This window comes from Paenibacillus sp. J5C2022, assembly GCF_025567625.1.
Classification (GTDB): Bacteria; Bacillota; Bacilli; order Paenibacillales; family Paenibacillaceae; genus Pristimantibacillus.
The window spans coordinates 57,672-103,519 of sequence record NZ_JAOQJC010000025.1 but is presented as its reverse complement, the minus strand read 5'-3'; the positions used below and the strand labels follow the sequence as shown (position 1 = coordinate 103,519).

Sequence of the window (45,848 nt, the reverse complement as noted above, 5' to 3'; positions counted from 1 at the left end):
AGGGTGACCAGGGCGAGCAGGGCATTCAAGGCGTGAAAGGCGACAAGGGTGACCAGGGCGAGCAAGGCATCCAAGGCGTGAAAGGCGACAAGGGTGACCAGGGCGAGCAAGGCATCCAAGGCGTGAAAGGCGACAAGGGTGATCAGGGCGAGCAAGGCATCCAAGGCGTGAAAGGCGACAAGGGTGATCAGGGCGAGCAAGGCATCCAAGGACTGCAAGGAATGCCTGGCATGCCTGGAACCCCAGGTCCTCCAGGAATGCAGGGAGCCCCGGGTGCGAAAGGTGACAAGGGTGATAAAGGCGATGGATTGGATGGTATCGTAGCATATGATGTTCTTGAAGCGCCGAGCTATTTGAAAAACCAAGTTGTGACCTATCAGGGCAGCACATTTATGGCTAAAGTGAACGCTCCTGTTGGGGAACCGGGGTTATCGGCAGACTATATACTGATTGCTGCTAAAGGTGAGAAGGGCGATGATGGCGCAGCTGGAGGCGGCAGCGGTGCTTTCGAAGGCTTCTCGGCAAGTATCAACAACATGTTGGGCACCTCAAATACAATGCAGCTTTTATTATGGAGTACAGCAGCTCCTGGCTATAACTCTCCTAACTTTAATTCTATGACGGGAGAATATACTGTTCCTGCTACTGGGAAATATGCTATAAATGTTTCTTTGAACTATAAACTTAGCACAGCTGTATCGGTTAGTCTCGGAGCAGGTGTAGATCCGTATTTTACAGTTCAAAGCGATAATGGTGCGCCAGAAGAGATTTCTAAAGGGTATTTGCCGATACTGGATGTTAACATTGCACTTGTGTTAACGTTGCGCACGATTATGAAACAATCGGTGGTCACATTGTCAGACGAAGTGTTCTTGACTAGTGGCAGTAAAATTACCGTCTCTTATGTTGCGGATGGGCTAACGCTTAATCTCTCTGAGATTTCCGGAAGATGGTCTATTCGTCAATTGTCCGTAGATCCAGATCCGGTTTAAGTAATGACACACAGCCGGAGAGCTGCAATGCTCTCCGGCTGTTACACGAGGAGGTTGTGGAATGAAGATCATCTATCAGTATCGGGCAATTGTGGCAATTCTGATCGTGCCAATCATTCTTGTAGCATTAGTACAGAGACTTCCTATCGCTTCTGCTGGAGCCTCCGACCTTCGTGTTGTGAGCTCCACCCCGGCAGATTGGGAAGGGAATGTTGTCATACAAGCAACGGCTCGGCTATGGTTTGATGAAGAACTGTATGGAGACATGGACGACGAATTAGTTTCATTGCAGCAACTCAACGGTGAAGAAGTATCTGTCTCATTGTCCGTATACGGACAAGAGCTTTCCGTCGTTCCGCAAGCTGCACTGGCTTATGATACGACGTATGAATTGCAGCTGAAGCCGGGCAGTGTGGAAAGTGCAACCGGCCGGACACTAACCGAAGCGTATACGATAACGTTCCGAACAGAAGCAGCTCCCGAGCTTGTGCTGCTTGCTGCCAATCCGGCTAACGGTCAGGGGGGTGTACCCTTAGATCAGCCTATTGAACTGCTGTTCAATAGGCCCGTTATGCCCGGCAATCAGGCTGGCGGCATCATGATCAGCAGTAGTAATGGCATGGTAGATTATCAGACGGGGATTGACGGCAATAAGCTTATATTGCATGCGAATGAGCCGTTACAGCCTTCCGTAACTTATTCCGTATACATGCCCGCAGGCAGTGTCATGAGTCCGGATCATGCACAGAATAAGCAAGCGATTGCGTTGACATTCACAACTTGTCAGTGCGAAGCTTCGCATACAGGTACAGAACGAATTGATTCCAATGTATTTCATAGCGCCATGCTGAAAGAGGACGGAACGTTGTTAGCTTGGGGCTTCAACCAGCACGGTCAGCTGGGCAATGGCACAAATGCCTCTTCCGCTGTTCCTGTACAGGTAGTGGATAGCGCGACTGGTCAGCCGCTGCGCGACATCAGTCAGGTAAGCGTAGGATATCACTTTACGCTGGCTTTGAAGAACGATGGAACAGTATGGACGTGGGGCATTAATGAGTATGGTCAGCTGGGTAATGGCACGCAATTGTCCAAGTCTTATCCGACGCAGGTGAAGACGGAATCGTCGGATCTCCTCGATCAGGTTGTTGCCGTATCGGCAGGATCATTTCACTCCTTGGCGTTGAAAGCCGACGGAACGGTGTGGAGTTGGGGAGACAATACGCATGGTCAGTTAGGCAACGGTACCGTGCAATCGACTTCCCTTCCTGTCCAAGTGACAGGGGAAGACAGCGTGCTGGATCAGGTCATTGCCATAGCCGCCGGTGAGTATCACTCTGTCGCATTGCGCGCAGATGGCACGGTGTGGACATGGGGGCACAATGAAGCGGGTTCCCTGGGAGACGGTACGTTCCTGAATCGCTTGAGCCCGGTTCAAGTTGCAGGAGAGAGTGGAGACGGAGCGCTGCAGGGCATCGTGTCGATCTCGGCCAGCTATCATACGACAGCTCTTGATGCAGACGGTAATCTATGGACCTGGGGATACAATAATCAGGGGCAACTGGGTGACGGCACGACTGTCAATCGCGCAGTTCCTCTGAAGGCGAAGGGGCATAGCTTTACATCCGCATCGGCAGGCTCATACCACACGATCGCCCTGAAAGCGGACGGAAGCGTCTGGGGATGGGGCGGCAATGAATACAACCAACTGGGAGCCGACAGCCAATCGAATAGCTTGATCCCCGTAGAAGTTGGGATTGACGGCGGCGAGGCGGCAGTTGTCTCCGGCGGCGGCTATCACTCCGCTGCAATTATGAAGAACGGCCAGGTTGCCACATGGGGCAATAATCAATATGGTCAACTCGGTAAGGGCATCGTAGAAGAATATTCCGCTCCCGCCATGAGCCTTGCCATTCGATAAACGATTACCGGATACAGTTAAAAATAAAGGGATTGCTCCTAGTGAGCAATTCCTTTTTTTTGAACATATTAGGTATCAGTTCCAGGGTTCCCGTTATCGCTCAATATGCTCACATAGCCCCGCCAACCATACCCCGCCTGCCCCAAAGTAACCTTCTATCGCTCAAAATGCTCACATAGCACCCGAAATGTACTGAAAAGCGCGCACTATCGCTCAAAATGCTCACATAGCCCCGCCAACCATGCCCCGCCTGCCCCAAAGTAACCTTCCATCACTCAAAATGCTCACATAGCACCCTGAAATGTACTGAAAAGCGCGCACTATCGCTCAATATGCTCACATAGCCCCGCCAACCATGCCCCGCCTGCCCCAAAGTAACCTTCCATCGCTCAAAATGCTCACATAGCACCCGAAATGTACTGAAAAGCGCGCGCTATCGCCCAATATGCTCACATAGCCCCGCCAACCATACCCCTTCCTCGGCGGTGTGAGTTGTAAAGAAGTCAAGGACAGAATGATAGAAGAAGAGGATTTCGGAAAAAGCTTACAGTCGTGTAAGGAAGGTGACGATACTGTTCGTGGGAAATCACGCTATGCTTGTGTACACTGTAATTGCCAGGGAGGCATTAGGAATAGAGGAGTGAGTAGGGATGAATATATTGCAAGCGAAAGGCATTCAAAAAACGTATGCAGGCAAAGTGGCATACCAGGCGTTGAACGATGTGGATCTTACAATCGGCAAGGGGGAATTTGTCGGCATTATGGGACCGTCCGGCAGCGGCAAGACGACGCTGCTCAATGTCGTCTCTACGATAGACCGGCCAACCTCCGGCTCCGTCCTCATTAACGGGAGCAACCCCTATGAGCTCTCTCAGGAGAAGCTAGCCCGCTTCCGCAGAAGGGAGCTGGGCTTCGTGTTCCAATCCTTTAATCTGCTGGACACGATGACGGTAAGGGAGAATATTATGCTGCCGTTGACACTGGAAGGCGCCGGCGTCGAAGACATGAAGTCGCGTGCCGGAGAGATGGCAGAGAAGCTTGGCATAGCTGGCATAATGGACAAACGCACCTATGAGATATCAGGAGGACAAGCGCAGCGGACAGCAATTGCAAGAGCTCTCATTCATAAGCCGAATCTGCTGCTGGCGGATGAACCGACGGGCAATCTGGATTCGGGCGCGGCGCGGGATGTCATGTCGTTAATGGAAGGACTGAACAAGAACGAAGGAGCCACGATGATGCTGGTCACTCATGATGCGATGGCGGCAAGCTATTGCGACAGGGTTGTATTCATTAAGGACGGCCGAACTTACAGCGAAGTGCGTCGCGGTGACAGCCGTTCCGAGTTTTATAATCAGATCATGCAAGTTCTTTCGTTGCTGGGAGGAAGCGGTCATGAACTTTCGACAATTCGCGTTTAGAAATGTTGTACGCAACATGCGTGCATATGTGGCGCATTTTTTAAGCAGCACCTTTTCCGTTATGGCATTTTTTATATTCTCGGTGCTTATGTTCCACCCCGATCTGCAAGGACAGCTGCAATCCAGCAGCCTCACCATGTCTTACCTCGCCTCGATGGGGCTGAAGGTATCGCAATACTTTATCTTTCTGTTCTCATTTCTATTTCTGCTATATTCATCCGCGGCATTCCTGAAGGTCCGGAAGAAGGAGTTCGGCATACTGGCCATACTCGGCATGTCGGAGCGTCAGAGGAAGCGGCTAACGTTCGTGGAAAATATGCTGCTGGGACTCGCTTCTATTATTGCAGGCATCGGTATCGGGCTTTTGTTCACCAAGCTGTTGCTTCTCATTAGCGAAAGGGTGCTGATGCTGGATGAGGGATTGCGGTTCTATGTGCCTCTTAAAGCAATCGGATCTACGGCAGCGGCTTTCGCAGTACTGTTTATTGCCGTGTCATTGCTGACGGTTAGAGTCGGAAGGCGCAGCACGGTGCTTGAGTTGTTGAAATCGGATGAGAAACCGAGAACGGAGCCGAAAGCATCGGCATTCGTATCGTTCCTGGCCATTGCGCTCATCGGCGCCGGTTATGGCATGGTGTACTATTTCGTGGAGCGCAGCTTCTTTTCTTTGAGCTTGTTGGCCGGGGCCATCGCTTGTGTCGTAGCGGGCACTTATTTCTTGTTCACGCAGTTAAGCGTGTATACGATTCATCTATTGAAGCGGCGCGAACGGATTCTCTTTAAGCGAATTAATCTGTTGACATTGACGGATCTGGCTTATCGCATGAGGGATAATGCGGTCATGTTCTTCATGGTCGCTTCCGTGATGGCAGTTGCATTCTCGGCGATTGGCGTGTGCTTGACGATAGGTGATCCGGAGAGGACGATACGCAATTATCCCTATGCGTTCACCTATCACGCCTCGCCGGACAGTACGGGAGAGGACGATGGACCGAATCTGATCGGGAGCACATTGGAAGGAGAGGGGTTCCAGTACCGTAAAGCGACTATTACACCTCTGTCAACTGAGCGGAAAGGCTATTCCATGATCCCGTTGTCCCAATACAATGAACTGGCTGCCATCAAGGATCAGCCGATTGCGGACGCGCTGTCAGGCAACGGCATGTACATCGCGACGGGGGGTGTTGCCCGCAACAACGGCGTGTACAATGACGAGTCACTCGTCGAGGAAGCGCGGCAAGAGCTCGGAGCAGCGGGGCAGAAGCTGCAGTTGGAAGGAAGATTGCAGCCGTTCGTGTTGCCTCAGCCGTTCGATACGATTGTTTTGCCAGACGAGCTTTTTGGCTCGTTGGACGAGAACGGAAGCTACGGCGCCATCACTTATTTTGCTGTACCGGAATGGAAGAAGACGCTCGATCTCGCCCGGAAGCTGGATAAGACATTATCAGCGGATGGTTCGGAGAATGGGAGCAGCGGTTTGTTCGCCTTGTCGCTTTCCCACTTCCAAGATAGACAGCTAAACGGCATCCTGCTCATTATTTGCGTGCTGATGGGAATGGTGTTCTTTACGTTCGCAGCCAGCTTCCTCTACTTCCGGCTCTACTCGGATAAGCAGCGGGACGAGAGACAATATGAGATGATCGGCAAGATCGGACTTAGCGTCAAGGAATTGAAGGGACTGATTACACGCCAGTTAAGTCTGATGTTCTTTCTGCCGCTTGCGCTGGCAGCCGTTCACAGCCTTGTCGCCTTTCATAACTTGGCTAACTTGGCTAACGCGCCTATGCTTACGAATGCAGTCATCATTTTCTCGACATTTCTATGTATTCAAGCCGTGTACTTCCTGCTCATCAGATGGCGTTACTTAGGCCATATGCGGGATAGAATCGGCTAGGAGCGCCTTCTAAGCTCGAAAAATTCGCACTCCGATCTGCGATGATACATGAGATCGCCAACTCCGGACTGCGTAACGACGGTGTCGTCATCGAATCGGACAATGCTGGAGGACATGTCGATAATGGCGTTGTCCTGAAAGACGCGAATCTTCTTCTCACGCTCCAACGCTTCCTGAAAATCGGCATCCGTTAACAGCCTGCGGTTCATGGACAAGGCTAGCCTCTCCTCTCAATATAATATGGAATGAATGGGCAATGGCAAAAGCCTTGCTTTAGTGTAGCTTATTATAACGCCTTGTACAACCAAGCAAGATAGTACAACCAGAGTCAAATATTGCTGTGGAACTGGCAAAGCCCAACGAAGAGAAGACGCTCCGTTATTTGCTAAGATGAGTACGAGGAAGCGCAAGCAAGTGAACAAGACTACAGTAAATTGACGAAGGGCTGGGATGAGTGCGATGAAGTATGCCGTGTTTACAGTAATGATGCCGGATTGTTCATTGGATACGACGATTGAGAAGCTGCAGCAGTATGGCTATGACGGTGTGGAATGGCGATTCACGAAGTCCGATCCCGCAAGGGCGGAGGACGCACCCAGCTTCTGGGGCAACAATCTATCGACCGTTGAAGCTGACGCAACGGAGGCGGAGCTGCTGCTATTGAAGGAGAAGACGGTTGCGGCCGGTCTTCAAGTGCCGAATATCGGCGCATATATTGCGTGCGGCGACAAGCAAGCGACCGAGACGGCGATGAAAGCGGCCAGCGTGCTGGGAGCCCCGTCCATACGCGTAGGCGTGCCGATGTATAATCGTACGCGCCCCTATCAGGAGCTGCTTCTGGAGGGCAGGGCATATCTGGAGCAGGTGCAGGAGCTTGGCGCGGAGTATGGCGTGATGGGCTTAATCGAGGTGCATCATGGCAACATCGCTTGCAGCGCCTCGCTGGCAAGGCGGCTGGTGGAAGGGTTCGATCCCGCACGGATAGGCATTATATACGATCCTGGCAACATGGTGCACGAAGGCTTCGAGAATTATCGGATGGGCCTGGAAGTGATGGGCGAATATTTGACGCATGTGCATATTAAGAATGCCCGCTGGCAGCGCAAGGAAGGAGAAGCTTCTGCAGCAGAGGGACCATTGTGGCAAGCGGTATGGTCGCCGCTTCAGGACGGGGTCGTGCATTGGCCGCAGGTAATCGCGGACTTGAAGGCGATCGGCTACGACCGCTGGCTGACCTTCGAGGACTTCAGCGGATCGGCACCTACAGATACGCTGCTTCGGGACAATCTGGCGTATGTGAGGTCGCTCTTTTAAGGAGTCTGCGATATGAAGCAAATTATACGATGAGTCAACAGGAATTAACTCTCTTTAAATTATGCGCACGACAGCGATTAATATTTTTGTCCGTCAGTCAATACGGCAAGGCGGAATTCCATTTGAAATCACAACCCATACAGATCCTTTCTATAACCCAGCAAATCTCAATAGAATTAAGGACTCTATACAACAGATGAAGCAAGGGAAATCGGTGAGCAAGACAAGCACAGATTTGGAGAGCTTGTTGGAGGAGTAATTTGATTTTTACAAGCTATGCTTGGGAAGATTACTTGTACTGGCAAACCGAAGACCGAAAAACTTTAAAGCGAATTAATGTTACTACTTAGCTACTAAGCAAGTAGGAGCTTATCGCTCAAAATGGTCACATAGAAGCGGAAAAGTAGTGGGAATTGTGCGCTATCGCTCATTTTGCTCACATAGCTCCATTAAGCGTGCCCCGTACCGCCGAAAAGTAGGAGCTTATCGCTCAAAATGGTCACATAGAAGCGGAAAAGTAGTGGGAATTGTGCGCTATCGCTCATTTTGCTCACATAGCTCCATTAAGCGTGCTCCGTACCGCCGAAAAGTAGGAGCTATCGCTCAAAATGGTCACATAGAAGCGGAAAAGTAGTGGGAATTGTGCGCTATCGCTCATTTTGCTCACATAGCCCCGCCAAGCTTGCCTCGTACCGAATGGACCTAAGTAGTAACGAATTAATCAGCTAATTAAGGACATTAACCGCAATGGCTATGAAGGTATAGGCAAACCTGAGTCTTTGCGAGGGGACTTGTCTGGATATTGGAGTCGCCGGATCGATGAAACGAATCGGTTGGTTTATCGCATCTATGATGAGAAGATAGAATTTTATGCATTCCGTACTCATTATGGAGATAAGTAGCTTTAACTCCATGCGTCAGAAGTCTCCTTCCTCAGCGAAGCAAGTGGGGGATGAATGACGCTTTTCCCGAACATCCCTTCTGGGATGGGTAGGGAAAACAGCCTTTTGAGAAATGAACAGATCAGGGATGGATTGACAAAAAACTCTCCATATAAGAACATATGTGTGGTATAATGAGTGTATCTACAAGCGGTCTGCCATAAATATCTATTTGCTCGGGATTCCGCCCATCAATCGGTTCGAAAGGGAATCAGAACGGTCAGGTATCCTTACAAGACCAAAAATCACTACAATACGAAATGGGCCAAAGACGGCTTCAAAATATCGAGCAACGGCAAAATGGAGCTGTCGATGGGCATTCATGGCGGGAAGAGGGAGAAGCCTATTGTCGTGTATGCCACGCATTTGCCCGAGGGACAAATCAAGGAAATCGAACTTGGCTATGATCACGGCTTGTATCTCGCCATATCTTATGGTATGGCTAACAAGCCCTATCATAAGCAGCAATCGGCAGGCGTAGACCCCGGTGAAATTCATAGTCTCGCCGCTTTCCGCGAAGATGGGGACAGTGTCATCATCACAGGCAGGAAAGTGCGGGCGATTCATCGCTTGCGCAATAAGAAACTGGCTGAAATTCAGCGCTTGCAGTCGAGATGTAAAAAGGGCTCCCGGCAGTGGAAGAAATACGGGAAAGCCAAAAGGTTCATCCTCTCCAAGTCGGAGCGGCAACTGCGAGATGCGCTGCATAAGACGACGAAACAGTTTGTGGATTGGTGCATTACGCAATCCGTATCGGACGTCTATCTTGGCGATGTCGAGGGGTTGCAGCGCCATACGCGGAAGAAGAAGTCAGTGGGCCGCAAACAAGCGCAAAAGTTATCCAATTGGTCTATGGGCAAAGTGAAGCAATATGTGAAGTACAAGCTGGAACGGCAAGGCATAAAGCTTCATGCCGTGGACGAATCGTATACGAGTCAGACATGTCCTGTCTGTCGGAAGAGGAACAAAACCTCTTCCAGAAATTATCGATGTGCATGCGGGTATGCCGAGCATCGGGATATTCATGGCGCAAGGAATATCCTAAGCAAGGCGCTGTATGATGAATTCCTGCATGTCGACGTGAGAACGCGAGTAACGTATCTACGGATTGCGTAAAGCAGGAAGTAGTAGATGGGTTGTTCCGCCCCATGTGTCTGTTAGACACATGTTGCTTACTTAGACATCGTGAAGACACCCCTTACCTAGGGCTCGAATGCGGTCAACCCGCTTCATATCAGGTGTTTGCAAGATGTTGATGGTAAGAAGCCCCCACTTCAACTTGTGATTGCAAGTAAGTGGGGGAGGTTCACAATGATGAAGCATATATTCTTGCAGAAATCGGCGGAGACGGGGCTATTGCCTTGCGCTCCGCCGATTTTTCAGACCCCTTCTTTTTTGTCCCGCTGCCGCATATGCATGGAACGTAGACATGCATTCCTGCGCGAAGGAGGGAACGACGTGGCAAGATGGGGAAGACGAGGCTGGAGGATGCGGCCGCCCGGCTCGTTTCGATTCAATTTGCGGCTTTTTTCTCCTTATCAACGCATAAAGCCGGTGAAATGGGGGTCCTCTCGTGCAAAAATGGGTTGGACGGCTCGGCCGCAGCCGGCAAAACAAAACCGAAGCAGCAACTCAATCGGTACTGTGACCAAAAAGTGGGGGAGACGCCCCAGGTTGACGATATTCTCGCTTGGGCGGCAACGGAACGGACAGGGCCGTGCGCACAAGCCATTACGGTGGACCGGCTCACAGATTCGAGCGCCGTTGGGCCGGGGAACAGGCGAGTCCGGAACGGTCCGCCATCGACCGCGCATGAGAAAGCGGAAGCTGTTTTTGTTCATTTTTCTGATTATGATGCTGATGACGGTACCTGCTTTCATTTTCATTGAGAGCAATCTGCGCGAGCCGCTTATGAACATCGCGAAGGTACGGGTAAAGCAGGTGGCTACGCAAGCGATCAATCGGGCGATTACAGAGCGGGTGGCCAGCGATGCGGAGTCGGAGAAGCTGATCGACTGGAAGATGAATGCCGACGGCAAAATATCCGGCTTCATGCTCAATTACTCGGAGCATATGAGCATTACATCGGATACGATCAATACGGTGCAAACGACGTTGAATCATATTAAGGATATTCCCGAGCATATCCCTATCGGCCATGCACTGGACAGCGCCGTGTTATCTTCCTTCGGTCCACGGGTGCCCGTACGCTTCGAGCCGGTAGGCGCGGTGAAGGTGGAGCTCAGCACAAGGGAGAGAAATGCGGCGATCAATATGGTTTTGGTGGAGGTATACATTAAAGTGATTGCGGAAGTGTCCATTATTATTCCGTTCGATACAGAGCCCGAGCTGGTGGAGACGGAAATCCCGATATCCTATCTGCTCGTCGTCGGAGATGTGCCGATGTACTATTACGACAGCAGCGGGAAGGCGATCGGAGAAAATGCGCCGCAAGCGCCCAATATCTCGGTGCCGCTGCAGCCCGGCGCCGGCGTATCCACGAATCAGGAGGAACGGGATGCGGAGCACGGGGGAGAGGGAGCGAATGACGGCAGTCAGAATGAAGCGGAGCTGCCATAATCCCGCTATCACATATGAAAGGACCTCAATTTCCACTTCTTGAGTGGAGACTGAGGTCCTTCTTCTCGAAGAAATCTGCACTTAGGCGGGGCCAGGAAAGTGATAAATTGATTTGTAACGGCCCTTCCGTCACCGCTTCGAGCGGAGCCGGTTGCGCTCCGCCTGCTCCCAGCGCTTCAAGCTGGGATACGGATCGAATGCCCACTCCAGCAGTCCTCTATCGCTGTATATTCCGTAGTGAAGATGCGGCGGGAACTTGCCTTGCGTTCCGGGCTTGCCGTAGCCGGAGCTTCCTACCCAACCGATCACTTGCGCCGGCTCGACGATATCACCTACCGCGATGTTCTTGTCGAAGCCGGACAGATGCGCGTAGTAATGATAATGATTGTTCAGATCCCGAATGCCGATGCGCCAACCTCCGTAGCGGTTCCATCCTTTAATCTCTACAATGCCGTAGCAGGTCGAACGGACAGGAGTTCCATAGCCAGCGAAGATGTCTGTGCCTTCATGGATGCGTCTGCCTCCCCAGCCTCTCCGGTCCCCCCATGTATCCCGATAGGAGTAGGAGTTGCCCAGCGGAAGCGGGAACGCATGCATGAACAGGTCCAGCTTGCCGTAATGCCGGTAGATGGATGCGAACTGCTCGATCCGTTGAACCGCTCTGCTGTTCTGGTAATACTCCCACACACCTACGGGAACGTCCTCGTCCGTAACACCGTACGGGGTAATTTGATGAAGGAGCGAGAACAGCAGGTCGGCATCGCTGTTCCTCTCGGCAAGCCCGTTGCCGTCGCCGTCTCTTCCTATGCCATGGAACCACTGAATGGACGCCGGCATCGTGTCTTCATAATCGGGGTTCATCGCGCCGGCCCATCGTTCCTGCTCGATATAGACGCCGATATGCTGCCCCAGCATAGGTCTGGCTTTGGGACGAGCCTTGGACAATGTTCGTTCATACTGGTCGATCGCCGCGATCCAATACCATGGAAGGCCTGTGACAGCAGCCAGATTGTTGTATATTTCTTGCCTGACGACGAGCGGGTCCTCAGCTGCTTGCGGCTGGGCCGGCTCAGCCGCTGTCGTCGTGTCGTCCGCATACTGCCCAGTCCTGCTCGACAAGCCTTGTACATTCCCCTCGCCGCCGCGAGAGGCGGCCTCTGCAGCAAGCTGCATACCCGGAGCGCCAAGCATCGCTGAAGCAATCAGTATGGATGTGACAGATAAGATGATCTTCAATGATCCCACCCTTTCCCGGAGCACATGGTTCTAGAGGTATGATTTGCAATCGTTAGAATTTTATCCAGCCTTTTCTCATTCGAACCGTTCGAGACTCACATTAACATTTTCCACATATAAAACGGCATTATTTTTTACAAAAGAAATCATCACAATTTACATTCGATTTTTATGATGGGATAGATCGGCATCATGGCAGAATTGGTATCGATACCAATTCGGATGCAGGAAGAAAAAGAAGAAGGCGGTTCGAGACACGATGAAAGATATTCTGCAAGTAGAAGGACGGTTAACACCGCTTAGCTCAAAAACGCATATTACGTATCAATTCCATCTGCCGGAGGCGACTGACCGGCTACGTGTTGCATTCAGCTACAGCCCGAAGCGACTTGAAGATCCGGTGAAGGCGAAAGCCATGATTCATCAGGCATTGGAGCAGTATGCGGAACCATCGCAGCAAGAGAGGCTCAAGGAGAAATGGGAGAGCTACGCGCCGCTGCTTAATCTGCTGACTCTGTCAGTGGACGATCCCGATGGATTCCGCGGTTCGGCGCATCGCCACCCCAACGAGCAGCTTCATCTTATTGGCGCGGATATAAGCTCTCCGGGTTTTTTCTCCGGCCGTATTCAGCAGGGGGTCTGGCGAGTGACGATCAGCGCGCATTGTATCGTTACCGACAATTGCGAGTATCAATTGCTTGTTCAAGCGGAAGGGGGCGCGTCAGATGAAGTGGCTGCCATTTGAGCTGCATACGCATACTCCCCACAGCGATGGTAGGCATACGCTGCTGGAAATGTGCCGCAAGGCGAAGGAGCTGGGACTGGCGGGCATAGCGCTGACTGACCATAACACCACTTCCGGTATGGCCGAGGCGCAAGCCGCGACGGAAGAAACAGGTATCAGCGTCATCCCCGGACTGGAGTGGACGACCTTCTACGGCCATATGCTGACGCTTGGCGTTCCTTACAGCGAGTGGCGTGATCTTGGACCTCATGATATTCATAAAGGCATTCAGCGCGTGCACGATCAGGGAGGAATTGTAGGCATCGCGCATCCCTACAGCATGGGCAGTCCGATCTGTACGGGCTGTCATTGGGAATATACGATTAAAGATTGGCATGATATCGACTATATGGAGGTGTGGCATGAGACGATACCTCCGATGCGCAATCACAACGCCCCTGCGCTGAAGCGTTGGACCGAGCTGCTTAACGAGGGTTACCGTATTGCGGCAACAGCGGGAAGGGACTGGCATCATTCCTCAGATTCCGATGAACCTCCCGCATTCACCTATATCGCTCTTCCGGACAACTTGGATGAGGAGCATCTTCAGGAAGCCGTCATCGAAGCTGTACGCAAGGGACGCCTTTCTTTATCAATGGGGCCTTTGTTGACAGTGCAAGCTGCTGTCGGTAAAGCCCTGTATGAAATTGGCGATTGTATCCCTTATCAACAATCCGATGAAGTGGTACAATTGGTTGTTCGTATAACGGAGACTGAAGTGGATGTACGCAGCGCCCATATCGAACGGCAAGGTATGGATGTCGTCGTTGAATCCAATTTGGGGGAGCTTGGAAGGGCTGCTTTCAGGGGGGAAGAGTGCCGATTCACTGTGCAGCGTGACGGGTTGATCTGGCTTCGGGTGCATGTGCAAGGCATGATGAAACAATTGAAGACGACAATTGCATTCGCGAACCCCATCTATTTCGATGCGAAGAAGAATGACGCCGGCCAAGTACGAACGCAGATCATCGCGCATACCGGATGCGAAGGCACGCCGGACAACACCTTGCAATCCGCGATGGCCGGTTATGCCGCGGGCGCTCAAGTGTTGGAGGTGGATGTTCGTGCGACGAAGGATGGGGTGTGTGTCCTGTATCATGACGACCATCCCGCATTCGGCGAATTAACATACGAGGAGATGATGAAGCAGAATCCGCTTGAACTGAAGGACGATAGCGAGCTGGAACGATTGGCGACGGTGCTGTCCCATTTCCGAGGCAAGCCTGTTTCATTTAACCTGGATGTGAAAAATGATGAGGCTGCCGAACCGGTATTGCGATTGCTGGAGACGATGGATATGCGGGAGCAAATCTATTTCACCGGTGCGACGAGTGTGATAGCGGAGACGGAATACCGCTCCGGCATTATGTGGAACGTGCCGAAGGGCTGGCATCTGCTGAATGATGCAGACTACGAATCGGCAGTTCGTGAAGCATGCGATATGGCGAAGCGGCGTGAATTCCCAGGTTTAAATGTCGATTATCCCTCCTGCCGCGAGTCTCTGGTGCGATATGCCCATGCCTGCGGCCTGAAGGTATGGATATATACGTTGATGGATCGTGAGCTCGCTGTTCAATATGCGGACATGGGGGTGGATGCCATCTCTACGTATGCTGTATCGGCCGGAGTCGAACTGGTGGAAGGTTTAAAGTCGGCTCTGCGTGACGTGGAGCGAGGGATGCCTTGACATGGATGCTAGAATTAAAGACGTGGCGCGCCTTGCCGGAGTATCCGTTACGAGCGTGTCGCGCGTATTGAACAATAGTGAGCATGTCAGTCCGAAGCTGGAGAGAAAGGTAAGAGATGCGATCAACCAGCTCCGGTATTCTCCCAGCTTTATCGCAAAGAGCTTGAAGCGAAGCAAGACGAATCTGATCGGGGTTATTATTCCGGACGTCACTTCCAGCTACATGGCCATGGTGTTAAGTCGGATAGAGGAGTTGGCCAGCGGGAACGGCTACAATCTGCTCATCTCCAACATTGTAGAAGATACGGATAAAGTGGTGAAATATTTAAACGTTTACGAAGAGATGCGCGTGGACGGTATTGTTCTTATGCATGGCAAGGCTAACGATGATATCCGCACCTTTCTTGAACGAACGTCTATCCCCGTTGTTGTCCATGCTGACATGGGGGTTCATGTACCTGCCGTCTATATCGATAATTTCCATGCGGCATATGATGCGACGAGCTATCTTATCCGAAAAGGGCATACGCGCATCGCTCATATTGCGGGGCAAATCTCGGAAGTTGCCGATGCCAGGCACCGTTATGAAGGGTTCATGGCAGCATGTGCCGATAGCGCTATCGCAGTGGATACCGGATTGATCCGATTCGGAGATTACAAGCTGCGCAGCGGTTACGACAGGATGGGCGAGCTTCTGGATGCTGCCTCCGGCACATTCACCGCCTTGTTCGCCGCAAGCGACGACATGGCGGCAGGAGCGATCAATTGCATGCATGACCGCGGGCTTGCGGTGCCGGGCGATATATCTGTTATCGGCTTCGACGGCACTTATATTGCAGATGTTGTGCGTCCCCGTCTGACGACAATCCGTCAGCCGATCGGAGAGATTGGCGAGAAGACGATGCAGCTTCTGCTGGCATTCATAGAACAACGTACAGATGAACAACTATCAACTAGAAGAATCGTTCTGAAGCATGAGCTGATAGAGAAGGACAGCTGCTGCAGCATCGATGGAAGAGGATAAACTTGAACAAGAAACTAACTTTACTGGCGCTCACTTGGCCGATCTTCCTGGAACAGCTGCTCCATACGATCGTGCTCAACATTGATATATTCATGCTTAGCCACTATTCCGACAATGCGGTAGCCGCGGTAGGAGTTGCCGGTCAAATACTTATGGTTGCCAATATACTGTTCGGATTCGTCAACGTCGGCCTCAGCATACTGATCTCTCAACTGATCGGGGCCGGCAAGGAGCGGGAAGCGTCGAATATCGCTTCGATTGCGCTTGGACTTAATATGCTGATCGGCGTTGTCGTCAGTCTGGGGCTTGTCGTGCTCGCGGAGCCGCTGCTTCGGCTCATGAATTTGCCGCCGGAACTGATGGGCTATGGACAATCGTTCCTGACAATCGTCGGGATGGGTACCTTCTCGGTCGCCATTATTAGTACGGCGGACACGGTGCTGCGCATGTACGGCTATGTCAGGCAGATGCTGGTGTTATCCGTTACCGTCGTCGTTCTGAATATTATTGGCAATTACCTCGCGCTGTTCGGCCCACTCGGCCTTCCCGTGCTTGGCGTAGAAGGCGTTGCAATGGCAACGAATATTAGCCGATTCGCCGGTATCGGCATCGCGGTCTATATGCTGTTAAAGGTAGTGCGGGTATCGCTTAAGTCGAAAGCTCTGTTTAGTTTCCCGAAGAACGTAGTCAATCAGATGCTGACGATCGGCGTGCCTTCCGCCGGAGAGAACATGTCGTATCAAGCTTCGCAGGTTGTCATTACCTATATGGTCACCTTATTGGGGACGACGGCTTTGACGACGAAAATATATACGCAAAGTATTACGACCTTCGTCTTCCTGTTCTCGATCGCCATCGGACAGGCTACATCTATTATGGTGGGGCGTCTGATCGGTGCGGAGAGGAGCGGCGAAGCTTACGGCGTCGCGTTCCGGAATCTGCGCACGGGACTTCTTATCACGTTCGGCACCGGCTGCCTGCTGGCGGTGTTCTCGGACCCGCTGCTCGGGTTGTTCACAGATAACGAGGAGGTCATCGCGCTAGGCGGACTCTTGATGCTGCTGTCGCTGGTGCTGGAAGCGGCCAGAGCGTGCAATGTCATAGTAATCGGTTCCCTGAACGCGGCAGGTGACGTGAAGTTCCCGGTCGTTGTCGGGCTCATCTCCATGTGGGCGATCAGCCTCCCGCTGGCTTACGTATTCGCTATTGTGCTGGATATGGGCATTACAGGCATATGGTTGGCCTTCATAGCCGATGAATGGCTTCGCGGGCTGCTTATGATATTCCGCTGGCGCTCGCGGAAGTGGCAGAGCATTCGGCTGTCTCTCGTTCGGGACGGTTAGTCAGCCGAACCTGCCTTAATCGCTTAGCTGCCTGCGGTATTCTCCAGGGGTATGCCCCGTCACCTTTTTGAACATGCGAATAAAGGAGTTTGCATTTTGGTAGCCGATGTTAGACGATACTTCCTGTATTTTCATAGAGGAGTGCTTTAACAGTTCCTTTGCTCTGCCAATGCGAAGCTCATTCAAATATTCGCTGAAGTTTTTCCCGGTCTTTTCTTTGAACGATACGGACAAATAGCTGCTGGAAATGTTAAGCTGCTCGGCAAGCTGTTCTTGCGACACGTCTTCGTGATAGCGATTGTGCAAATAATCAATCACATAAGATACGACCGGGTTTTCTTCCTTCCTGTTTTCCTCTATTTGACTCGCGGCGAAATCTAGCAGACCTTCGAAATATTCGGCATACGAATTGGCAGTCGCATATTTTTTGATATACTTTTCCGGAGCGAGCCGCTCCAGCAGCAAGGTGATGTCCATGGCGTACGAGATGAATACTTTGATGACAATCGTGAACGTTTCCAGGGCAAGCCGGGAGTATCGGTAAGCGATTTCGTTGCGCTTATTCAGTTGTTCGGTTATGCGTAGCAAAGCCGAAGCTGAATTCTTCAGATTGCCCGCTTGCAAATTCGCGAACAACTCGCGTTCTTGAGCCGGTTCCAGCACATGTGTAACCGTCAGCGGCTCATAACGGGTAATCAATTGCGCGCGATCGGTCAAGCGCCGCTGCTGAAGCATATTGATTGCGATTTCGAAGGAAGAGCTTAACTCGCCTGCATGATGCAATTTTCGATCGAATGCGATGGTTAATACACAATACGAATTGTCGCGGTCTATCGCCCGGATGATATCATTCAGCGTATTTTCCAACCGTTCAAATAATTCACTGGTGAACACGAGAGACATAATTCGATCCTCTTCAATTTGAAAAGTAGAAGCATTAGGGAAATGCTCGGCAAAGTGGACAAATATAAACTCGTTGATATAATAAGAGGCTCTGTTTTGCTGCTCGGCCATTAACTCGTACATTTGATCGGTGTACATAATGTCGAAGAGAACGAGATAGAAGCTTTCATTCGTTTCTGCCAGTTCCTGCAAGGTTGGATTCGCATAAATGTTTTTCGCTTTCGTCATGAAGCCGTAATTGCGCAGAATGGCGTTTTTGTGCTGAAGCTCTCGCCGTATGCTGCCATCCGTTTTCATAAATTTTGTGAAATTATCATGGAGCAGCACGAATTCATGGATAGTGCTTTCCGGTTCGGCCGACTGGCGCTTTTGCTGAATCGACTCAATAATTTTCTGGACCGGACTGTAGAAGCGGAAGCTCAGCACGAACGAAATAACGACGGCAAACCCGATGGACACTATGAGTAATCCGAATAATATGAAATTGATTTTCGTCATTTGCGATGCAATTGCCGTATGGGGAATAACGTTAACGTAGCGAATGCCGGACAATTCGCCTTGACTTGAGAAATAATAGATATCGTCCTTCTTGACGTAGTCCTGTACGCTTATTCCGTCTAGTGCACGCAGTTTCTGTTGTACCGCCTCAGGAATCTCCTGCTCTTTGCCGCCGTGCTTATGGAAGAGGACTTTGTCATTCATGTTGATCATATAGAAGGCATGATTAATAGAGAAATGGTAATCGTCATAAATCTGATTGGCGTCCACCATGGCAACGATATAAAAGCTGCTCAGCTTGCTTTTGATCGTAATTGGAAATAGCGTACCATGACTTGCCACTGTGTTAGCGAATTGAATGGTGTTGAAGTCTGAAGCGGTATGAACGGTGAAATGATCCGTTGTCTCCGATAACTGATGCCATGTATGCGATTTCCATATTTCGCTTTTATAATATCTCGAAAACGTTTTGTCCGCTTTCTCCCGTCCTTTCATGTCGAACACGATGCCTTCGTCAGGGAAATAAAGCAAAATGTTGTTGAGGTAAAGCTGCTTGTTGGAAATGAATCCTTTCAGTCTGTCGCTCAATTCGTTCACTAGTTGATGATCGTTGGTGCCGGGGTTGGAGATGATGGCATTGACAAGAGGGTCAAAAAATAATTCAGTCATCATACTATCGGTAAGCTTAAAATAAGTTTCGTAGCTGTCTATTGTTTTGTTCAGCATCATTGTATTATATTTGATCACTTCCTTGCGGATCGTATCCTGAATAATGGATAAGGAGATGAGTTGAAAAGCTGCAAGCAACACGATGATGCCTGCAAAGCTGAGGAGCAAACGAATAAGCAGTGAATTTTTGGAAACGGATCGAAATTGGAACTTGCGCATGGGTGGATTCCAACCTCTCTCTCTTCATATAGTATGATACATATTTTGAAGGGGAATGAAAGCGAATACAATATGCAATTGCCGTTTATACCTGCATTTTTTTAAAAATACTAAACAGCGCGCATTTATAAAAACAAGAAGATGTACAGACGGGAGGGGGGAATCTATGATAAGCCTATCTCTTCCTAGGGGGAAATAAAAATCAGAATTCGAGGTGGAAAGGGATTGAGGAAAGCAGGAAGCTTAACAAAAAAAATCGTATTCATGACATTCGCATCCGTCGTATTGCTGTCAACCGTTTTAGCAGGTTGCACTAGCAACAGCGGGAATAATGGGAGCGGTGGCAGCAGCAATGGCACATCTTCTCCATCCAATAGAGCGGATGAGGAAAAAGCTCCAGATCGCTACGATCCTCCTATTGAATTGACAACAGTAACATTCGATTATGGTACCGACAAATTCGGAGAAGGGGATGATCTGAACAACAACGCCTGGACGAGGGAAATAATGGACAGATACGGCATTGCGATCAACACGCTCTGGTCCGTGCCCGGTGCGCAATATGAGCAGAAATCGAATTTGATGATTGCTTCGAATGACCTGCCTGATTTCTTTGCGGTAAAGCCATTGCAATTTGCCCAGTTGGCCAAGGCCGGATTGATAGAAGATATGACGGATGCCTACAGCAAGCACGCTTCTGAAGGAATCAAAAAGGTCATGACGGAATCCGGGGAGGAGCCGCTTCAATCCGCAACGATAGACGGCAGGTTAATGGCTATTCCGTGGACGGGAACGGTACGTGAAAGCGTTCCGGTATTATGGATTCGTGAAGATTGGCTGAATAAGCTAGGTCTTCAGAAGCCGAAGACGATGGATGATCTGCTCGCAATATCCAAAGCGTTTACCGAAGAGGACCCGGATGGCAATGGTGAGGATGATACGTTCGGGCTTGCGGTGGCCAAGGATCTTGCATCGCTGATCGGTTTCTTCAATGGCCATCATGTGTATAGAGGGATTTGGCTGAAGCAGGAGGATGGAACTTTAGCTTACAGCAGCATACAACCGGAGATGAAGGCGCCGCTGCAGAAGCTTCAGGATATGTATAAGGAAAAACAACTCGATCGTGAGTTTGGCGTTAAGGATCTTGGCAAGGCATTCGAAATGGTTGGCGAAGGGAAAATCGGGATGCTGTATGGCTCCATGGGATACTCGACCTTCCCGCTTGTCAATTTGACGCCTGACCAGGAATGGACGCCTGTCGCCGCCCCTTCCGTCGATGATAAGCCGACTAAGTTTCAGCATGGCCTGAACATTGCCAATTATTATTGGGTGGTCAAGAAAGGCACGAAGCATCCGGAAGCGATTTTCAAATTAATCGAATTATGGCTGGAGAAGTTTTACTACAGTACGGTAGATGAGGATTACAATCAGTTCGTCGTCGATCAAGATGGCGCAACGATATGGAATAACGCTCCGGTTAAAGTATACCTCTCTTATAATAATGTCAACTTGCATCGTCATCTGCTGCCTCTTCTCAAGAAGGATGGGGAGGCGACGGAACAAGAGCTGGCGCAGCTCACGCCGACGGAACGCGTCTGGTACAGGAGCATGATCGATTATAAGAATGGGGACATGAAGCAGTGGGGGCGTGACCGCAAAGCGGGCATAAACAGTTCATCGGCTATTGTTGACGAATATATCGACAATAACCAATTTATGCCAGATCAATTTATTTCAACGCCAACTCCGGCAATGGCCAAGAAGTGGGCCAATCTGTTGAAGATGGAAGATGAAATGATTACGAACATTATATTAGGCGAGCCTATCAGCCAATTCGATCGATTCGTCAGCGATTGGAAAAAACTGGGTGGAGACGAAATTACGAAGGAAGTAAATGAATGGCATGACAATCAATAGCTTTAGGGGGCGGCCGTTATGAGCAAACGATGGAAGCTGCAATTGCCGCTTCACCTTATGATTATGCCCGGACTACTGCTGATTCTGGTCTACCAGTACGTTCCAATGGCAGGATTGGTCATCGCGTTCATGGATTACGTTCCTGCTCGAGGCCTGTTTGGCTCGGAATGGGTCGGCTGGGACAACTTCGAATATGTGTTCCAACTGCCCGATATTTGGCGCGTCGTCGGCAACACGCTTCAGATTGCCGTTATGAAAATAGCCGCAGGTTTAATTTTCCCGATTATCGCAGCGCTGCTACTGAACGAAATTGCGCGCATGTGGTTTAAACGCGCGCTTCAAACGATGATCTATGTCCCTCATTTCATGTCGTGGATTATTCTTGGCGGCATATTAATCGATTTGCTGTCTCCCGGGAAAGGCATGATAAATGATATCATCGCTTGGCTTGGATGGGAGCCGCAATTTTTCCTCGGAGATAATCGTTGGTTTCCCTATGTTCTCGTTTTCTCCGATACTTGGAAAGATTTCGGCTTCAACACGATCGTTTACTTAGCGGCATTGACTGCGATTAATCCCGATCTATACGAAGCGGCAGCTATAGACGGAGCCAACCATTGGCGAAGAACCTGGCATATTACTTTGCCGGGCATGCGCGCCATTATCATTTTGCTGCTTACGTTAAGCTTGGGGCAAGTGTTGAACGCGGGATTTGAACAAGTCTATGTCTTGTACAGTCCGCAAGTGTATGAAAGCGGTGACATCATTGATACGTTAGTGTACCGAATGGGGCTCGTGAATTCTCAATTCAGCTTCGCGACGGCGGTGGGATTGTTTAAATCGTTTGTTTCGCTGCTGCTTATTTCGATTTCCTATTGGATGGCGTACCGCTTCGCAGGTTACCGGATCTTCTGACTAGGAGGGATGCTTATGGTCGAGCCTACTGCCTGGGGACGGCAGACGTTCCTTATCGTCAATTATGCATGCATGCTGATCGTCGCCCTCTTATGCTTATTTCCCATTGTTCACGTATTTGCTGTATCGCTAAGCTCCAGTTCAGCTGCAGCTACAGGGCAAGTGTTCCTGTCGCCGGTAGATGTGACAACGAAGGCGTATCAGTATGTGCTGGATAAAGAACAGTTTTGGAAGGCGATTACCGTTTCCGTTTATCGAGTAGTCATGGGCTGCTCCTTGCAGATGATTCTGCTTGTGCTTATTGCTTATCCGCTATCCAAGGAGGCAAGGACATTTTCGTTCCGCACCGCATATGCTTGGATTTTTTACATAACGATGCTGTTTAGCGGCGGATTGATCCCTGCCTATATGACTGTCAAGGAAACAGGGATTTTAAATACGATTTGGGCGCTTGTGCTGCCCAATGCCGTCGCGGTGTACAGTGTGATTCTGCTCTTAAACTTTTTTAGAGGGCTGCCGAAAGCGCTGGAAGAATCGGCGTTCATAGACGGAGCGGGCCATTTTACAATAATGTGGAGGATCTATCTGCCGCTCTCGAAGCCGGCATTGGCCACCTTGCTGTTGTTCTCCATCGTTGGACAATGGAATGCCTGGTTTGACGGTATTATTTACATGAATCGACCGGAGCTGTATCCGTTGCAAAGCTATTTGCAGACGCTTATTGTCGACAGCAACATCAATCAAATGATGGAACTAAGCGATGAGTCCATGCAGGAATTGTCGGATCGTACGCTCAAGTCGGCCCAAATCTTTATCGGAGCGCTTCCGGTATTGCTGGTGTATCCCTTTTTGCAGAAGTTTTTCATGAAAGGCATCGTATTGGGAAGTGTCAAAGAATAATTTCAAAGGAAGGAAAGGTGAACCAACATGAAGGCAGCTTTCCGGATTGGGTTGTTCTTAACGATTGGCTTGAGTTTCATAGTCGTATTCACTATAAGCAGTGTTACAGCGTCAGAGGATCAATCCGCACTTAGAAGAGAAGCCCTGCAGGTGGTGAAGGATGGCAGCAGCCATGCGGTTGTCATTATCGGGGAAGCGGCGGATGAGGCAACGCGCGAGGCGGCAGAACTGCTGGTCTCATATGTGGAAAAAGCGACGAATGCCGTACTTCCGATTATTACCGGGAATGAAAGGCACCATGCGGGCAAAGAAGACAACAAACAGATTTCGATTTATATCGGAAGCGATTCCGGCTTGCCGGCGCGCCATCCTAGCATCCTGCGAGAACTATCCGGCATGGACGGCGACGGGTTTGTAATAAGAGCTGCAGGCAAAAACATAGCGATAGCAGGCGCCACATCTCTTGGCACGCAATATGGCGTCATTTCATTTCTGGAGAGGTATGTCGGCGTTCGCTGGCTTATGCCGGGGCCCGATGGGGAGGATGTGCCGAAGAGCGGGGATTTGCTTGTGCCGAAAGGGCAACTGTCGGAAGAGCCTGCATTTTCGTTCCGCTTGTTCAGTCCTTTGCATATTCCTGCCGGCGTTACCGGGGAAGTGCAATATGAGTGGGCGAAGGTGAATCGCATGCATGGAGCGGTCAAGTTCCATCATAACTTGTACAACTTGTTCCCTCCATCCGAATATGCGGAGAGCCATCCCGAATTTTATCCGCTTCGCGATGGAACGAGATTTATCCCGACGACGAATACGGCTTGGCAGCCTTGCTTTAGCGCCGATGGGCTGGCGGAGGAAGCGATTCGAAAAATCAATGCTTACTTTACCGAACATCCGGAAGAACAATTTTTCTCTCTAGGGGTTAACGACGGGGGAGGATTCTGCGAAGCGGGCAGGATCATCCCGACTATCCCGATCAGTTGAATTCGCGTGGAAAAGTCCATATGTCGGAAATTTATTACGCCTGGGTTAATGAGGTTGCCGAAGGCGTGCTGGCTGTACATCCGGATAAGCGGTTCGGGCTTGTGGCTTATGGGGAGGTCTATGATCCGCCCGCAACGGTTGAGCTGAATCCGCACGTTATTCCGTTCCTGACGGAAGATCGGATGGCCTGGGCGGATCAAACCGTGAAAGAGGCTAGCCAGAATAAGATTATAGCTTGGGAATCGGCGGCGGGGCAGATTGGCTGGTATGACTATATGTACGGTACGCCTTACGCGCTGCCGAGAATGTATACGGACTTAATGGCCGATAATTACCGCTTCGCTGCAGAGCATAAAGTGACGGCACAATATTCCGAGTTGTATCCGAACTGGGGGGAAGGACCTAAGCCGTGGGTGTCTGCCAAGCTGCAATGGAATCCGAATCAGGATGAAGAGCAGTTGGAACAGGAATGGTACGGGCGGGCGGTTGGAGAAGAGGCGGCAGAGCATCTGGAGGCTTACTATGCGATCTGGGAACGGTTCTGGACAGTCGATATTCCTCAATCGGCATGGTTCCACGCCTGGCGCAACAGTCCGGTCCGGGTCGATTACTTGCCATTCCGCGATGCGGGTTATCTGATGCTGGTCGATAAAGCAGATATTGAAGAGAGCCGCCGGTTATTGGAGTTGGCTGTTGCCAAAGCGCAGACTGATCCGCAGCGGACAAGAGCCAATAAGCTGCTCCGAGCCTTTGAATACTACGAAGCTTCGGCACTCAGCTTTCCAAGCGGCAGCGCAACCCCTTATCCGCAATCCGAAGTCGAGGCGCTGCAGCTAGTAGAGGATGGCGTCACTCGGCTGCAATACGGCGAGCGGCGATTGGAGCTGGTGGAGGAGTTCAAGGAGGACCCGGTTCTGGTGCACGCGCTGGAGCCGAAGCTGTTCAGCTTGGTCTGGTCGGGCTGGGACGGTACAGTCTTCAAGCACCTTGTGGATTGGTTGAAGCAGGAACCGCCGCAGCTAGGCGCTGTCCATCTTCGGGTGCAGGAGCTCGCAGATTCACAGCAAAATTCCGTATCTCAATTCGCTAAGTTATTAATGGCCGCTTCAAGCTCGGCTCTGCCTGAAAATGTTAATTCCTCCTTCGAAACCGGTGATACCGGGGCGCCGCCCTGGAGCTTCTGGATTAAGAGCGGCGGGGAGATTATACGCTCTGATGAGCATGTGCAGTCGGGTCAATACAGCTTGCGAATTACCGGCTTGACGCGTGGGGGGCCGGTGCAAAAAGTACATGTGGAGGAAGGCGCCTACGGAACGATTGCCTACGTCTATATGCCGGGAGGTTCGAACAGTACGGGCTCTGTACAGATTAGCCTTAATCTTCTTACTTCGGCAGGTCAGGTGATCACCTCCATGAATTCGCCTGTTACACCGCTGACAGAGTATGCTCCCGGTGATTGGGGAGTCGTTCAAGCTGTTATGGATATTCCTGCACAAGCAAGAGGGAAAGAAGTGGATAGCGTTCAGTTGATCATCATAGTTGACGGAGTCGCTGCCGAGGAAACGATTTATTTGGACGATGTGCAATTTTTCCGATTGGACGGTTAGATGTGTAATGATCTCATTATGAGATGAGTTGTATTCCGACAAACTATCGTTCCTGTTATTCCAGTGCGCCGCTTTCCTTACTTTTTTCGTTCAAGTCATGTTATAATGATGGCATTGCTGGCAACATTGCAGATAAGACGATGCTTAAACTTAACTGATCTTGAAAGCAGGTAATGGGAATGACACAGCGCAACAAGCGTGAAAAGCTTCAAAAGCCGGACTGGCTTCGGATAAAATTAACGACAGATGGCAACTATGCGGAAATTAAAGATATGATGCGCTCCAAGACGCTGCATACGGTGTGCGAGGAAGCGCGCTGCCCCAACATTTACGAATGCTGGGCGAACCGTACGGCCACCTTCATGATTCTGGGTGATATCTGCACGCGGGCTTGCCGTTTCTGTGCAGTCAAGACGGGCATGCCTACAGAGCTGGATCTGCAGGAGCCGGAGCGCGTAGCGGAAGCTGCCGAGCAGATGGGGCTGCAGCATTGCGTCGTCACTTCGGTAGCGCGGGACGATCTCGCTGATGGCGGGGCGTCGATCTTCGCCGCGACGGTCAGAGCGATTCGCAAGCGGCTGCCCTTCTGCCGCGTCGAGGTGCTGATTCCCGACTTCATGGGCAACTGGGATGCGCTTCAAGTCGTTATGGATGCGAATCCGGATATTCTCAATCATAATATCGAGACGGTCGAGCGCATGTCTGACCGGGTACGAGCCAAGGCGAAATATAAACGTTCGATTGAATTGTTGCAGCGCGCGAAGGAGATGAAGCCCAAGATTCCGACGAAATCCAGCATTATGCTGGGTGTAGGAGAGCAATGGGATGAAATTCTCCAAGCGATGGACGATCTGCGCGCGGTGGATTGCAACATACTGACGCTGGGGCAATACTTGCAGCCTACGCCGAAGCATATGCCAATTGAACGGTATGTGCATCCCGACGAATTCGCCAAGCTGAAGGAAGAAGGCAAGCAACGCGGCTTCCGCCATGTGGAGTCCGGTCCGCTCGTTCGATCCTCCTATCATGCGCATGAGCAGACGGACTCTGCCCAGCGCGCGCTTGAATCGGAATCGGTCACAGTCGGTGACAATATGGAGAAATTAACCGGCGGCGGCTGTTCGACAACTGTACTGTCATGATGCTGGAATGAGGTGGAGCAATGGCTTTGATTCATATCGGTGGCAAATCGTATGAACTGGTGCATGAGAACCGGAGCGGCTGGAATGCCGAGGCGTTCCGCAACCGCTACAGTGAAGTGCTGGAGAGATACGATTACATTATCGGCGACTGGGGCTACAATCAGCTGCGCCTGAAGGGCTTCTTCCGGGACGCCAACGGGAAGGCGACGAAGGATTCCGCCTTTTCTTATGCATCGGATTATATTAATGAATATTGCAATTTCGGCTGCGCTTACTTCGTATTGGAGAAGAAGAACGGCGGGCGCATCGAGCCGGGGGACGAAGATCTTAATCTGCTGGAGGAGCCTGTGAGGCACAGCGGAGCGGCCTCGAGAGAAGCGGCGGCTGAAGTGAAAGCGCAATCCGGCGGACAAGCCTCAGCGCAGACCGGAGCACAGCAGGCGCAGGGGGCGCAGACTGCCGCGAAGCGGTCCGGCGAGCAGATGACCGATGAGACGGCGCCTCCGAAGGAGCATCACGGAGGCGGCAGACGGCAGCGCCATCAACAACGTGCCGACGGTCAGGAGAAGCGGCAGGACGGACAAGCCCGCCGCCGCGACAACCGCAGGGGCGGCAAGCACCACGATCAGAAAAACAGGAAGCCGGTAAAATCGGTCGCTGCTCACGAAGCGGCGGCGGCATCGGAAACCGGACGCAGCAAAAACGGCGGACGCTCTTAAGGAGCGGCCGCCGTTTTTATTGCTATTGCCTTAAGCGCTACTTGACGTCGTACCCCAGGAAGGCTTCGCGGACCCGATTCCAGAACGGGAACGGACGGTAGCGCGCAAAGCTGACTACGTTAGAAGCTACTGAGCAGCGAATGGAACGAATGTCGGCATGCATTTGATTGACATGATCGATCGCCAGCTGGATGCGCTGCTCCTTCCTGGAAATGATGTCGCAATGATGATGCTTCGGCAGCAGTACGGATGAGCCCAGCGTCCGGAAAACGCGGTTGTTGATAGAAGCGATCTCTGCGATTTGCAGCGATTGAATGGAAGGGTGCACAATGGCTCCGCCCAAGCTCTTGTTGTACGCAGTGCTTCCCGATGGAGTGGAGATGACGATGCCGTCGCCTCGGAACATCTCGAACATCTCATCGTTAATATCGATCTGGGCGACCAGCGTGCCGTCTACCCCCTTCAGCGTGAATTCATTCAGCGCCAGATAATAGAGCGTGTCCGTACTTGTCTCCACCTCGATCTGGGCGAGCGGATACTTCACGATTTGAGGCTGCTTCTCTGCCATATGTGCGACAAGCTCCTCCAGCTCATCCGCCTTCCAGTCCGCATAGAAGCCAAGATGCCCCGTATGGATGCCGACGAATGCGACGCTGGCGATTCGGTCTACATAGGTATGGAAAGCCTCCAGCAGCGTGCCGTCTCCTCCGATGGAGATGACGATATCCGGCTGGTCGCTATGGCGTACGAAGCCTCGCTTCTCGGCTAAGGTATGGAATTGCCGGGCGAGCGACTTCGACAGTTCGTCTCCCCGGTCGATTACTGCATATTTCAATGGTGGTTCTCCTTCCGTACAGTACGATACTACATAGATCATATCGTACTACCGCTGCGAATTCAATGTGCGGATTGCTGATGGCAGACGGTTCATATGCGGGGTCCTCCAGTCCCATCTACGGTCCCAGAGTATCCCAGAGCAGATAAACGAGGAGCATCGAGATGAAGCCGTGCAGCAGACGAGAGAGCAGCAGCGGCTTGTAACGAATAGGGGTGCGGCTTAACAGGCTGACGATCTGCGCATGAACGGACAGTCCGCCCCATGACAATATCCAGGCCGCAATAGCGGCCTGATGCATCAGGCCGGTGCCCGCCGTACCGGCAGAGCGGGCGCCCAGCGTCACTTCGAACAAGCCGAAGATGCCGGCATCGGCAAGCGGCTGCGGCAGTCCGATCAGCTGGAACAGCAGCCGCAGCAGTTCGGTCAGCCCTTCCACGAACCCGGCATGGGTGAGCATCTCCAGCACGACAGAGAAGAAGACGACGAGGCCGCCTACGACGATCATCAGCCGAAGGGCCGATCCCACGGCGTCCTGCAGCAGCTTGCCGAGCTGCCTGCCGTCAAGCAGGCGCGCTTCGTGCATGGCCCGGAGCGCCGCATACAATCGGCTGCGGCGCACTTTGGCTGCAGCAGACGTCCGCGTGTCGGGTGCCGATTCATGCCGCTCATGGCCTCGGCCGTGGAAGCGCATGAGCAAGCCGATGATCAGCCCGCCGCCATAATGAGCCGCGGCGAGCAATGGAGCGAGGGCGGCATTATGGAAGAATCCGATGCAGACGGCCCCGATAAGAAAGACAGGATCGGAAGTCGTAGTGAACGCCACGAGCCGTTCGCCTTCCGTTCGGTCAATAAGCCGTTGTTCCCATAGCTGTGCCGTCAGTCGCGCGCCTACCGGGTAGCCGGACATATAACCCATCGCGACGACGAAGCCGCCGATGCCGGGCAGTCTGAACAGGGGACGCATGAAGGGATCAAGCAGCTTGCCGAAGAAGTGCACGATGCCGAAGCCGAGAAGCAGCTCGGATATGACAAAGAACGGGAACAAGGCGGGAAACAGGACGTCCCACCATATAGCCAGTCCGCGTAGCGAGGCATGCAAGGTCTCTGCAGGATAATAGGCCATAAGCCAGGTGATGAACAGTGCGGACATTGCGGTAAGAGATAGCGGATGAGCAAGCGTGCGCAGCATATGCCGTTCTCCTTCTCCATGAATTTGTACAACCTCTACTATACATATATGAGCGTTTAAGCTTGCCCATCACTGATTAACGTTCACGATGAACGGCAAATGTGCGGAATTGTCAGAAAGCGGTTGCAGTAAATGGTCCCTTTTCTCTCCCGTTTATGGTACAATAGTAACAACTTAAAACGCTTGGAGTGATGAACATGAGTATTGTCGCCGGCTTAATCGCTTGCGCTTTTGTCTATGTCATCAAGGCGTCCATTACGCAGCCCCGTGACGATAACTATAAATTTTGAATAGAGGAATAAATACCTAGCCCGCGTCCCGATGCGGGTATTTCTTTTTATTCCCTTCAATTGCCTCTTCAAAAAAAGTTCAAAAAACTAATACAAAATACCTACAAAATGGAGATGGAAATGACGATGAATAGGAATATAAGCCTTTATGAGGCGATCGGCGGAGAGAAAACAGTACGGGCGGCGGTTGAGTCTTTTTACCCAAAGGTGCAGGCGCATCCATTAATTGGACACTTGTTCCCGGAAGACATTGAACCCGTTATGGAAAAGCAGTATCAGTTTCTTTCTCAGTTTTTTGGAGGTCCATCGCTTTATTCCGATCAGTACGGGCACCCCATGATGCGCGCCAGACACTTGCCGTTCCCGATCACGCCCGAGAGGGCGGAAGCTTGGCTGGACTGCATGAGAAGAGCGCTTGAAGAGATAGGTCTTGAGTCTGAGCTTCGGGAGGTCGTGCTGCATCGGTTGTCCGGACCGGCGCATCACTTTGTGAATACTTCAGAAGAGGAGACGTGAACGATATGGAACCGCTGTACGAGACGACCATTACCTGCATCTGCTGCGAGACGCCTTTCCTTACTTCCAAGGTCAGACCCAGCTTTAAGAAAGCAGCCCATGTCGATTCCGATTTTTGCGGACATTATGCTAGCGGCGTCAATCCCGACTTTTACGTCGTAAGAGTTTGTCCCAAATGCGGATTTTCGTTTACGGAGAACGGCTTCGAGTCGCTGACCCGCGAGCAGAAGGAACGCTATTACGAGAAGATGGGGGTCTATTGGAACGGGAAAGGGCAGGGTTTCAGCGGAGAGCGTACAGCGGAGCAGGCCATGCTCACCTATAAACTGGCGCTGCTGGCCGGACAGGCTACAGGAGCCAGAGATCGTATTATCGCGGGTATTCTGCATCATATTGCATGGCTTTACCGGTATGAGAACAATCAGGAGCAGGAGCGCAGGTTTTTGCAATACGCGCTGGAGGCTTACATATCCGTATACGAGACGGAGGGCGTCTCGCTGAACAACGCGAAGCTGATGTATCTGATCGGAGAGCTGAATCGCAGAGTAGGCGAGCATGCCGAAGCGGTGAAATGGTTCTCTCGCATCGTGAACGACAAGCGGATTATGGATGCCGCAATGATTCGGGCGAGCCGTGAGCAATGGCAGCTGATTCGCGAGGAGATGGAAGAGGAGCGTCAAGGCAAGCGCAGGGACGACTCTGCTCCCCAAGCGGCGAACAGCGCATAGCGGCCCGGACAGCGAACCGGGTGGCGATGAGGAGAGCGGCTGCTTAAGCGGTGAACTGCGAGAGGAACGGCAACGCGGCGCACAAGCATGACGCCGTACATAGCAGAAAGCGTCGAACAACGCATGTCGCCTTCTCCTCCGCGCCTTACAAGTCGCGCAGAGGAGCGTCTGCCAGCAAGTAGTCGCTGTCCGTATCGATGATGGTCGCTTTGTTGTGGCAGCAAGGAAATACGAGCAGATGCTTCTTGCCATCCCGGATGACGGAGAGTTGCTTCGGCTTTATGGGCAGAAGCACGTTGTCCGCATGGCAGAAGGGGCAGTTGGATACATAGAGATCGTTCATAATCCGTTCATAAGGCCATGTGTTCTTGAATGGTATCATTATTCCTCCGAGTCCTTCTTCTCTGCTTCGCTATTCGCCAGCTCGGCAAGCTTCTGCATCAGAATATGGCGCGGCATGTGCATGAGCTGCTCGATTGGTACGCCCAGCTGCTTGGACAGCTTGACGGCGGTGTCCGCGGAGATTTGCAATGGCATCGACATGGTATTATTCCTCCAATCTGTATATAATAAGTTATACACTGCCTGGCAGCTAAGCGCAAATGATAGTGGCTACCAGGGCGATAAAACTACCTTTAACGCTGTCGCGCATCATTGGATGGCCTGGATAAAGGTTTTTTTCATTTTTTTGGGTGAGGTGAGTGGAGATGTTCAAGGAAAATGTTCCGCTGCAATGGGATATGGATGCCATCTATCCGGGCGGATCGCGCTCCGCAGCGTTTGCGGAGGAACTTCAGGAGATGGAGTCTTCCATAGCCAAGTTGAATGGGGCGCTGGAGCAATCGCTAAGTGGAGCGCAGCCTGTAATGGCTTCCTCCTTGCGCGAGATGACGGACTTCGTGGAAGGCATTCTGTTGACTCTTCGTCAGTCGGAATCGTTCGTCTCATGCTTGATGGCGCAGGATGTGAAGGATAGCGCTGCGGCGGGCCTGAACGACCGGGTCAAAACGATAGCGGCCCGATATGCGTCCGCAATGACCCGCTTCGACAACTTGCTGGGTTCCGTTGACGATGAGTCGTGGCAAGAGCTGATGAACGATGGGAGGTTGCGCGGCGTGGCGTTCAACCTGAGCGAGAGAAGAGAGCTCGCCAAGCTGAAGCTCGCTCCGGAGCTGGAAGCGCTCGCCGGCGACTTGGCAATTGACGGCTATCATGGTTGGGGAGATTTCTATAATAGGCTTGTATCCCGTGCCGCATTCAAAGATATCGACAGTGACGGCAACGAACGGGTATTGTCAGCGGGGCAAATGCATAATCGCTTGTCCGATCCGGACAGAGCTGTAAGGCAGAGAGCGTTCCAGGAGTGGGAGCGCGAATGGGACGAGCTGTCGGAGCTGAGCGCGGAGACGCTGAACCGGATCGCGGGCTTCCGTCTGAAGTTGTATGACAAGCGGGGCTGGAATTCGGTGCTGCAGGAACCGTTACATATGAATCGCATGAGCGAAGCGACGCTGGGGGCGATGTGGGCAGCCGTGGAGGAAGGCAAGAAAGTGCTGGCTCCGTACTTCCGGCGGAAAGCCGAGCTGTTCGGCGTTGACCAGCTGGAATGGCATGATGTGGAGGCGCCGATCGCATCCTCTTCGTCAGTTATTCCGTTCCAGGAGGCGGCGGAATTTATTGTGGAGCAGTTCCGCTCGTTCAGTCCGGAGATGGCGGAGTTCTCCGAGCAGGCATTCCGAGACGGCTGGATTGAAGCGGAGGATCGCGCGGGCAAGCGTCCCGGCGGCTTCTGCACATCCTTCCCGAAGAGCGGCCAGACGCGCATCTTCATGACGTATTCCGGGACGGCTTCCAATGTGTCAACATTGGCGCATGAGCTGGGACATGCCTATCATCAGCATGTCATGAACGATTTGCCGGCTCTGTCTCAGGAATACGCGATGAATGTGGCGGAGACGGCGTCGACGTTCGCCGAGATGATCGTATCGGATCGGGCGCTCAAGGCTGCGGAGGACGATGCGGAGAAGCTAAGTCTGCTGGAGGACAAGATCGGACGCTCCGTGGCGTTCTTCATGAATATCCATGCGCGATTCCTGTTCGAGACAAGATTCTATGAGCGAAGACGCGAGGGGCTGGTTACGGCGGAGGAGCTGTGCGACTTGATGGAGACGGCGCAACGGGAAGCGTACAGCGGGCTGCTGGGCGGAACGCATCCTTACTTCTGGGCGTCCAAGCTGCACTTCTACTTAACGGATGTGCCGTTCTACAACTTCCCTTACACATTCGGCTATCTGTTCAGCGCCGGGCTGTATGTTCGCGCTATGCAAGAGGGCGAGGGCTTCGCGCAGAAGTATGTCGCCTTGCTACGGGATACGGGGCGGCTTACGGTGGAGGAGCTGGCGAAGAAGCATCTGGATGTGGATCTGGAGGAAACGGAATTCTGGCGTCAGGCAGTGGGCTTAACGGCTGACGATGTAGCATTGTTTCTGAAGATGACGGAAAAATAGAATGAAACGGCAGCCTGCCGGAATTCGATAGGCTGCCGTTTCTTTGGACAAACGATGGCGAACTTATTTTTTAACTACGGGCACCCAAAATTCGCCGTAGAAAGTGCCGTCGCCGTTATCTTTGCGATAAGTCGCATTTGGACCGCCGATGTAAGCATAATCTGTGATTTGGGCCAAGACTTCGCCAAATGCATGGTAAGTCAACTGGTCAAATAACGTTTCCTTGTCGCCTGTCCTGGCGACCACGATGTATTCGCTCTCTGGAAACTCGATGACACGCGTTGCGTCAGCCACTGATTTTCTAGCCTCTACCGCAAAATAATTCCACGGTTTGCCTTGATAAACCTCATTGACCGACCATTCGAGATCATCTTTTGCCGCTTCTTTGAGTTTGTGAAATCGCCCGTCAGCCTTGAGTCTATCCCAGAACTCGGCTTTTTCCTTTTGCAAAGCCGCCATGTCCTGAAAATTCGATTGGATGGAAAAGCCATACGCGGTCAATGTGAATGATTTTTTGTGTTCCAGTGTGTAATCTGCCATGTACATGCTCCTTTTTGAGTCCGTTAAATTATGCTTCGACCATTTTAACGCGAAGCCACATTTCGCCGTAATACTCGCCGTTTTCAACTGCTCTGACGAAGGTTGCGTTACCGGGGCCTACGTATTTGTACGCGGTGATTTCTTCCAGCATGCCGCCGAAAACGTTCCCGGTGATTTCGTCGGCAAGTCGGTCTTTGTCGGCGCCACTGCCGGGCACGACAAGGTAATCGCCGGCGAGGAAGTCGAGAACGACCGCGCCTTCCACGTTGAACTCGCCCATCACGCCGAAGCCGCGCCAAGCTTTGCGGTCGACGGCATGGTTGATTTGATATTCTTGTCCGTCAGCGAGCGCCAGAAGCTCAGCAAGCTTGCCGTTCTCGGTAATTTCTGCTTTTTTTGCTGCCGTTTTTGCCGCATTGCCTGCCCAGTCGTTGTAGTCTTCAAGTGTAACACCGAAAGCAGTCATTTTGTAGTTTTCCGTGATGGTTTTGATGGAGTAGTTAGTCATCGTTTTCGCTCCTTTTTGGGATTTAATTTACAAGTCTGATTCTATTTGCTGAATGTATCAAAAAAAGATACTCTTTATTGCGAATCAAATTATTACGTGTCAAAACGGTTGGGTTTTTCTAGATTGCCTATTTTTTTGGCACATTTTTGATACAATATAACCATGAAGAAAACAGAACGAGTGAACCTGATCATGCGCTACATCAATAACCGCGCCCATTTTACGATTGCCGAGATTCAGCGGGAGTTCAAGATCTCCCGCGCGACGGCGATCCGAGACATTAACGAAATTCAGGCGATGGGTTTCCCGTTGACGACCGAGCTTGGGCGCGGCGGCGGCTACCATGTCCTGCAAAACCAGTATCTACCTGCCGCACGCTTCACGCCGGATGAGCTGAAGGCCATTTTCATCAGCTTTATCGCCTCGAAAAATTCACAGCTTCCCTATTTGCAGAATCGCCGCTCGATTACTGAAAAACTGATCGGCATCGCGTCGCAAACCCAGCAAGACGAGCTGATTGAGCTGAATAACATCTTGCTTTTCGAAAATACCAATCCCGCGAATCCGAGTCTACTGGAGCTCGATGACGCGGCGCCCGCGGAGCTGAATCAGCTCATTTCGCTTGCCGTGCGGGATAAGCATTTGCGAGTGACGTATGAGGTGAGTGTCGGCTGGCCGCAGTTGTTGGATGTTTATTTGCTGCATATTTTCAACTCGAACGCGCAGTGGCTGGTCGAGGTTTATGATTTGGACACGGATGAGTTTCGCTATTTGCCTGTTGACATGCTGCGGGATTCGGCCATTTCCGAGCGAGAGTTAAAGTGCTCGGAGCAAGAGATTTTAAACAAAAAGTTGCTTCGCGCACGGGAGGCCAATCTGGTTGTCAAGCTTGATGCGACGGGAATACAGCGATTTAAGCGCATGCACCCGCCGGGGATCATTTTGTCCTTTACCGGGATGTTTCAGTCGAGCGGGATGTTCAGCGTTCAGCTGGATGTGGCCGATGCCGAGGCTCTGGCGTATTATGCGGATTGGCTTTTGTTTTTGGGGAAAGGGGTTCGGTTTGAACGGATTCCTGATGAACTCCGAATTTTGTTGGAAGAGCGTTTAGCTCAATTAAGATTTTCTTGATAGCAAACACTGGATTCCATTATAGGATCCTCCCCATTGCGGTAGCCACGATGGTGTTGTACCTCGATAATCCCCAGCTTGTTTTGCCATCTGGTCATTCTGATCCCGTTTCCTTATCTGACATTCCCTTGCGGCACCGGCTCAGCGCATGGTTCCGAATACGTTGAAGATATCACTTGAATATGTTGGGATTCCCCATGCGACTTCAACCTGCTGTGGTGGGTTAGATTGAAGCTCTTCGTCAGGTGCTTCTTTCTGCGATAGTCGCTGGGGATGTTCCTTTTTATGCTTCCGAAGCAAGCTACGGCAGTTCTCATCTCGATTGTCCATATCATTGTCCGGTTAAGCCAAGCTTGATTCCGGAAAATTTTATAAGATTGAGTTAGATAAAGGAGGGATAAACAAGATGAATGTGAAGATGGTTACGGAAGAAGTCGAGGAGTCCTCGCCAGGACCAACGGGACAGGAGGCAATCACTGTGATAAGCAGTCAGTCAATGAATAAAAAGCCAATGTTATTGCCCAAGCATGTGGATGCAATCGATCGTTATTTCATTAAAGATTATGACCCCTATGTAAACGATGATTTTCATTTTATTATACGCTGGCAGACGAATAAAGAAAATGAAGCAACATCCGATTTTATCCCATTTTGTCATAACATAGGGGAATATACGGGAGTGGCGCCCGCAGGCTCTCTGGAAAAAGTGCAAAGGGGGATGCAGGTGCCGGGGAACCCGCTTGAAGTATCCGGATTCCAATTATTTGATACGACAGGCGGAAGTTTGATGAATAGCTGGCAAACGCCTTACAGGGAAATTAAGGGCGGCGGACAAAATGTTGTGTTTGGCTATGCGTATTCGGAAGGGCCCTTTCTTTGGAGAGGACGGAACTCCGGTATTATTCTGCAAGGCGAGATGCAAGTCCCGTATTTTCAAACGTGGAAACAGGAAGCGTCAACAATGACACCCGTCGGTCAGCTTAGTTATATCGTATATATGTTGGATACTACGACAGATATTACGATAGCGATGGTTATCAATGCATTCGATAATCGCGAGCAGCTGCCGAAAGAAACCGTCATGCATGATACATTTGTTTCATTTGTATCTACACATTTTTCTGCAAACAGATACATTACCCCTGTAGCGGAATCTGCAGGCTGGAGAAATAAACCGAACACGGGCTTTGAGCTTTTTGCAGCTGCTGTAACAGCGGGAAATATAAGTATGATTGCGGAAGATATCAACCATACCCATCAGCAGCAGCTTTCTTTGAATGCTGCCGACTATTGCTTGAAATCGGTAGGCATATTACAAGAAACTTTTCGAAAACCTGGAGATCAGGTCGCAATGGGGATGTCGTTCAAAGATTTTTCATTGTATAGCATATAATTATGACAAAGAAACCTACGCGATGAAAAAGTGTCGGGTTTCTTTTTTCATCATGATGATGTTAGGTTTGTTATTCTGTCTCAATAATGCAATGATTCGTCTCGATAGTCAAAGAAGATTGAAGTCATATTATCTATAATGAATGAAAGCGCTGTTATCAAGCGCTAATCCAAAGCGAAGAAAGGCTGGTCATAGAATGAAAAAGCTAATTGCTCTGCCAGTATTATTGCTGCTTTGCATAATCGTTCCATACAGCCAATCAGTTGACGAGGTGAAAGGAATGACAGGAAGTGTAGTGCCTATCGTAGAGCCGGAATGTATTACCGATGTAACCGATAAGTTCTTTGTGGAATTCGAACCGACCCCTAAGGACACGTTCTATATGGTAGTCAGACATCAGGATAATGTATCGGTGCCTGGCAATGCTGTCTCGCTTCCAGTCACTTATAATGTCGGAACGTATACCGGCTTTACGCCGCCGGCGCCGTATGAAGATTGGCAAAGAGGAGAATTGGACGTGGCTGCTTCAGGAACATCCGCTTATCAACTGCATTGCACAAGCGGCGGAATGATGATGAACAGTTGGGATACGACATGGCAGCCCGTAACAGGAGGCGGACCAAATACCAGCTATGGGTATGAGTTTTCCACCCCTCCAAGACCTTGGGCTGCAAGTAACTCGGAGTTGTATATTCAAGCCGATTTACAGCTGCCTTGGTTTGCGCATTGGGATAATAATAGCAACGGCGACAAGCCGGTCGGGCAATTAAGCTTTGTCATTTATATGCATGATGATTCTACCCAAACCGTTATAGCTGTCGTGATGAATATATTTGATAATCGGCCGCTGGCATTGCAAGAAAAGGTGATGCATGACACATTTGTCAGCTTCGCTTCTACGTATTTGGGAGGAACGAGATATTTAACTCCGTCACCTTACTCGGGAGTATGGACGAACAATACGTGGTCCGGGTTTCAGTTTTTTCGGGCAGTCATGACAGAGGATAACTTGCTGAATATTGTCAATGACATCAACAGCGCTCATGCCGCTGGTTTATCCACGAACCCGGCTGATTATAAACTGACATCTATGGGCATTTTGCAAGAAACGTTCAGGGAAGACGGGGATCAGATTTCGATGGGAAGCTCGTTTAAAGACTTTGGCGCTTATCTGTATACGGAGTAGTCGGACTAACCGGAAGCGCAATCTGCAAGAAAGCCGGGGAGATGCCTGAAATGAGTGAGAGCCTGACTGACATAACGGAGAAAATAGATTATTTTTTGTCCTGCAAAATCAAAGAAGGGTGGTCCGATTGTTTCTCAGTAGCTGTTGCCGATCGTAACGATATGTTGTACGAACAGTATATTGGTGCGACCGATGCCACGCCGGACGGGCGCATGCAGTCCGTCAACCAAAGGACAAGATTTAATATTGCTTCTGCAACGAAACCGATAACAGCTGCTTTAATTGTCAAATTGATGGACGAAGGGGAGTTGACCCTAAGCGATCCTGTTCGACGGTTCATTCCGGAATATCCGTTCGAACAGATTACCGTTCAACATTTGCTGGATCATAGCGCCGGATATGATTGGGAGAAGACGTATTCTCCGAAGAATTTCAATGCCTTTCATGAGTATATGAACGCGATGTATAGCATCAAAACACTGAAATTTGAAACGGGAACGCGTTCGGAATATTTCTCAGCCGGCTTCAATGTTTTAATGGACATTATTCAACGGGTTAGCGCTACAGATCTGGAGTCATTTGCACAGCAGCATTTTTTTGAACCGCTCCGAATGCAGGACACATCCTTTCAAGTGCAAAAGGTTAAATACGAAAATACAGTGTTCCCAAAAAGGACAGACGGTGAAGCGGAGCTTTTCTTGGGGGATCTATTTGTTATTGGAGAGTCCGGTCTTTACAGTAATCCGGGTGACCTGTTGAAAATTGGACAGATGTTGCTTCAAGGTGGAAGCTATCTGGGGAAATCTATTTTTCATGAACGAACGGCCTCTTTTCTTCTGCAAGAATATACCGGAAACCGCTTTCGCAAAACGCCGGCATTTTGGATGAAAACGGATGTGGATACTTTTGGATGCTTTGGCGACCTGCACTCTGGCTCGGCCGTTGGGCATACCGGATACTCAGGTTGCATGTTTTGGATTGATCCGATGCATAATCGAACAGGAGCCGTTTTGACGAATAGCATTTTTTTGCATACGGATTGGAAGCGTTATAAACGTATAAATAATATGCTTATGCAATTATAAAAAAAGAATCGTTCTGTATGGCTGGGAGGAGCAGTTGGTGAAAGCGGATAAGATTTGGACGAAGGGCTGTCTATCCTTTTGGTCATGGAATGATAAATTGGATCGTGACGAGATTAAGAGACAACTGGATTATTTTCAAGCCGCGGGATTAAGCGGGGTGTTTCTTCACGCAAGAGGCGGTCTGGGAATTGACTATTTGGGACAAGAGTGGATGGATGCCGTTGCTGTATGTGTGGAGCATGCCAAGACAAGCGGCTTGGAAATTTGGTTGTATGATGAGGATGCATGGCCTAGCGGTTTTTGCGGAGGAAAAGTGCCAAGCGCCGGCGAGAAGCATCAACAGAAATGGTTAAGTTATGAAATGATTGAGACCGACAAGGCAATGTCTGACAAACGAACGGTAGGCTGCTATCGATTGAATGATGCGAAGGAATGGGAATGGCTTCAGCCTAATGAACAGTTAGCCGGCAAGGAGTCAGTCCTTCGCATTTATTATGAGGTAAACCCCTATTACAGCGATTTGCTGAATCCCGCTACAGTGCGTTTGTTTATTGACAGTACTTATGAAGCTTATAAACAGCGCTTCTCCGACTATTTTGGGACGATTATTAAAGGAATATTTACGGATGAGCCGCAATACGCAGTGGGCAAATTTCCTTGGTCAGACGCATTGGAGCAACAATTCATGGCACAACATGGTTACTCCATCAAGGAAATATTGCCTAAGCTTCTCCTTCATTGCAGTGATGCTTATAGAGAAAGGCACAGCTTTTGGAAGATGATTTCTACATGCTTTAATGAAGCCTTTGCGAAGCAAATAGCGCTTTGGTGTGATGAGAATGAGCTTTGCTTTACCGGACACTATGCGGCGGAAGACACGCTGCGCGGGCAAATGAGTGCCGTCGCCGATGTGATGCGGAAATATGAATGGATGCATATGCCGGGAATTGATCATTTGGGCAATCGAACAACAAGGCCGGTATTGCTGAAGCAAGTGGGCAGCGTAGCAAGGCAATTAGGGAAAAAACAAGTGCTGTCTGAAATGTTTGGCTGCAGCGGATGGAGCGCAACAATAGCTGATTTTAAATATATTGCGGACTGGCATTACAGTATGGGCATTAATGTGCAATGTCAGCACTTGGCTGCATACTCATTGCGCGGACTTCGCAAGCGGGATTATCCCCCGTCCATCTCTTATCAACAGCCATGGTGGAAAGACTTTAAACGATTTACGCATTATTCTCATGGCTTGCAGCAGTGGTTGCATAAGGGGGGGGAAGTATCGGACATATTAGTGCTTCATCCGCTTACTAGCGCATGGTGCCTGGAGCAACGGGAGCAAGGGGATGCGTTGTGGGAACTGGATCGAAGATTCGGAGAAATTAGTGAGCTATTGCTTCAGATGAATATCAATTATGACTACGGGGATGAGTTGCTGCTGGAAAGGTACGGCTCACTTGAGCGCGATAGGTTGAAGCTGGGTCGTATGAGTTATAAGGCTGTTGTGTTGCCTTCTTTGCTATCTATTGAAGAGAGCACGTTCGCCATGTTGCAACAGTTTAAAGCGGCAGGCGGAATGATTATAAGCGTCGGACAACTGCCGCATCTTATTGGCGGAGAGCAGTGTGAGGAGCTGCAGCAATGGTGCAAGCAACAAGTGACGAGAGTGATGCCGACAAGAAAGGCATTGGAGGCAGTCCTTGGTGGACTGGAGCGCCGCTTGCGCATCTATGACAAGAATGGAACGGCTAACTCTTCTATATACAGTTATGAAAGAAGAAACGATGACGAAACCATTTACTTCTTATTGCAAACAACCGAAGCCTCAGGATGGTCAGGACATATGGAGGTGCAGGGGAAATGTTCAGTCGTAAGAGTGAATCCGGAAACAGGCGAGCAAGCGAAGCAAGCGGTGTTGCATCGAGGCGGAAACACGATATGTAAAATGTCTCTGGAAGCAAGAGAGTCTGCGATCATATGTACACTTCCGTTAGATGCCGGCGTTAATGATAGGGAACATCACGCTAGTCCAATCATTCAACCAGAAGAGCGTTCGCAATCGATTATGTCCCCGGTCTGGAAGTTAAATGCTGCAACCGCAAACCAGCTGACATTAGACAGCTGCCAATATCGAATTGCAGGCCACACGGATTGGAGCAGCAAGAAAAATCATCTGCATATTCAAGAAGAATTGTCGGAATGGAACCAGGATTTGGACATTGAGCTTCGATACGAATTTGATATTGAGCAGGATTACAACTTGCTGTTGCCGTTCAAACTTGCGTTGGAGGATTTGGACGAGGTGCAGATCTATTGCAATCGAAAGCCCGTTCAGTTGGAGCGGCATGAAATCTGGTTTGATCCCGCAATCAAACAAATTTCATTGGAGAGTTATATAAGAAAAGGCCGCAATGAACTAATCATCCGACGTGAATTTCGCAGCGGTGGAAAGTATGTTGCTTACTTGGAAAACGAAGATGTATTTGAAACGGAAAAAAATCGGTTTCATCAAGAAACCGAGCTTGAGTGCTTGTATCTGATCGGTCATTTTTCGGTCGCTTCAAAGCGCGGCATGAAAGAAATAGCCACCGGGATTTATGAGGCTGCAGCCGATGGTTTTTCTCTATCCGCGCTGCCTGAATATATCCATGCGGAAGATTTAACCTCTCAAGGACTGTGCTTCTTCGCAGGGACTGTCGAGATCGAACAAGTATGGATATGTCAGACAAAGCCCGATCAGGCAACGTTGGAACTGAAGGAGCCATATGCCGCAACAGTCGAGCTATATGTGAATGGGCAGTTGGCAGGACGAAGAGGATGGGCGCCTTATACATTCGATATGACTTCATTAATCCATAAAGGCAATAACGATATTCAGTTACGTCTGACAAGCGGATTACGCAATTTATTAGGTCCTCATCATCATTGCAAAGGTGATGTCGGCTTCGTAGGTCCAAGCATTTTCAAAGGGAAACGGGGATGGGAGGATCACATCTATGATTATTCGCCGCCCGACCATACTTGGCGGGATGAATATTATTTCATCTCATTCGGTACAGGACATTCACCCGTCATCACTTTACGTTGTGGGAGTGAGGAATGAATACAGATGAGCATAGAGGTGAATCGACTTTACTTGCTAAATCGCGGAATTCGATCGAAGAGAATGTCCAGCTACGAGAAAAGCGGCGGCAGCATGGATTGTATAGCTATCGATGCGCACAGTTCTTATGATATCGCTCATTTGAAAGGAGCGGGAGTCATTAAGCATATCTGGATCACGATGTCTTGCGAGGACCTCATGATCAGAAGGAATGCAGCGATAAAAATGTATTGGGATGACTCGGAGCATCCCAGCGTAGCGGCACCTATCGGCGATTTCTTCGGCCAAGGCTGGGGAGAGAAGTACAACTGCATGACAACACCTCTTTCCGCCGCTCCTGCGGAAGGAAATGCGTTAAATTGTTATTTTCCCATGCCTTATGCCAATGGAGCGAAAATAGTCATTGAGAACGCTTCTGATTGCCCGATCTCCCAGTTTTTTTACTATGTGGATTATGAGGTGCATGCTTCTATACCGGAAAATGCCGGTCGTTTCCATGCATGGTGGAATAGAGGGGGAACCACTAGCGATAATGGGAATTACTTGTTTGCAGCTATTGAAGGGCAAGGAAAGCTCGCAGGCATTCACTGCTTTATTGATAATCCTTCAACGGAATGGCATGGAGAAGGAGCGATTGAAGTTTTCATTGATGGCGAGCGATGGTCGGCATTTAATACAGCCTGGAGTACGAAGGGGAACTGTCAGCATCCCTATTACGGTCTGGCAAGAGGAAATGAACATATGGGCCAGGTGGGGCGTACGCATGGTTATCGCTATTTCATTGAAGATCCTATTTATTTTGAGAAGTCATTGCGTGCCAGTATCGAACGGGGGCATGCTGCGATGCCGACATTGGATATTGCCTCTGTAGCCTACTGGTATCAATTGTGTGTTCAAAAGTAATGAGAGGGTGCGAGTGAAATGATGAATGGACTAAATCAGTTATATCGTGTAGAGAAGGGAATCAAATCCAAACGAATTTCAAGTTATGATCGTACAGGAGGCAATAACGATTATACGGAAATCGAGGCGAACGCTGTTAAAACGATCGCTGAAATGGAAGGCGCGGGAATTGTCAAACATATATGGATGACAATGGCCAGCGATGATCCGATGCTTCGGAGGAATGCAATCATTCGAATGTATTGGGATGGTTCCGAGCATCCCAGTGTCGAGGCGCCAATCGGCGACTTTTTCGGACAGGGCTGGGGAGAGAAATATAATTATATGACAATCCCGCTATCTGCGGCGCCGGCGGGCGGGAATGCGTTAAACTGCTATTTTCCCATGCCCTTCAGTAAAGGCGCGAAAATAACGATTGAAAACGATTCCGATATTCCCCTGCATCGTTTTTATTATTATGTGGATTATGAGGAGCATGCTTCTATACCCGAGAATGCCGGTCGTTTTCATGCGTGGTGGAATAGAAAAGTGACTGCTCCTGTACATGATATAGAGAATGAATGGGGGACGCTCGGGCCGGAGTTTTTGAATCCTTCTGATAAGGACAATTATTTGTTTGCAGAAATTGAGGGTGAGGGGAAATTGGTCGGCATCCATTATTTCGTCGATAATCCGGGCCCCATGTGGTATGGCGAAGGAGACGATATGTTTCTGATAGACGGTGAAGCATGGCCAGGCTCCTTACATGGTACAGGAACAGAGGATTTCTTCAATACGGCCTGGTGCCCGAAGGAAAACTATCAGCATCCCTATTACGGCATAGCCAGAGTGAATGAACATATGGGCTGGATGGGACGCACACATTGCTATCGTTATTTCATGGAGGACCCTATATATTTTGAAAAATCTTTGCGAGCGAGCATCGAGCACGGACATGCTAACGGACTAACACTGGATATCGCTTCGGTTGCTTACTGGTATCAATTGGAGGTTCATAAGAAGTTTCCGGAAATCGCACCGCGTGAGCAAAGACAAAACATGCCTCCGATCGATATCGCACAAATGCATCGCTGGCGTCATGCATGGCGGGAGTCGAAAGGCAAAGGGCTGCTATGGGGACACGAACAGTAGGAGATGATCTTCCAAGCAGGTCGTTGCTTGCTATCACATGGAAAGGATGTGACATGCTATATGAAAAGAGGTATCCCGCTTTGCGGAATTTATTTAGTAATCATTATGGTTATTACCAGTTGTGGGAACGCTTCTAATCTTAAAGAAAGCAATGATGGCATTGAAGCAATTGCATCTCCTGAATGTATCAATGACTTGGACGGCAGATTTTTTGTCGATGCTGAACCTACCCCGAAAGATACTTTTTATATGATTGTCAGGCATCAGGACAACAGCTCAGCTCCAGGAAACGCAGTAAGCTTGCCAGTCCATTATGACGCTAGTATTCATACTGGATTTAAACCTCCCGAACCATATGAAAAGTGGCAGCTTGGAAAGTTTGATGACGCATCATCCGCTTCCTCGGTATATCAGTTGCATTGTAAAAGCGGCGGCATTCATATGAATAGTTGGGATACAACCTGGAAACCTGTCGTTGGGGGCGGCCCCAACACAATTTACGCCTACGAGTTTTCTGAACCTGCATTCCCTTGGGCTGAAGAGGGGAGTGAACTGCAGCTGCAGGCTAATTTGCAGCTTCCTTATTTTGAATTATGGGATATCAATAAGAATGAGCAGAAACCTGTCGGCCAATTAAGCTATGTTATTTATTTGCATGATCATACTATTCCGCATGCGATTGCTGTAGTCATGAATATTTTTGACCACCGTCAAATGACACCTGTAGAAGCAGTGCTGCATGATACAGGCGTTAGCTTTGCTTCAACCTTTTTTGGAGGAACAAGGTACTTAACCCCGGCGTCGGACTCAGGGGAATGGACGAATCAAACTTGGAAAGGATGGAAGCTTTACCGTGCAGTTATGACAAAAGATAATTTATTAAATATTGTAACGGATATTAATAAAGCCCACTCGACACATTTATCCCTGAACCCTGCCGATTATAAACTTACGGCTATAGGCATCATGCAAGAAACATTTCGAGAAGAAGGAGATCAGGTTTCAATGAGCAGCTCTTTTAGTGATTTTGGAGCGTATCGGGTTACTGTGCCAAAAGATCGGAATGAGTAGTGGGAAGGGGTGAATTTTTTTTCAAAAAGCTGTCCTTTTTGACCGATATGCTGTCCTTTTAATTGATGAATAAATTGGTTTTTTAGGATACCATTTCTTTATAAGCCAAGTATGCTTAAAAAACT

The 45,848-nt window shown here is 50.2% G+C and carries 39 protein-coding genes and 1 pseudogene; 31 read left to right on the top strand and 9 right to left on the bottom strand.

From position 1 onward, the window contains the following. From M6D81_RS19805 to M6D81_RS19790, 4 genes and pseudogenes are all read left to right on the top strand, one after another. Positions 1–992, top strand: a pseudogene (locus M6D81_RS19805) (collagen-like protein); the annotation flags it as partial. Between the two features lie 61 nt (positions 993–1,053). Next, positions 1,054–2,910, top strand: a complete 1,857-nt coding sequence (locus M6D81_RS19800; RefSeq protein WP_262678726.1) for an RCC1 domain-containing protein — start codon at positions 1,054–1,056, stop codon at positions 2,908–2,910. Positions 2,911–3,560: 650 nt separating this feature from the next. After that, complete coding sequence (locus M6D81_RS19795) at positions 3,561–4,331, top strand: ABC transporter ATP-binding protein (RefSeq protein ID WP_262678724.1); 771 nt, start codon at positions 3,561–3,563, stop codon at positions 4,329–4,331. Next, positions 4,306–6,225 (top strand): FtsX-like permease family protein, encoded by a 1,920-nt coding sequence (locus M6D81_RS19790; RefSeq protein ID WP_262678723.1) that lies wholly within the window; start codon positions 4,306–4,308, stop codon positions 6,223–6,225. Before M6D81_RS19795 ends, M6D81_RS19790 begins: the two co-directional genes overlap by 26 nt. On the opposite strand, the gene M6D81_RS19785 is transcribed toward M6D81_RS19790, so the two are convergent. Continuing rightward, positions 6,222–6,440 carry a hypothetical protein gene (locus tag M6D81_RS19785; RefSeq protein ID WP_262678722.1) on the bottom strand — a complete coding sequence of 73 codons (219 nt, stop codon included), beginning with the start codon at positions 6,438–6,440 and terminating at the stop codon, positions 6,222–6,224. The genes M6D81_RS19790 and M6D81_RS19785 overlap by 4 nt on opposite strands. A 235-nt stretch (positions 6,441–6,675) precedes the next feature. Between M6D81_RS19785 and M6D81_RS19780 the strand changes: the two genes are divergently transcribed. From M6D81_RS19780 to yunB, 5 genes are all read left to right on the top strand, one after another. Beyond that, positions 6,676–7,539 carry a sugar phosphate isomerase/epimerase family protein gene (locus M6D81_RS19780; RefSeq protein ID WP_262678720.1) on the top strand — a complete coding sequence of 288 codons (864 nt, stop codon included), beginning with the start codon at positions 6,676–6,678 and terminating at the stop codon, positions 7,537–7,539. 260 nt (positions 7,540–7,799) lie between these two features. Continuing rightward, a complete protein-coding gene (locus M6D81_RS19775) occupies positions 7,800–7,889 on the top strand; it encodes a type II toxin-antitoxin system YoeB family toxin (RefSeq protein WP_262678718.1) in 90 nt (29 codons plus the stop codon). A 366-nt stretch (positions 7,890–8,255) separates the two neighbouring features. Next, positions 8,256–8,441, top strand: coding sequence for a Txe/YoeB family addiction module toxin (locus M6D81_RS19770; RefSeq protein ID WP_317259151.1), 186 nt, complete (start codon positions 8,256–8,258; stop codon positions 8,439–8,441). Positions 8,442–8,618: 177 nt separating this feature from the next. After that, complete coding sequence (locus M6D81_RS19765) at positions 8,619–9,596, top strand: RNA-guided endonuclease InsQ/TnpB family protein (protein ID WP_262678717.1); 978 nt, start codon at positions 8,619–8,621, stop codon at positions 9,594–9,596. A 195-nt stretch (positions 9,597–9,791) separates the two neighbouring features. Then, on the top strand, positions 9,792–11,060 hold the full coding sequence (yunB, locus tag M6D81_RS19760; RefSeq protein ID WP_262678716.1) for a sporulation protein YunB: 1,269 nt from the start codon (positions 9,792–9,794) through the stop codon (positions 11,058–11,060). 129 nt (positions 11,061–11,189) lie between these two features. Here the strand turns inward: yunB and M6D81_RS19755 are convergent, their stop codons facing one another. Then, a complete protein-coding gene (locus tag M6D81_RS19755) occupies positions 11,190–12,233 on the bottom strand; it encodes a M23 family metallopeptidase (protein WP_410795763.1) in 1,044 nt (347 codons plus the stop codon). 322 nt (positions 12,234–12,555) lie between these two features. On the opposite strand from M6D81_RS19755, the gene M6D81_RS19750 reads away from it, so the two are divergent. Genes M6D81_RS19750 through M6D81_RS19735 form a run of 4 tightly spaced genes read left to right on the top strand, consistent with a single transcriptional unit; the run spans position 12,556 to position 17,134 of the window. Further along, positions 12,556–13,041 carry a hypothetical protein gene (locus tag M6D81_RS19750; protein ID WP_262678712.1) on the top strand — a complete coding sequence of 162 codons (486 nt, stop codon included), beginning with the start codon at positions 12,556–12,558 and terminating at the stop codon, positions 13,039–13,041. After that, positions 13,022–14,767 carry a CehA/McbA family metallohydrolase gene (locus M6D81_RS19745; RefSeq protein ID WP_262678710.1) on the top strand — a complete coding sequence of 582 codons (1,746 nt, stop codon included), beginning with the start codon at positions 13,022–13,024 and terminating at the stop codon, positions 14,765–14,767. Before M6D81_RS19750 ends, M6D81_RS19745 begins: the two co-directional genes overlap by 20 nt. Position 14,768: 1 nt before the next feature. After that, on the top strand, positions 14,769–15,791 hold the full coding sequence (locus M6D81_RS19740; RefSeq protein WP_262678709.1) for a LacI family DNA-binding transcriptional regulator: 1,023 nt from the start codon (positions 14,769–14,771) through the stop codon (positions 15,789–15,791). 2 nt (positions 15,792–15,793) lie between these two features. Further along, positions 15,794–17,134, top strand: coding sequence for an MATE family efflux transporter (locus M6D81_RS19735; RefSeq protein ID WP_262678708.1), 1,341 nt, complete (start codon positions 15,794–15,796; stop codon positions 17,132–17,134). A 15-nt stretch (positions 17,135–17,149) separates the two neighbouring features. Here M6D81_RS19735 and M6D81_RS19730 read toward each other — a convergent pair whose 3' ends face one another. Next, positions 17,150–19,423, bottom strand: coding sequence for a helix-turn-helix domain-containing protein (locus tag M6D81_RS19730; RefSeq protein ID WP_262678707.1), 2,274 nt, complete (start codon positions 19,421–19,423; stop codon positions 17,150–17,152). Between the two features lie 225 nt (positions 19,424–19,648). Between M6D81_RS19730 and M6D81_RS19725 the strand changes: the two genes are divergently transcribed. From M6D81_RS19725 to M6D81_RS19695, 7 genes are all read left to right on the top strand, one after another. Continuing rightward, entirely contained in the window at positions 19,649–21,340 is a 1,692-nt protein-coding gene (locus M6D81_RS19725) for an extracellular solute-binding protein (RefSeq protein WP_262678706.1), read from the top strand. An 18-nt stretch (positions 21,341–21,358) separates the two neighbouring features. Continuing rightward, the gene (locus tag M6D81_RS19720; protein ID WP_262678705.1) at positions 21,359–22,255 is read left to right on the top strand and encodes an ABC transporter permease; all 897 of its coding nucleotides are present in this window, start codon (positions 21,359–21,361) and stop codon (positions 22,253–22,255) included. Between the two features lie 15 nt (positions 22,256–22,270). Next, positions 22,271–23,155: a carbohydrate ABC transporter permease gene (locus M6D81_RS19715; RefSeq protein WP_262678704.1), complete on the top strand. Its 885-nt coding sequence runs from the start codon at positions 22,271–22,273 to the stop codon at positions 23,153–23,155. Positions 23,156–23,182: 27 nt separating this feature from the next. After that, entirely contained in the window at positions 23,183–24,136 is a 954-nt protein-coding gene (locus M6D81_RS19710) for a DUF4838 domain-containing protein (protein WP_262678703.1), read from the top strand. Next, positions 24,133–25,743 (top strand): DUF4838 domain-containing protein, encoded by a 1,611-nt coding sequence (locus M6D81_RS19705; protein ID WP_410795762.1) that lies wholly within the window; start codon positions 24,133–24,135, stop codon positions 25,741–25,743. The genes M6D81_RS19710 and M6D81_RS19705 overlap by 4 nt, the downstream gene beginning before the upstream one ends. Positions 25,744–25,922: 179 nt before the next feature. Continuing rightward, positions 25,923–26,885, top strand: coding sequence for a lipoyl synthase (gene lipA, locus M6D81_RS19700; protein ID WP_262678701.1), 963 nt, complete (start codon positions 25,923–25,925; stop codon positions 26,883–26,885). A gap of 20 nt (positions 26,886–26,905) precedes the next feature. Beyond that, a complete protein-coding gene (locus tag M6D81_RS19695) occupies positions 26,906–27,604 on the top strand; it encodes a YutD family protein (protein WP_262678700.1) in 699 nt (232 codons plus the stop codon). 37 nt (positions 27,605–27,641) lie between these two features. On the opposite strand, the gene M6D81_RS19690 is transcribed toward M6D81_RS19695, so the two are convergent. Both M6D81_RS19690 and ylbJ read right to left on the bottom strand, forming a co-directional pair. Beyond that, positions 27,642–28,439, bottom strand: a complete 798-nt coding sequence (locus M6D81_RS19690; protein WP_262678699.1) for an NAD kinase — start codon at positions 28,437–28,439, stop codon at positions 27,642–27,644. Between the two features lie 118 nt (positions 28,440–28,557). Further along, positions 28,558–29,631 (bottom strand): sporulation integral membrane protein YlbJ, encoded by a 1,074-nt coding sequence (ylbJ, locus tag M6D81_RS19685; protein ID WP_262678698.1) that lies wholly within the window; start codon positions 29,629–29,631, stop codon positions 28,558–28,560. Positions 29,632–30,047: 416 nt separating this feature from the next. Between ylbJ and M6D81_RS19680 the strand changes: the two genes are divergently transcribed. Together M6D81_RS19680 and M6D81_RS19675 are read left to right on the top strand one after the other, a co-directional pair. Continuing rightward, positions 30,048–30,437, top strand: a complete 390-nt coding sequence (locus tag M6D81_RS19680) for a globin domain-containing protein (protein WP_262678697.1) — start codon at positions 30,048–30,050, stop codon at positions 30,435–30,437. Positions 30,438–30,442: 5 nt separating this feature from the next. After that, a complete protein-coding gene (locus M6D81_RS19675) occupies positions 30,443–31,165 on the top strand; it encodes a DUF2225 domain-containing protein (protein ID WP_262678696.1) in 723 nt (240 codons plus the stop codon). A 145-nt stretch (positions 31,166–31,310) separates the two neighbouring features. Here M6D81_RS19675 and M6D81_RS19670 read toward each other — a convergent pair whose 3' ends face one another. Both M6D81_RS19670 and M6D81_RS19665 read right to left on the bottom strand, forming a co-directional pair. Next, positions 31,311–31,547, bottom strand: coding sequence for a hypothetical protein (locus M6D81_RS19670; protein ID WP_262678695.1), 237 nt, complete (start codon positions 31,545–31,547; stop codon positions 31,311–31,313). After that, on the bottom strand, positions 31,547–31,708 hold the full coding sequence (locus M6D81_RS19665) for a YycC family protein (RefSeq protein WP_262678694.1): 162 nt from the start codon (positions 31,706–31,708) through the stop codon (positions 31,547–31,549). The genes M6D81_RS19670 and M6D81_RS19665 overlap by 1 nt, the downstream gene beginning before the upstream one ends. Before the next feature lie 164 nt (positions 31,709–31,872). Between M6D81_RS19665 and M6D81_RS19660 the strand changes: the two genes are divergently transcribed. Then, a complete protein-coding gene (locus M6D81_RS19660) occupies positions 31,873–33,672 on the top strand; it encodes a M3 family oligoendopeptidase (RefSeq protein WP_262678693.1) in 1,800 nt (599 codons plus the stop codon). Positions 33,673–33,735: 63 nt separating this feature from the next. Here the strand turns inward: M6D81_RS19660 and M6D81_RS19655 are convergent, their stop codons facing one another. Further along, on the bottom strand, positions 33,736–34,212 hold the full coding sequence (locus M6D81_RS19655; RefSeq protein ID WP_262678691.1) for a GyrI-like domain-containing protein: 477 nt from the start codon (positions 34,210–34,212) through the stop codon (positions 33,736–33,738). A gap of 28 nt (positions 34,213–34,240) precedes the next feature. Continuing rightward, entirely contained in the window at positions 34,241–34,720 is a 480-nt protein-coding gene (locus M6D81_RS19650) for a hypothetical protein (RefSeq protein ID WP_262678690.1), read from the bottom strand. A 162-nt stretch (positions 34,721–34,882) separates the two neighbouring features. On the opposite strand from M6D81_RS19650, the gene M6D81_RS19645 reads away from it, so the two are divergent. The 8 genes from M6D81_RS19645 to M6D81_RS19610 all read left to right on the top strand — a co-directional run bounded on the left by M6D81_RS19645 (position 34,883) and on the right by M6D81_RS19610 (position 45,723). Continuing rightward, on the top strand, positions 34,883–35,851 hold the full coding sequence (locus M6D81_RS19645) for a helix-turn-helix transcriptional regulator (RefSeq protein WP_262678689.1): 969 nt from the start codon (positions 34,883–34,885) through the stop codon (positions 35,849–35,851). A gap of 406 nt (positions 35,852–36,257) precedes the next feature. After that, positions 36,258–37,244, top strand: a complete 987-nt coding sequence (locus M6D81_RS19640; protein ID WP_262678688.1) for a hypothetical protein — start codon at positions 36,258–36,260, stop codon at positions 37,242–37,244. Positions 37,245–37,524: 280 nt separating this feature from the next. Then, entirely contained in the window at positions 37,525–38,430 is a 906-nt protein-coding gene (locus tag M6D81_RS19635; protein ID WP_262678687.1) for a hypothetical protein, read from the top strand. Between the two features lie 50 nt (positions 38,431–38,480). Further along, on the top strand, positions 38,481–39,515 hold the full coding sequence (locus M6D81_RS19630; protein ID WP_262678686.1) for a serine hydrolase domain-containing protein: 1,035 nt from the start codon (positions 38,481–38,483) through the stop codon (positions 39,513–39,515). Between the two features lie 37 nt (positions 39,516–39,552). Next, positions 39,553–42,618 carry a glycosyl hydrolase gene (locus M6D81_RS19625; protein ID WP_262678685.1) on the top strand — a complete coding sequence of 1,022 codons (3,066 nt, stop codon included), beginning with the start codon at positions 39,553–39,555 and terminating at the stop codon, positions 42,616–42,618. A 6-nt stretch (positions 42,619–42,624) separates the two neighbouring features. Continuing rightward, complete coding sequence (locus tag M6D81_RS19620; protein WP_262678684.1) at positions 42,625–43,521, top strand: glycoside hydrolase family 172 protein; 897 nt, start codon at positions 42,625–42,627, stop codon at positions 43,519–43,521. Between the two features lie 18 nt (positions 43,522–43,539). Then, positions 43,540–44,652 carry a glycoside hydrolase family 172 protein gene (locus tag M6D81_RS19615; protein ID WP_262678681.1) on the top strand — a complete coding sequence of 371 codons (1,113 nt, stop codon included), beginning with the start codon at positions 43,540–43,542 and terminating at the stop codon, positions 44,650–44,652. A 60-nt stretch (positions 44,653–44,712) separates the two neighbouring features. Next, positions 44,713–45,723, top strand: a complete 1,011-nt coding sequence (locus tag M6D81_RS19610; protein ID WP_262678679.1) for a hypothetical protein — start codon at positions 44,713–44,715, stop codon at positions 45,721–45,723. The last annotated feature ends 125 nt before the right edge of the window (positions 45,724–45,848 follow it).

Excerpts from the sequence above, each read along its gene's own strand:
- M6D81_RS19800 (WP_262678726.1), top strand. The coding sequence starts at position 1,054 with ATGAAGATCATCTATCAGTATCGGGCAATTGTGGCAATTCTGATCGTG.
- M6D81_RS19795 (WP_262678724.1), top strand. The coding sequence starts at position 3,561 with ATGAATATATTGCAAGCGAAAGGCATTCAAAAAACGTATGCAGGCAAA.
- M6D81_RS19790 (WP_262678723.1), top strand. The coding sequence starts at position 4,306 with ATGAACTTTCGACAATTCGCGTTTAGAAATGTTGTACGCAACATGCGT.
- M6D81_RS19780 (WP_262678720.1), top strand. The coding sequence starts at position 6,676 with ATGAGTGCGATGAAGTATGCCGTGTTTACAGTAATGATGCCGGATTGT.
- yunB (WP_262678716.1), top strand. The coding sequence starts at position 9,792 with ATGATGAAGCATATATTCTTGCAGAAATCGGCGGAGACGGGGCTATTG.
- M6D81_RS19755 (WP_410795763.1), bottom strand. The coding sequence starts at position 12,233 with ATGCAGCTTGCTGCAGAGGCCGCCTCTCGCGGCGGCGAGGGGAATGTA.
- M6D81_RS19750 (WP_262678712.1), top strand. The coding sequence starts at position 12,556 with ATGAAAGATATTCTGCAAGTAGAAGGACGGTTAACACCGCTTAGCTCA.
- M6D81_RS19745 (WP_262678710.1), top strand. The coding sequence starts at position 13,022 with ATGAAGTGGCTGCCATTTGAGCTGCATACGCATACTCCCCACAGCGAT.
- M6D81_RS19740 (WP_262678709.1), top strand. The coding sequence starts at position 14,769 with ATGGATGCTAGAATTAAAGACGTGGCGCGCCTTGCCGGAGTATCCGTT.
- M6D81_RS19730 (WP_262678707.1), bottom strand. The coding sequence starts at position 19,423 with ATGCGCAAGTTCCAATTTCGATCCGTTTCCAAAAATTCACTGCTTATT.
- M6D81_RS19720 (WP_262678705.1), top strand. The coding sequence starts at position 21,359 with ATGAGCAAACGATGGAAGCTGCAATTGCCGCTTCACCTTATGATTATG.
- M6D81_RS19715 (WP_262678704.1), top strand. The coding sequence starts at position 22,271 with ATGGTCGAGCCTACTGCCTGGGGACGGCAGACGTTCCTTATCGTCAAT.
- M6D81_RS19710 (WP_262678703.1), top strand. The coding sequence starts at position 23,183 with ATGAAGGCAGCTTTCCGGATTGGGTTGTTCTTAACGATTGGCTTGAGT.
- lipA (WP_262678701.1), top strand. The coding sequence starts at position 25,923 with ATGACACAGCGCAACAAGCGTGAAAAGCTTCAAAAGCCGGACTGGCTT.
- M6D81_RS19695 (WP_262678700.1), top strand. The coding sequence starts at position 26,906 with ATGGCTTTGATTCATATCGGTGGCAAATCGTATGAACTGGTGCATGAG.
- ylbJ (WP_262678698.1), bottom strand. The coding sequence starts at position 29,631 with ATGCTGCGCACGCTTGCTCATCCGCTATCTCTTACCGCAATGTCCGCA.
- M6D81_RS19680 (WP_262678697.1), top strand. The coding sequence starts at position 30,048 with ATGAATAGGAATATAAGCCTTTATGAGGCGATCGGCGGAGAGAAAACA.
- M6D81_RS19675 (WP_262678696.1), top strand. The coding sequence starts at position 30,443 with ATGGAACCGCTGTACGAGACGACCATTACCTGCATCTGCTGCGAGACG.
- M6D81_RS19670 (WP_262678695.1), bottom strand. The coding sequence starts at position 31,547 with ATGATACCATTCAAGAACACATGGCCTTATGAACGGATTATGAACGAT.
- M6D81_RS19665 (WP_262678694.1), bottom strand. The coding sequence starts at position 31,708 with ATGTCGATGCCATTGCAAATCTCCGCGGACACCGCCGTCAAGCTGTCC.
- M6D81_RS19660 (WP_262678693.1), top strand. The coding sequence starts at position 31,873 with ATGTTCAAGGAAAATGTTCCGCTGCAATGGGATATGGATGCCATCTAT.
- M6D81_RS19655 (WP_262678691.1), bottom strand. The coding sequence starts at position 34,212 with ATGGCAGATTACACACTGGAACACAAAAAATCATTCACATTGACCGCG.
- M6D81_RS19650 (WP_262678690.1), bottom strand. The coding sequence starts at position 34,720 with ATGACTAACTACTCCATCAAAACCATCACGGAAAACTACAAAATGACT.
- M6D81_RS19645 (WP_262678689.1), top strand. The coding sequence starts at position 34,883 with ATGAAGAAAACAGAACGAGTGAACCTGATCATGCGCTACATCAATAAC.
- M6D81_RS19640 (WP_262678688.1), top strand. The coding sequence starts at position 36,258 with ATGAATGTGAAGATGGTTACGGAAGAAGTCGAGGAGTCCTCGCCAGGA.
- M6D81_RS19635 (WP_262678687.1), top strand. The coding sequence starts at position 37,525 with ATGACAGGAAGTGTAGTGCCTATCGTAGAGCCGGAATGTATTACCGAT.
- M6D81_RS19630 (WP_262678686.1), top strand. The coding sequence starts at position 38,481 with ATGAGTGAGAGCCTGACTGACATAACGGAGAAAATAGATTATTTTTTG.
- M6D81_RS19620 (WP_262678684.1), top strand. The coding sequence starts at position 42,625 with ATGAGCATAGAGGTGAATCGACTTTACTTGCTAAATCGCGGAATTCGA.
- M6D81_RS19615 (WP_262678681.1), top strand. The coding sequence starts at position 43,540 with ATGATGAATGGACTAAATCAGTTATATCGTGTAGAGAAGGGAATCAAA.
- M6D81_RS19610 (WP_262678679.1), top strand. The coding sequence starts at position 44,713 with ATGAAAAGAGGTATCCCGCTTTGCGGAATTTATTTAGTAATCATTATG.